The organism is Sulfitobacter sp. PS-8MA (assembly GCF_040933935.1).
In the GTDB taxonomy this organism is placed as follows: Bacteria; Pseudomonadota; Alphaproteobacteria; order Rhodobacterales; family Rhodobacteraceae; genus Sulfitobacter.
The window spans coordinates 113,445-169,393 of record NZ_JBFQYJ010000006.1 but is presented as its reverse complement, the minus strand read 5'-3'; the positions used below and the strand labels follow the sequence as shown (position 1 = coordinate 169,393).

Sequence of the window (55,949 nt, the reverse complement as noted above, 5' to 3'; positions counted from 1 at the left end):
TGCAAAGCGATGTGCCGCTCTGGCTCTGGGGTGCCGGGCATGTGGGCCGCGCCGTGGTGACCGCCTGCCCGCCGCGCGCCTTTGATATCACCTGGATCGACAGCGCGGCGGAGCGTTTCCCAGACCGGGTGCCGCCCCATGTCACCGTCACCCCAACTGCCGATATGCCGCGCCTTGCCGCCCATGCGCCGCGCGGCCCGCATCACCTGATCTTCACCTATTCCCATGACATCGACCTTGCCCTCTGTGCCGCCCTGCTGCAACGCGGCGCGGCCAGCATCGGTTTGATCGGGTCTGACACGAAAAAGGCCCGTTTTTCCCGGCGATTGGGCATGATGGGGCTGGACCCCTCGGGCATCATCTGCCCTATTGGCGAAAAATCGCTGGGCAAGCTTCCGGCGCAGATCGCCCATGGGACGTTGAAAGCCCTTATCGCCCGGACCCAGACAAAGGTTTCCGCATGACAGAACCCCTTCTCGACCTCTCCGGTGTGACCAAAGCCTACCCCGGCGTTGTCGCGAATGATAATGTCTCGCTGCTTATCGCGCCGGGCGAAGTCCATGCCCTGCTGGGCGAAAACGGGGCGGGTAAATCGACGCTGGTCAAGATGATCTACGGGTTGGTCAAACCCGACGCGGGTCAGATGCAGATGCATGGGCAAAGCTACGCCCCCACCGACCCCCATGCCGCGCGGCAGGCGGGCGTGGGCATGGTGTTTCAGCATTTCTCGCTTTTTGATGCGCTGAGCGTGGCGGAGAACATCGCGCTCGGCATGGAAAACCCGCCAAAGATGCGCGAGCTGAGCCAGCAGATCCGCGATGTGTCGGACACCTACGGGCTGCCGCTCTCGCCCGACCGCACGGTTGGCGACCTTTCGGCTGGGGAGCGCCAGCGGGTCGAGATCATCCGCTGCCTGCTGCAAGAGCCGAAGCTCTTGATCATGGATGAGCCGACTTCGGTCCTGACCCCGCAAGAGGTTGAAATCCTGTTCAAAACCCTGCGCAAGCTCAGCGCCGAGGGCACCGCGATCCTCTATATCTCCCACAAGCTCGAAGAGATCCGCAGCCTCTGCGACAGTGCGACGATTCTGCGCTTGGGCAAGGTCGTGGGCCATTGCACCCCGCGCGAAACCTCGGCCCGTGACATGGCCGAGATGATGGTGGGCTCGGCCCTCAAGACGCCAACGCGCGAGAGCAAGGAGCCGGGCAAGGTCATGCTGACACTCGACAAGCTCTCGGCCCGTTCCGACAGCGCCTTTGGCATGCCCCTGCGCGACATCTCGGTCGAGGTGCGCCGCGGCGAGGTGCTGGGCATCGGTGGTGTCGCGGGCAATGGGCAGGACGAACTCTTGAACGCGCTCTCGGGCGAAACGCTGGTCAGCCCTGGCATGCTCAGCTTTGACGGGCGCGACATTGGCCTGCTCGGCCCGACCGCCCGCCGCGCGCTCGGGGTGTTGACGGCCCCGGAAGAACGGCTGGGCCATGCCGCCGTGCCCGACATGTCGCTGACCGAAAACGCCATGCTGACCGGCGCTGCCCGCGAAGAGCTGGAGCGCGGCGGCATGCTCGACTGGGGCAAGGCGCGCAGCTTTGCGGAGAAGATCATCAAGACCTTCGACGTGCGCACCCCCGGCCCCGGCAATGCCGCCCGTTCGCTTTCGGGCGGGAACCTGCAGAAATTCGTCATCGGGCGCGAGGTGTTGCAACGGCCGGAACTGCTGGTGGTGAACCAGCCCACATGGGGCGTCGATGCCTCTGCCGCCGCCGCGATCCGGCAGGCGCTTCTGGACCTCGCTTCGGGCGGCACCGCCGTCATCGTCATCAGCCAGGACCTTGATGAGCTGATGGAGATTTCCGACAATTTCGCCGCGCTGAACGAAGGCCGCCTGTCGCCACCCCGCCCGGCCCAAGGCCTCACGGTCGAGGAGATCGGCCTGATGATGGGCGGCGCCCATGGCATGGAGGTGGCGGATGTTTGACGCGACCTTTGCAATTTTCACTCTGACCATTGGGGGTGATCTGTGATCCGCCTTGAAAAGCGCCCACAGCCCAGCCGGGCTCTCTCGCTGTCGACGCCGATCATGGCGGTCCTTGCGACATTCGTTTTTGGCGGGCTTCTTTTTGCCGTGCTGGGCAAAGACCCGGTGGAAGCGCTGCAAACGATCTTTTGGCAGCCGATCTTTGGCGAATACGCCTTTTACTACCGACCGCAACTGCTGATCAAAGGCGCGCCGCTGGTGTTGATCGCCATCGGTCTCAGCCTTGGGTTCAAGGCCGGCATCTGGAACATCGGGGCCGAAGGGCAATATATCATGGGCGCGATTTTCGGCGCGGCGGTGGGGCTGGCGTTCTACCCGGCGGAAGGCTGGTACATCTTCCCGCTGATGGTCGTGGCGGGCGCTCTGGGCGGCTGGGCATGGGCGATGATCCCGGCCTTGCTCAAGGTGCGTTTTGGCACCAATGAAATCCTCGTCTCCTTGATGCTGGTCTATGTGGCAGAGCAATTCTTGGCCTCTATGTCATTGGGGCTGCTCAAGAACCCCGAAGGCTTTGGCTTTCCCGGCTCGCGCAACCTGCAACAATACGCCCCCGCCCATAATGCCGAGCTGCTGGCCGGCTCGGGCATGCATTGGGGCGTGGTCGCGGCGCTGATCGCGGTGATCTTTGCCTATGTGCTGCTCGCCAAACACCGGCTCGGCTTTGCCATCCGCGTCACCGGCGAAGCGCCCCGCGCGGCACGGTTTTCCGGCGTGAACCCGGCGCGGCTGGTGCTCTTCTGCCTTGGCACATCGGGGCTGCTGGCCGGGCTTGCGGGGATGTTCGAGGTTTCCGGCCCCTCGGGCCAGATCACCATTGATTTCAACGTGGGCTATGGTTTCACCGCGATCATCGTGGCCTTTCTGGGCCGTTTGCACCCCATCGGCATCCTGCTCGCAGGCGGGCTGATGGCGCTCACCTATATCGGCGGTGACATTGCGCAGTCCAACCTCGGCCTGCCCGCCGCCGCGATCCAGGTGTTCCAAGGCATGCTCCTGTTCTTCCTGCTCGCCCTGGACGTTTTCACCCATTACCGGCTGCGCTTTGGCGCGGCGGAGGCTGCCTGATGGATCTTTCCGCAATCAACCCGCTTTTGTTCGTCGCAGGCTTTCTGGTCGCGGCCACGCCGCTGATCTTTGCCGCCATCGGCGAATTGGTGGCCGAAAAATCCGGCGTGCTGAACCTCGGCGTCGAGGGCATGATGATCACCGGTGCGATCTGCGGCTTTGCCACGGCGGTCGAAACCGGGTCGCCGCTTCTGGGCTTTGCCGCTGCCGCCTTGGGCGGGGCTGTGCTGAGCCTGCTCTTCGCTTTCCTCACCCAAGTCGCGCTGGCCAATCAAGTCGCCTCGGGCCTGTCGCTGACGCTCTTCGGCCTCGGTCTCTCGGCCTTGATCGGGCAAAGCTACGTCGGGATCAAACCGCCGCGGCTCGGTGACATCGACTTTGGCCCGCTGGCCGACATTCCTGTCATCGGTCCGATCCTCTTTACCCACGACATCATCCTGTATCTGGGCATCGCGCTGGTCGCCGGGGTCTGGGCGGTGCTGAAATTCACCCGCGCGGGGCTGATCCTGCGCGCGGTGGGCGAAAGCCATGACGCGGCCCATGCGCTCGGCTATAAGGTCAAGCGCATCCGCACCGCCGCCATCGTCTTTGGCGGCGCCTGCGCGGGGCTGGGCGGGGCCTACATCAGCCTCATCCGCGTGCCGCAATGGACCGAAGGCATGACCGCCGGGATCGGCTGGATCGCCCTCGCCCTCGTGGTCTTTGCCAGCTGGAAACCGTGGCGCGCATTGCTGGGGGCCTATCTTTTCGGCGGCATCACCCAGTTGCAGTTGAACTTGCAAGGCGCGGGCGTTGCCATTCCTGTGGAGTATCTGGCAATGTCGCCGTATATCATCACCATCATCGTTCTGGTGGTGCTCTCGGCTGACAAAAGCGCCGCGCCGGCGTCACTGGGCCGAACCTTCCACGCCTCGAACTAGGGGCATCACGTCACGCGGCCAAAACCGCATTCCAAGCCCCATGCAGGGGGCCAGCAACAGGGGAAACCACATGAAATTAACCACCCTCATGACCAGCGCCGCAATGGTGCTCGGCCTCGCGACCGCCGCGATGGCTCAGGATAAAACCAAGGTTGGCTTCGTCTTTGTCGGCCCCGTGGGCGACGGCGGCTGGACCTACGAGCACAACCAGGGCCGTCTGGCCGTGGAAGAAGAATTCGGTGACGAGGTCGAGACCGTCTTTGTGGAAAGCGTTGCCGAAGGCCCCGATTCCGAGCGTGTCATGACGCAGATGGCGCTGGATGGTGCTGACCTGATCTTCACCACCTCCTTTGGCTATATGGACCCGACGATCAACGTCGCCAAGAAATTCCCCAATGTGAAGTTCGAACATGCCACTGGCTACAAACGCGCCGACAATGTCTCGACCTATGGCGCACGTTTCTACGAAGGCCGCGCGGTGCAGGGCGTGATCGCGGGCCATATGACCGAGAGCAACATCGTGGGCTACATCGGCTCCTTCCCGATCCCCGAAGTGATCCGCGGCATCAACTCTGCCTATCTCCACGCGAAAGAAGTGAACCCCGACGTTCAGTTCAAAATCGTCTGGGCCTACACATGGTTTGACCCTGCGAAAGAGGCCGACGCCGCCAAGGTGCTGATCGAACAGGGCGCCGATGTGATCTTGCAGCACACCGATTCCACCGCCCCGCAGGCCGCGGCACAGGAAGCCGGCGATGTGATCACCTTTGGCCAAGCCTCCGACATGGCGCAATACGCCCCTAAGCCGCGCGTGTCCTCGATCATCGACAACTGGGCGCCCTATTACATCGACCGCGTCAAAGCGGTCATGGATGGCACATGGGAAAGCCAAGACACATGGGGCGGCATCGAATCCGGCATGGTGGGCATCGGTGAGATTACCGACGCGGTGCCTGCGGAGGTCAAAGAAGAGGCGCTGGCGCTGAAGGACAAGATGGCCAATGGCGAATACCACCCTTTCACCGGCCCGATCAAAAAGCAGGACGGCTCTGACTGGCTCGCCGAAGGCGAGACCGCCGATGACAAAGCCCTGCTTGAAATGAACTTCTATGTCGAAGGCATCGAAGGTTCGATCCCCGAATAAGCCGGATCGGCCACAGCTATGGAAAGGGCGCCGGGCAACGGGCGCCCTTTTTCGTTGCGGCGCCCCTACGTTGCGCTAGGCTCAACAGTCCACCCCCCGCGAAAGGCCCGCCGCATGATCACCGTTCACCACCTCAACCGCTCCCGCTCGCACCGTATCCTCTGGCTGCTGGAGGAGTTGGACCAGCCCTATGAGATCATCCGCTACCAGCGCGATGCCGAGACCAATCTCGCCCCGCCAGAGTTGAAGCTGGTGCATCCCTTGGGCAAATCCCCGATGATCGAAATTGACGGGCAGCTTGTGGTTGAAAGCGCGGCCATCGTCGATCTGCTTTGCAACCGTTTCGCGCCCGAGATGATCCCCGCCCCCGACACGCCCGCCTATCTGCGCCATATGGAGCTGATGCATTTCGCCGAAGGCTCCGCCATGACGCCGATTCTGCTCAATCTCTATGTCTCGCGGCTTGGCGATGCGGCGGCCCCGCTGCACCCGCGGATCACCTCGGAGCTGGACAATCACTACAGCTATATGAACAGCCTTCTGCGCCCCTCCGGCCATTTCGTGCAGGATACGCTTTCGGCCGCCGACATCATGCTCAGCTTCCCCGCCGAAATCGCCATGCGCCAAGGCCGCGCGACGGATTACCCGGCACTGAAGGGCTTCGTCGAGATGATCCAAAGCCGCCCGGCCTATCAACGCGCGCTTGAAAAAGGCGAACCGCAGGAGGGCTGACCCCCGGTGCAAGACCATTGCGCGCCCGCCGGGGTCATGCCACCAATCACATATGACAGAACCCCTCACCAGCCTCGACGGCACCCCCGCCAGCCGCCTCGCCTTTGGCACCATGCAATTCGGGGGCCGGGCCGACGCCGCTGCCTCCCGCGCCATGTTCGACGCCTGTATCGAGGCCGGAATCACCCATTTCGACACCGCGCATGTCTATACCGATGGCGCGTCAGAGACCCTGCTGGGCAGTTTTCTGGGGGACCGCCGCGAGAGCCTGATCGTGGCCACCAAAGCCGCCTATTCGGGCGGCGCGGGCCGGGCCAATATCCTCGCCTCCGCCGAAACCTCCCGCCAACGCATGCAGATCGACGCGCTTGATGTGCTCTACATCCACCGCTTCGACCCCGAGACACCGCTCAGCGAGAGCCTCAGCGCCTTGGCCGAGCTCAAGCAGCAGGGCCATATCCGCTACATTGGCCTGTCGAACTTCGCCGCCTGGCAGGTCGTCAAAGCCGCCCATGTGGCGGCGGGGTTCGGGTTGGAGATCGCGGTGATCCAGCCGATGTACAACCTCGTCAAACGTCAGGCCGAGGTTGAAATCCTGCCCATGGCCAAAGACCTCGGCATCCATGTCGCGCCCTATTCGCCACTGGGCGGGGGGTTGCTTACCGGCAAATACGCCCAAGGCGGCAGGGGCCGCCTGAGCGAGGTCGAAGATTACGCCAAACGTTATGGCAAGGAAGAGATGCATGGCAGCGCCGCAGGGCTCGCCGCCCTCGCCCGCGACCTCGACACCCATCCGGCCACCTTGGCCGTTGCATGGGCCGCGTCGCATCCGACGCGCCCGACACCGATCATCTCAGCCCGATCCGCCGAACAACTCGCCCCCTCGCTGGCCGCCTTGAACTACGTCATGTCCCCACAGACCTACGCCGCGATCACCGCGCTCTCGGCCAGCCCGCCCCCGGCGACCGATCGGCTGGAAGAGCAATCGTGAGCCCGCGCCTGCCGCCCAGTGCCAGCGTCGCCGAAACCGCCGGCGGCGACCGGCTCTTCGCCCCCGCCGCCGCGCGCAACCTCGCGCCGCTCTGCGATCTCCTGGCGGATCACGCCCCCCGCTCCGGGCGCGCCCTGGAAATCGCCAGCGGCACCGGCGAGCATGTCATAGGCTTTGCCAAACGCCTGCCCGGGCTCACATGGCAGCCCAGCGACATCGACACCGCCCGCCGCGCCAGCATCAACGCCTATGCCGCCGAAGCCGCCCTGCCCAACATCGCCCCCGCCCTACCGCTTGACGCAACCCAACCCGGCTGGGCTGCCGAACACGGCCCCTTCGATCTGATCATGCTGGCCAATCTGCTGCATCTGATCCCGACAGAGGCGGTGCGCTGCCTCACCATTGAGGCCGCCGCCGCCCTCGCCCCGGGCGGCAAGCTGATCCTCTACGGCCCCTTCAAACGCGAGGGCGAACTCACTTCCCCCGGCGACATCCGGTTCGACGCCGAGCTGCGCGCCGCCGATCCCTCGATCGGCTATAAGGACGATCTCGACATGGCCCGCTGGCTCAGCGATGCTGGCCTGAGCCCGATCGACCAGATCGACATGCCCGCCAATAACCTCGCCTTTATCGCAGGAAAGCCCAGCCCATGATCCTCCGCCGCGCCCTGATCCTGTCGCTTCTCGCCCTCGCCGCCTGCGGCACCCCAAGCGCGCCGCCCCCGGCGCCCCCCGGCGTGCTCTTCACCGCGCGTTTCAGCGACAGCGACCCGGTGGATTTTAGCGGCCGTGCCCCCCAGTCCTACCCGGTTCAGGGCATTGACGTGGCCCGCTTTCAAGACGACATCAACTGGAACACCGCCCGCCGCCACGGCGTCAACTTCGCCTTTATCAAAGCGACCGAAGGCGGGGATCTGAAAGACATCAATTTCGACACCCACTGGCGCGGCGCAGGTCAGGCTGCCGTGGCGCGCGGCGCTTACCACTTCTACTACTTCTGCACCTCCCCCGAAGATCAGGCCCGCTGGTTCATCCGCAACGTCCCGAAAACCCCCGGCATGCTGCCCCCGGTGCTGGACATGGAATGGAACCCTTTCTCGCCCACCTGCGCCCATATCCGCCCGCCGGGCGCCGAGGTGCGCGAGCAGATGCGCCGCTGGCTGGCCGTGGTCGAAGCGCATTACGGCCAGCGTCCGATCATCTACACGACGCCGAAATTCTACCGCGAGAACGACCTCGGACGCTTCCGCGGCTATGACTTCTGGCTGCGCTCCACCGCCAAAACCCCGGCCGAGGCCTACCCCGGCCAGCCCTGGCGCTTCTGGCAATATAGCGCCACCGGCATCGTGCCCGGCATCGGCGGCGACGTGGACATCAACGTCTTCTCCGGCAGCCGCACCGATTGGCAAAACTGGGTCGCCACCCGCGCCCTGCGCTAAACGCCAGCGGGGGGCACCCCCCCCAGCTTCATCCTTTTCCAAATACCGCTGCGCAGCAGCTTCCGCATACGCCACGCAAGCCTTCACCCCCGCGCGTAATGCCGCGCCACGACAAAGAGCCCGCCCACCAGCAACAGCGGCAGCAGAAAAATCCGAAACACATGCACGCCCAGCACCGCCAAAAGCGCGCCGATCAACTCATCCGCCCGGCTCCAAAGATTGCTGGCCAACTGGCGGTATTCAGTCAACCCCGGCTCTTCCTCGCCCAAAGCCTCGCTGCCGCCGACCCGGGCGGTGATCTCCTCGATCACCTCCATATTGCGCAGATAGACCCCTTCGGTGAGCCCCCCGGCCAGAGGGTCCGACACGACCAAGGCCAAAGGCAAGGCCAGCCCCAAAAACCCGCCATACCAGGCAAGCCGCCGGGGCAATCCGGCATGGCCCCGGCGGCTCAGCGCCCAGACCGCCAGCGCCACGGATAAAAGTCCCAGACCAATCGCACTCACCGGCCCCAAGGCCACCGCGATCACCCCGGTGGCCACCATCACGCCGAAAACCAGCCCCGCGATACGCTCCACCGTGTCGTCAATCGGCTCCAACACTTTTAGCGGCCGCGCCGAGCCGGAGGCGATGAAGGAGAGCCCCACCTCGATCTCCTGCGCGGTGGATAGAAAGGCGTTCAACGTGCGCAGCGTCACATAGGACGCCGCCGCCGTGGTCGCCACATCGGCCGCATAGCCCTGCGCCGCGCTGACAATAGGATTGTCGCGCAGCAGCGCCGCCGTCAGCGCCAAGACGCAAAAGAAAGCCAGCAGCGCCCGCCGGATCAACCGTCCGCCCGGATGCGCTGGTTCTTCGGATCATAAGGGCTGTCTTCGACCACCTCGGCCTCCCACAGTTGATCGAGCATCTTTACCTTCAGCCTCGTGCCTACCACCGCATCCTCGGGTTTGACATAGCCCATGCCGATGCTCTTGCCGAAAGCCACGGAATAGCCGCCCGAGGTCAGCCGCCCGGTGCGGGCCTCGCCATTATACAGCACCTCGCGTCCCCAGGGATCCGCATCCTCCGGCCCGTCGATCAGCACCGTCACACATTTCGCGCGCATGCCGTGATCGACCATCGCCTGCTTCCCGTGAAACTCCTTGTTCAGGTCCACAAAACGCGGCAGGTCCGCCTCCAAAGGCGTGGCGTCCCGCCCCAGCTCATGCCCAAAGGCGCGATAGCTCTTCTCCTGCCTAAGCCAGTTCTGCGCCCGCGCGCCGACCAGCTTCATCCCATGCGGCCGGCCTGCCTTCTCCAACTGGTCAAAGAGGTGGTTCTGCATCTCGATCGGGTGATGCAATTCCCAGCCGAGTTCCCCGGTATAGGCCACCCGGATCGCCCGCACCGGCACCATGCCCAACTCGATGTCGCGCATGGTCAGCCAGGGGAAGCGTTTGTTGCCAAGCACCGCCTCCGGCTCCGCATCCCGCACCAAGTCCCGCAGCACATCACGCGACTTCGGCCCGGCAATCGCAAAAACGCCCCATTGCGTAGTCACATCATGGCATTCGACATAGCCGACCTCGGGCATCTTGTTGGCAATCGCCTTGCGCAGATAATCGCTGTCATAGGCCGTCCACGCCCCCGCCGAGACCAGGTAATATTCGTCCTGCGCCAGACGCACGATGGTATATTCCGTCCGCGTCGTCCCCGCCCCGGTCAGCGCATAGGTCAGATTGATCCGCCCCACCGACGGCAGCTTATTGCAGGTAAACCAGTCAAGGAAATCCGTCGCCCCCGGCCCCCGCACCAGATGTTTGGTAAAGGCCGTGGCATCAATCAGGCCCACGCCCTCGCGGATCGCCCGCGCTTCCTCCACCGCATATTGCCACCAGTCCCCGCGCCGGAACGACCGGCTGTCAGCATCGCTGAACCCCTCGGGCGCGAAATAATTCGGCCGTTCCCAGCCATTCACCTGCCCGAACTGCGCCCCCCGCTCGGCTTGCCGATCATATGCCGGAGAGGTCCGCAACGGACGGCACGCTGGCCGCTCCTCATCCGGGTGGTGCAGGATATAGACGTGGTCGTAGGCTTCCTCATTCTTGCGCGCGGCATATTCCGTGGTCATCCAATCGCCGTAGCGTTTGGGGTCAAGGCTCGCCATGTCGATCTCGGCCTCGCCCTCAACCATCATCTGCGCCAGATAATACCCCGTGCCCCCCGCCGCGGTGATCCCGAAAGAGAACCCTTCCGCCAGCCACATATTCCGCAGCCCCGGCGCAGGGCCGACCAGCGGGTTGCCATCGGGCGTGTAGCAGATCGGCCCGTTGAAATCGTCCTTCAGCCCCGACTCCTCGCAGGACGGAATCCGGTGGATCATCGCGGCATATTGGTCCTCGATCCGCTCCAGATCGAGCTGGAACAGATCCGCCCGGAAGCTATCCGGCACCCCATATTCAAACCGCGCCGGCGCCCCCTTCTCATAGACCCCGAGAATCCAGCCGCCGCGCTCCTCACGCACATAGCTCTGCGCATCGGCATCGCGGATCACCGGGTGCTCACCGTTGCCCGCCGCCCGGTAGTCAACCAAGGCCGGATCGCGGTCCATGACGATGAACTGATGTTCCACGGGAATCGCCGGCATCTTGATCCCCAGCATCCGCGCCGTGCGCTGCGCATGGTTGCCGCTCGCGGTCACCACATGTTCGGCGGTGATGACGATCTGCTCTTCCGACGGCACAAGGTTGCCGCCCTTCTCGACCATCTTGGTGCAGGTCACTTCCCAATGCGTCCCGTTCCAGTGAAACCCATCCGCCTGCCACTTGCGCTCAACCGCCACGCCACGCTGCCGCGCCCCCTTGGCCATCGCCATCGTCACATCGGCGGGATTAATATAGCCATCGGTCTGGTGATAAAGCGCGCCTTTCAGATCCGACGTCTCAATCAGCGGCCATTTCGCCTTGATCTCATCGGGGCTGAGCCATTCATAGGGCACGCCGCAGGTCTCGGCGGTGGAGGCATAGAGCATATACTCATCCATCCGCGCATCCGTCTGCGCCATGCGCAGATTACCCACCACGGCAAAGCCTGCGTTGAGCCCGGTCTCCGCCTCCAGCGTCTTATAAAACTCAACCGAATACTGATGAATATGGGTGGTGGCATAAGACATGTTGAACAAAGGCAAAAGCCCCGCCGCATGCCAGGTGGAGCCGCTCGTCAACTCATCGCGCTCCAAGAGCATCACATCATCCCAACCGGCCTTGGCCAGATGATAGGCGATCGAGGTGCCCACCGCGCCGCCCCCGACAACCAATGCTTTGACTTGCGTTTTCATCTGCCAATTCCCCTACGCTAGGCCCATTCCCGTTGTACGCAGCAGCGCCATGCCGCGCAGGCAACAGCCGACCCAACAGGAGCAAAAACCGACCTTACCCGCTCAGCAAACCCACCAAAGCCGCATCGGCGCGCCTGCCCCCCCCTTCATCCTTTTCCAAATACCGTGCACAGCCTGGCCTGCCCCGCAACATCTGGGCAGGCCGCCCCCGCTCACCCCGGCAGAACCTTCCCCGGGTTCAGAATATTGTCCGGATCAAACGCGGCCTTCACCATCGCCATCACATCCACCGCGGCGCCCAATTCCTTGCGCAGATAGGGGCGCTTGCCCTGCCCGATGCCATGTTCCCCCGTACAGGTGCCCTCCATGGAGATCGCCAATTCCGCCAGCCAACTGACAAATGCCTCGCCCCGGGCCACCTCCTCCGGGTCGGTCATGTCGATCAGCAGCGAGGCGTGGAAATTCCCGTCCCCGGCATGGCCGACGATCGGCGCGACCAGTTGCAACTCCTCCGCCCGCGCCTGTGCGGCGACCACGGCATCGGCCAGTCGAGAGATCGGCACGCAAACATCTGTCGACACGGATTTGCACCCCGGACGCAGCGCCAGCACCGCCCAATAGCCATCATGCCGCGCTTGCCAAAGCTTGTTGCGCTCCTCTGGCGTGGTGGTCGCCGCATAGCCGTTGCCGCCATATTCTTCGGCCAGCATGCCAAAGGTCTCGGCCTGTTCGACCACCCCGGCTTCCGAACCGTGAAATTCGAGAAGCAGCAGCGGCGTCTCTGGCAGGGTCAGCTTGGAATAGGCGTTCACCGCCTTCACCACATCGGCATCCAGAAGCTCGATCCGCGCCACCGGCAGACCGTATTGGATCACTGCCATCACCGTCTCACTGGCCGCCTGCACCGTGGGGAAGGAGCAGCGCGCCGAAGAGATCGCCTCGGGGATGCCCTGCAAACGCAGGGTGATCTCGGTGATGATCCCCAGCGTGCCTTCCGAACCCACCATCAGCCGGGTCAGATCATAGCCCGCCGAGGATTTCCGGGCCCGCCCCCCGGTGCGGATCACCCGGCCATCGGCCAAGACCACCTCAAGGCTCAGCACATTGTCCTTCATCGTGCCATAGCGCACCGCATTGGTGCCACTGGCCCGCGTCGCCGCCATGCCGCCGAGCGAGGCATTGGCGCCGGGATCGATCGGGAAAAACAGCCCCTGATCGCGCAGATGCGTGTTCAGCGCCTCGCGCGTCACCCCCGGTTGCACGCGGCAATCAAGATCGCCGGCATTGACCGCGACGATCTGGTTCATCTCCATCATATCGATGCAGATGCCGCCTGCGGGGGCGTTCACATGGCCTTCAAGCGAGGTGCCGGTGCCAAAGGCGATCACGGGGGTCTTATGCGCGGCGCAGATGCGTACGGCGCGCGCCACATCCTCGGTCGAGGTGGCCATGACCACCCCGTCAGGCGCCTGCGTGTCGATCCATGTCGTCGTATGGCCATGCTGCTCGCGAATGGCCTGCCCGGTCAGCAGCCGCGGCCCAAAGGCCTCTGCCAACTCATCTAACGCCGCCGCGATACCCGTTTCATTCCGCGGCAGTTCTGCAATCTTCGTCACTTTCACTCTCCCAAGGCGATCCCTTCGCGGCGCGGGTCCGCCCCGCCGCGCAGCTGCTCGCCAATTTCAATCATATGCAGGCCAGAGGTCAGCGCCCGCACATTCGTTTCAAATCCCATCTCTTGCAGCGGCCCGGCCATCGGCTCAAGCGCGCTGCCTTCCTCCAGATCAAAGGTGCCAAAGCGGTTCACCGCATGGGGCGCGGCCACCGCCTGTTGCACGTCCATCCCCCAATCGAGATGGGCGATGATCGCCCCCGCCACATAGCCAATGATCCGGCTGCCCCCGGGGCTGCCCAGAGCCAAGACCGGCGCCCCCTCTTTCAGCACGATGGTCGGCGCCATGGAGGACCGCGGCCGTTTGCCCGGCTCCACCCGATTGGCCACCGGCACCCCCTCCACATGGCTGCGGAAAGAAAAATCGGTGAGCTCATTGTTAAGCAGGAACCCCGCCGCCATGACCCGGCTGCCAAAGCCGTTCTCGATCGTGGTCGTCATGCTCGCCACATTGCCCATCGCATCGACGATAGAGACATGCGAGGTCGAGGGCAGTTCAATCGCCTGATCATCGGCCCAGTTCAGCGCATGGTCAAAGGCCGGCCTGCCGGGGGTCACTTCGGGCAGCGCGTCATCGCCCTCAAGCAATGCGGCGCGGGTTTTCAGATAGGCCGGGTCCAGCAAGCCCGTCACCGGGACGGGGACGAAATCACTATCCGCCAGATACCGTCCGCGATCTGCAAAGGCGAGCCGCGAGGCATCCCCAATCAGCCGCAAGACCTCGGCATCCTGCGGCCCGGCTGACAGGTCGGCCTCCGCGAGCATCCCCAGTATCTGCCCTACCGCAACGGCGCCCGAAGACGGCGGCCCCATGCCGCAGACCTCATGCCCCCGGTAAGGCGCACAGACCGCCGCGCGTTCCTTGACCTGATAGATCGCCAGATCCATGTCCGACAGAACGCCCGGCTGATCGGCCCCCTGCACTGCCGCCACGATCTGCTTGCCAATCTCCCCGCCATAAAAGGCGTCCGGCCCCTCTTCGGCAAAGATGCGCAATGTCTCGGCATAGGCCGGGTTGCGCAGCACGGCCCCGGCTTCGATCGGCGCCCCGCCGGGCAGGAAATAGGCCGCCGTATCAGGGGCACGCCCCAGACGCGCGACATCCCCCGCCACCAGTTCCGCCAGACGCGGCGAAACGGTGAACCCGGCCTCGGCCAGTTCCGCCGCAGGGGTCAAGAGATCCCGCCAGTCCTGATTCCCCCAACGCGCATGCGCCTCGGCCATCAAAGCGGGCGTGCCCGGCGTGCCCACCGAAAGCCCCCCAACCACGGCATCAAAGAACTTGAGCGGCGCGCCCTCGGCATCCTGAAACAGGCGCGGCGTGGCCGCCAAGGGCGCGGTCTCGCGCCCGTCCAATGTGGTGACCTGCCCCGTCGCGGCGTCATACCAGACCAGAAAGGCGCCGCCGCCCAAGCCAGAGGATTGCGGCTCGACCAGCCCCAGCATCGCCTGAACCGCCACCAAAGCATCCGCCGCCGTGCCACCCCGCGCCAGCACGTCCGCCCCGGCCTGCACCGCATGGGGGTTGGCCGCCGCGACCATCCAGTTCTGCGCCTCGACAGGACGCCCGGCCGCCTTGGCCGCCAGCGCCGCCGCCACCTGGGGCGAGATCGCTTCAAAGCCCGCAGCACCCGCGCCCGCCGCTTCGGGGGCCACCGCATCCGCCGCCTGCTGCGCCGCAGCCGCCCCGGCCAGCAGCATTCCGCCCAGAGTTAAGATCACACGCATCGTCCCCACCCCTCTTTTTGGCCCTGAACACTTGGGAAGTTTGCGGGGCAACGCCCCTCATTCCCAAATAGAATACGCTGCGGCCCCGCCGCTCTGCCGGGCTGTCAAAGCGTTACAGCATTGACGGCACAACCTGATCCGGCGGACGGTGCCCATCGTCAAAGGTCTTGATGTTGATCAAGACCTTCTCGCCCATCTCGATCCGCCCTTCGAGCGTGGCCGAGCCCATATGCGGCAGCAGCACGACATTCTTCAACTCGCGCAGACGTGGATTGATCTCGCGCCCATGTTCGTACACATCGAGCCCCGCGCCCTTGATCTCCCCCGTCCGCAGCATCCGCGTCAGGGCGTTTTCGTCGATCACCTCCCCGCGCGAGGTGTTCACGATCACCGCGTCGGGCTTCATCAGCCCCAGGCGGCGCGCGTTCATCAGATGGAAGGTGCTGGGCGTATGGGGGCAGTTGATGCTGATCACATCCATCCGGCTCACCATCTGGTCAAGGCTCTCCCAATAGGTCGCCTCCAGGGCGCCCTCAATCTCTTCGCGCAGACGTTTGCGGTTGTGGTAATGCACCTGCATGCCAAAGGCCCGCGCACGGCGCGCCACGGCCTGACCGATCCGGCCCATGCCCAGAATGCCCAAACGCCGCCCGCCGACGCGCCCGCCAAGCAGCGCCGTTGGCGCCCAGCCGTCCCAATTGCCCGATTGCATCACCGCCATGCCCTCGGGCATGCGGCGGGTCACGGCAAGGATCAGCGCCATGGTCATATCGGCGGTATCATCGGTCAGCACCCCGGGGGTGTTCGACACCAGCACGCCGCGTTGCCGGGCGGTGGCCACGTCGATGTGATCGACCCCGGCGCCGTAATTCGCGATCAGCTTCAGCCGCTCCCCGGCCTGCGTGATCAGCGCGGCGTCGATGTCATCCGTAATCGTCGGCACCAGCACATCGGCCTGCCGCATCGCCACGCCCAATTCCTCTCGGGTCATCGGGCGGTCGTCTTCTCTCAGGGTCACGTCGAACAGTTCCGACAGGCGCGTTTCCACCGCCTCTGGCAACCGTCGCGTCACTACAACACTCAACCGCTTCTTTGACATGCCTGCTCTCCCGGTCTTGGCGTCGCCTCAATTCGGGGGCATGGTGTCCCATGCGGCGACGAGGCACAAGAACTCGCGTGGCAAAAAGAGCAAGGACCCCGCAGATTTGCACAGACCGACCACCGCAGTGACCCGACTTGCAGGCACCCCCATGAGAACCGTTTTCCTCCGCAGCGTCCTGATGCTGGCCCTGCTGCTTTTGGCCCCATCCGCGCCGCTCAGCGCTGGCGAAGAGCGCGGCCCCGTGACCAATCTGCCGCTGCCGCGTTTCGTGTCGATGAAAGCGTCAGAGGGGAATGTGCGCCGCGGCCCCTCTCTGTCGCACCGGATCGACTGGGTCTATAAACGCCGCGACCTGCCGCTGCGGATCACCGCCGAACACGGCCATTGGCGCCGGGTCGAAGACCGCGATGGCATGGGCGGCTGGGTGCATTATTCGCTGCTATCGGGGGTGCGCACCGTCTTGGTCGAACAGGACATGCTGCCGCTGCACAGTAAGCCCGACCCGAAAGCGCCTGTCGTGGCCCGGTTGGAACTCGGCGTGGTGGCCCGGCTTGGCGAATGCACGCTGGAATGGTGCGAGCTGCGCTCGGGCGGCTACACCGGCTGGGCGCCGAAAGTCCGGCTCTGGGGGGTGGAGGCCGAAGAGCTGCGCGACTAAGCCCCACGTTTACGCCCCCCGCGATTGCATGCCCCGCACGCTTGCGCCACTCTGCCCGCATAGCAGGAAGCCCGGGAGCCCAGACATGCACGCCATTACCTATGACAGCTTCGGTGCCGCCGCCGATGTGCTGCGCCTGACCGAGATGGAAACCCCATCACCGCAGCCCGGCGAAGTCTCCGTGACGCTGCGCTATTCAGGGGTGAACCCCTCGGATGTCAAAGCCCGCGCCGGCAGCCGCCCCGGCGTGACCAAGCCGCCCTTCCCCCGGATCATCCCGCATAGCGACGGCGCGGGCGAGATCACCGCCGTGGGCGCGGGCGTCGATCCGGGCCGGGTCGGCCAGCGGGTCTGGATCTGGAACGGCCAATGGCAACGCGCCTTTGGCACCGCCGCCACCCATATCACCCTGCCCGCCCATCAGGCGGTGCCGCTGCCCAAGGAGGTGTCCTTTGAAACCGGGGCGCAACTGGGCATTCCCGGCCTTACCGCCTGTCACGCGGTCTTTGGCGCCGGTGCGGTGGCGGGTGAGACGGTACTGGTGCAGGGCGGTGCCGGCACGGTGGGCTATCTGGCGGTGCAGCTGGCGAAATGGGGCGGCGCGCGGGTGATCGCAACCGCCCGCCCGCGTGACTTTGACCTGTTACATGCTGCGGGTGCCGATGCGGTGCTGGACTACGCCGCCCCCGATTTGGCGCGGCAGGTCCTGGATGCCAATGCGGGCAATCCGGTAGAGACCATCGTCGAGACGGAATTCGGCCTGAACATCGAGACCGATACCCAATGCATCGCCCCCAATGGCCGCATCGCCGCCTATGGGTCTGCGCGGGAGATGACCCCCAGCCTGCCGTTCTACCCGCTCTTGTTCAAAGCCGTCACGATCGACATCCTGCTGATCTATCTGCTGCCCCCCGCCCCGCGCGAACAGGCCATCACAAGGCTGCACCACGCGCTGGAGGACGGCGCGCTCGATTGCCCCATAGATCGCATCCTGCCGCTGGCCGAGGCCGCCGAAGCCCATGCGCGCGTCGAAGCCGGCCAGCGCAGCGGCGCGGTGCTGCTGGACTGTCAGGGCTGATCCGTCTTGCGGGGGTCCGCACCTTTGCGCCCCCGGCCAAACCGCGCAGGGCTTGGAAGGCCTAAGAAATCCCCCGCAATCGGCACGCAAAAAGCTGCCGAATTGCCCCGCCAAACCCGGCCCTGCTTTATCGCAGGCAAAGAATACTCTAAATTTTCAAAAAACGCTCTTGCACACCGCGCCAGAGAACTTTAGTTAGCGCCCTGTGTTGGGATGTAGCCAAGTGGTAAGGCAACTGTTTTTGGTACAGTGTACCGTAGGTTCGAATCCTACCATCCCAGCCAACACTCTCCTGCATTGCTGAACTAGGGCCTCACCGACGGTCAGGGCCCCGTCTGACAATGCCGTCGCGTCTTGCCGCCTTCCTCCAATTTTGGACGAGAGCGCAGGGCATCAAGAATCTTCGTCTAACACCCAATTGCATCACAAAGCCGCCACCACAGCGCGCGACGCTAAATCTGCTGCGCTTTCTGTAACCATGCCAATGTATCACCCGTGGCACCTTCAGGTTTATATTCCGCGCCCAGCGGCATCAGAAACCCAAGCTCTTTGACCACGCGAAAGACATGATCAAAGTTAATCTCGCCGTGATCCGGCGCGCCGCGGTCGGGGACGCTGGCGAATTGGATATGGCCGATCCGGTCTTGCAGCTGCGCCAGTTTGTGGGTGAGATCGCCCTCCATCAGCTGCACGTGATAGCAATCGAACATGAGCTTCAGGTTGGCGGCCCCCACCTCGGCCATGATCGCCGTGGCCTGCGCCGTGGTTTGCAGGAAATATCCGGGGGCGTCATAGCGGTTGAGCGGCTCGATCAGAATGGAAATGCCCGCGGGCGCCGCGCGATCACAGGCGTAGTCCAGATTTTCGACAAAGACCCTATGCGCCTTATCGCCCTGCGCAAACCCCGCCATGACATGGATGTTGTGCGCGCCGATCTCGGTGGCATAGGCCAGCGCCTGGTCAATCGCGGCGCGGGCTTCGGGGATACGCTCGGGCAGCGCAGAGAGGCCGTTGTCGCCTGCCGAGACATCGCCACGGGCGGTGTTGAGCCCCAGCATCGGCAGGTCGGTCTCGGCCAAGGCCGCTTTGACCTCTGCGCTATCGAAGTCATAGGGCCAGTGACATTCGACAGCGTCAAACCCGGCCGCTTTCGCGGCGCGAATGGCGTCGGGCAAGGTCAGCTCCGACCAGAGAAACCCCAGGTTTGCCGAAAATTGCATCAGTCGTCCCACTCAATATCGAAATGCGTCACAAGATCGCGCACCTGTGCGGCGTCCAACATACGCGCCGGGATGCCGTGCATCAGCATGGCAAGACGCGCCGTGTCTTCAAGCTCTTCGATGGCATTGCAGGCGGCCTCGACATCCTTGCCGGCGACCACCGGCCCGTGGTTGGCCAGCATCACCGCAGACCTCTTGCCCGCCAATCCCCGCACGGCTTCGCCCATGGCCGGGTCACCGGGCCGGAAGAACGGCAGCAGCTTGACGCGACCGAGCTTCATGATCGCATAGGGCGTCATGGGGGGCAGAAAGTTATCGGCATCGACATCGGGCATCATCGACCAGGCCACCGAATGGCAGGAATGCAGATGCACCACCGCCCCTGCCGTGCTGCGGGTGTCATAGAAGGCGCTGTGCAGGGGCATTTCCTTGGTCGGGGGGTCGCCGTCAATCAGCCTGCCGCTTGCATCGAAATGCGACAGCCGCGCCGGGTCCAGCCTGCCGAAACTGGTGCCGGTCGGGGATACCAAAAGCCCGCCGTCTTCGGTCCGGGCAGAGATGTTGCCGGTGCTGCCGCCGGTCAAACCCCGGTCAAACATGGATTTCGCCAGCAGGCATATCTGGTCGCGCAGGGCGGTGCTCATGGCGCGGTTCCGTCCAAGATGCGAGCGGCTTTCTCAAAGTAGTCGACGCTGCCAAAGTTGCCGGACTTCAACGCCAGCACCAGCCCCGCGCCCGCGCGGAGCGCTGGCACGCCGGGGTCGATCTCCGGTCCGATCTCAAGCTGGGTCAGGGACAGGCCCTCCACCACGGCGCCAGAGGTCTCGCCCCCGGCGGTCAGCAGTTTGCGGACCCCTTCTGCGGTGACAATCCGCGCGACTGCGGCAAAGAACTGTTCGAACTTTTCAGCACTTTCTGCGCGCCCGTATTTTTCTTGGGCTGCGGCCACTGCCTGCGGGTCGGCGGAACTGTAGATCAGCGGCAGCCCCTCGGCCTTCATGGCCCAGTCTGCGGCGGATTGGGCGGTGATCTCGCCGCCAAACAACATGTCGGCGCTCACCTCCATGGAGGGATGCGCGCCCTTGTGCTGCGCGATCTGGCCCCGGGTCGCGATGGAACAGGAGCCCGACAAGATAACGCATTTCCCCGCCTCACCGCGCCACGGCGTCCGGTCTTGCGGGGCGATGCCGAAATTGGCGGGCAGGCCAAGTGCGGCCCCGGAGCCGCCGGTGATGAGCTTCAGCCCTTTCGCCGCCCTGCCGATCTGCATCAGATCCGCGTCCTGCAGGGCATCGACGACGATCAGCCGCCTGCCCGCCTCGGCTTCGCTGTCTAGCTGCGCACGGATGGCCGTCGCACCTGTTAGCACCGTGGCCGCGTCCACATGCCCCACCGGCCCTTTAGACTGGGCGGCAAGCACCCGTCTGATGTCCGGGTCCGTCATCGGGGTCAGCGGGTGGTTCTGCATGCCGCTTTCGCTCAGCAGCACATCCTTTACGAAGAGATGGCCCTGATAGATCGACCGGCCCGTGCCCGGAAAAGCCGGGCATATGATCACGGCGCGGGCCTCCAGCGCGTCGGCCAAGGCTTCGGCCACCGGGCCGATATTGCCCTTGGCCGTGCTGTCGAAGGTCGAGCAATATTTGAAATAGATCTGCGCGCAGCCCTGCGCCAGCAACCATTCGAGCGCCTTGAGCGATTGCGCAACCGCCTCTGCGGCGGGGATGGAGCGGGTCTTGAGCGCCACCACAGCGGCCTGCACATCGGCCTCTGCGGGGTGATCCGGCACGCCACTATATTGCACCGTGCGCATGCCCGCCTTGGCCAGCGTATTTGCCAGATCGCTGGACCCGGTGAAGTCGTCTCCGATACAGCCCAGCAACATCAGCGATCTCCCGGCAGGGAAACACCGCCCGCGCGGGCGAAATATTTGGCAATGGCGGCGTCGTCCTCATCGCCCAGGCCCGCCTGCGAGGCCGCGCGGAACTGCGCCAGCGCGTTGGCGGACACCGGCAGAGGCAGGTCTGCGGATGCCGCGATCTCGGTCACGATGCCGAGGTCTTTGAGCCAGATGTCGACCTTGGAACGCGGGGTGTAATCGCCTGCTACCACATGGGGGGCGCGGTTTTCGAACATCCAAGAGGTCCCGGCGGAGACGGAGACAACATCGACCACCTGCTGAGGCGTCAGCCCTTGCGACGCGCCAAAGGCCAGCGCTTCGCCCATCGCCGCGATGTGGACCCCGGCGAGCAATTGGTTCACGGCTTTCATGGCCGAGCCCGGCCCGGCCTGATCGCCCAGACGGTGCACGGTTTCCGCCATCGCCTCCAGCACCGGGGCGGCCGCGTCAAAGGCAGCAGCCTTGCCCGCCGCCATGATCGACAGCTGCCCCGCGGCCGCCTTGACCGCGCCGCCCGAGATCGGGGCGTCGAGGTAGAGCAGATCCGCCTCTTCCGTCAGTGCCTCCATCTCTGCCGCGAAGGCCGGGGAAACGGTGGCGCAAGAAATGATCACCCCGCCGGGCCGAAGCCGCTGGGCGACAGCCTGTTCGCCAAAGAGCACCGCCCGCGTCTGATCGGCATTGAGCACCGCGCTGACCACCGCATCGGCCTTTTGCGACGCGTCACCAAAGGCCTTGCCGCCCTGCGCGACCAGCATCTCAACCCGCGCCTCTTCCGGATCAAAGCCGCGCACGCAATGGCCTGCTTTCACAAGGCTTACCGCCATGCCCAGCCCCATCGAGCCCAAGCCCACAAAATCAATCAACATCGGTTACTCTCCAAAGACCCATTCGACCGGCCAGAGCGTGATGGCAGGAACGTAGGTGATGACCATCAGCGCGGCAAAGACGGTCAGGACGAACCAGACCAGCTGCGGGATGATCTTTTCAACCCGCAGGTCGGCCACGGAACAGGCCGCGAAAAGGTTCACCCCCAAGGGCGGTGTGATCATCCCAAGCGCGAGGTTCACCACGATGATCAGGCCAAAGTGGACCGGATCGACACCATAGCTCATGGCGATGGGCGTCAGGATCGGGGCCAGGACAAGGATCGCCGCCGAGGTTTCGATAAACATGCCCACGATCAGCAGCAGGATGTTCACCGCCAGCAGAAAGGCGATGCGGCTTTCAAAGATATCCTTGAACCATGCCGCGATTTCATTGGGCAGGCCCGAGCGGGTGATCAGGAAAGAGAACAGCGCCGCCGCCGAAATGATGATCATGATCGCCGAAGTGGAAATGATCGTGCTTTTCAGAATGTCCGGCAGGGCGCTGACTTTCAATTCCTTATAAAGCAGCATCCCGACGATCAGCGCGGCGGCCACGGCTGCGGCACTTGCTTCGGTGGGGGTGAAAATGCCCGAGTAGATGCCGCCCAGAATAACCACAGGGACCAGCAGCGCCGGCAGTGCCGATTTGAGCGCCGCACCGGGGGCGGCGCGGTCCATCCCGTCATCCTTGCCGATGCCCCGCATCCGGCAGATCACCAGCACCAGCGCCATGAGCGAGCCCGCCACAACCACACCGGGGCCAAGCCCCGCCACGAAGAGCTTGCCAATCGACGTATCCGTCGAGACGCCATAGAGGATCAGCGGAATGGAGGGTGGGATCAGAACGCCCAGCTCAGCCGAGGATGCCTGAATGGAGGCGGCCAAGGGCTTGGGGTAGTTATGTTTGACCATGGCCGGGATCAGGATCGCACCAATCGCAAAAGTGGTGGCGACAGAGGAGCCGGAGACCGAGGCGAAGAGCATACAGGTCAGCACACAGGTACAGGCCAGCCCGCCTTGAATGCCGCCGACGAGCGATTTGGCGAGATCGACAAGCCGCTGGGAAATGCCGCCCGCCGACATCAGGTTCCCGGCCAGGATAAACAGCGGGATCGCCATCAGCGGGAAACTGTCGATCCCGGTGAACATGCGCTGCGCCACCAGCAGCAGCGGCAGACGGCCCTGCGCCTCGATGCCAATGACAGAGGCCAGCCCGATGGCCACGGCAATCGGCACGCCAAGGACGAACAGGATTGCCAGCGAAAAACCAAGTGCGCTGTTCATGCTGCGTCCTCCGCATTGCGTGCGATCAGCCAGTCACCCTGCACCGCGCGCACCATCGAGGCGGCCACAGCGATCAGGATAAAGCCCGAGCCGACGGGCAAGGCCGCATAGACCCAAGCGATCGAGATATCGAGGGCCGACAGGCTTTGCGGGATCACCCGCAACGTCATCAGATAGCCCTGCCACAGCAGGACCGAGAAAAAGATCAAAGAGCCGATATTGGCAAAGAGATAGACCGCAATGCCCAAGCGCGGCGGCAGGGCATTCTGGATCACATCGACCGAGATCATGGCCCCGTGCCGGAATGCAACGGCCACGCCCAGAAACACCGACCAGACCATCGCGGAACGGGTGATGACCTCGGACCAGGTGGAGGGCGCGCCAAAGGCAAAGCGCGTGACCACCTGATAGAGCGCGAGACTGGCGGCAATCACCAGAAAGGCGATGGACAGGCGTTGCGCTACGCCGGTGGTGAAGTCTTCGAGACGCAGGAAATAGCGCATGAAACGTCCTTATCGTGGTGGGAAAAGGCAGCAGCAGGCGCAGGAAGTCCCCGCGCCTGCTGCTTGGGCGATTACTCGACCGCCTGAATGCGCTCGACCAGCTCCGGGCCATATTGATCGGTGTAGATCGTGTAGGACGCCTGCGCCAGATCGGCGAAGGGGGCTTTGTCGACGTCGGTGATCACGTCCATGCCGTTCTCGATCAGCAGCGCCACGCCGGATTCCTCCAGACGGTTCACCTCTGCACGGGTCGCTGCGGCAGAGGCTTTGGCCGCTTCCATGAACCAGCCGCGCTCCTCATCCGTCAGACCGTCGAGCAGAATGGGCGAGCCCAGCACAACCGCGGGCGAATAGACGTGACCGGTCAGCGAGACATGGTCCTGCACCTCCCAGAACTTGGAGGCGGTGATCACGGTGACGGGGTTTTCCTGACCGTCGACAACGCCCTGCTGCAAGGCCGTGAAGAGCTCGGGGAATGCCATCGGCGTCGGCGCGGCCCCCATCAGCGAGAACGCCTCCATATGCACCTTGTTTTCCATCGTGCGCAGCTTCAGCCCATCCAAATCTTCCGGCGCGCGCACGGGGCGCTGCGAGTTGGTCACATGGCGGAACCCGTTCTCGGACCAAGCCAGCCCGACCAGCTGGTTCTCACCGATCTTCTCCAGCAGCTCCTGACCGATCTCACCATCCAGCACGTTGCGCGCATGGTCATAATCGCGGAACAGGAAGGGCAGATCGAGGGCATAGACCTCTGGCACGAAGTTGCCCAAGGGGCCGGTCGAGGTGATCACCACATCCATCGAGCCGATCTGCAGCCCTTCGATCATGTCACGCTCGCCGCCCAACTGGCCTGCGGGGGCCTGAGAACCGGTGAATTCACCGCCCGAAAGCTCGGTCAGCGTGTCAATGAACGCCTGCGCGCCGATGCCGTAATGCGACCCTTCGGACAGGGAATGGCCAACGACGATATTGCGCTCGGCATAGGCGGTGGTTGCGGCGAATGCGGCGAGCGTGCCCGCAAAGGCAAAAATTGTATGTTTCATGTAAGTTCCTCCCAAGGTGTTAAATCGTCCTGTCGTAGCCTGCGCGGCTGCGCAGGGGCGTGCCTGTTCAGGCACTTTTCTGAGCCTTCTGGCCCATTTCGTCCTCCAGATAGACCGCAATGATCTCTCCGAATGTTTGCTCGGCCCGAAAGCCCAGTGACAAGGCGCGTGCCGTTTCAAAATCGCGCGGCCAGCCTGCCACGATCGTCGCCACAGCCGGATCAGGCGCACGGCGGATCAGCGCCACGGCGCTGTCTCCCGCCACCGCACGCAACGCCTCGATCTGCTCGCCCACCGTGGCGCTGACGCCCGGCATGGTCATGCACCGTTGCGCGCCCATGGGGGCGGTGTCCAGCGTCGCCGCGTGCTCGATATAGCCAACAGCGGCGCGCGGGCTTGCAAACCAATGGCGCACGTCATCATCCACGGGCAGGATCGCCTCTTGGCCGTTCAGCGGTTCGCGCAGAATGCCAGAGAAAAAGCTTGAAGCGGCCTTGTTCGGCTTGCCGGGGCGGATGCAGATCGTGGGAAAGCGGATGCCCACACCGTCGAGCAGACCACGCCGGGAATAGTCGTTCAACAACAGCTCGCCCATCGCCTTTTGCGTGCCATAGCTGGTCAGCGGCGTCAGGTGATAGTCATCGGGGATTCTGTCCGGAAACGGTGCGCCGAACACGGCCAACGAAGAGGCAAAGATCACGCGGGGGCAATAGCCATCGACATTTGCAATCGCCTCCAGCAGCGCGCGGGTGCCGTCCAGATTGACGCGGTAGCCCTTTTCCATATCCGCCTCGGCCTCGCCCGAAACGATGGCGGCCAGATGCACGATCACCTCGGGGCGCTCCGCGATCACCTGCGATGCGACCTCGGGGGCAGAAAGATCGGCTGCAAAGGCATCCTGCGCGCCGGCGAACGCTGCGTGTTTTTCGGGCGCGATCACATCCACCAATGTCAGGGCATCGACCGCCTGCCCGCCGATCTGGCCTGTGGCGGCGATACGTTCCGCCAGTTTGCGGCCAATCATGCCCGCGGCGCCAAGGATGGCAACTCTCATATATTCGCCTCTTTCGTGGGGTTTGCCAGCAGCTCACAGGTGCTGTCGTAAATACGGCGCTCATGCACGCCCATGGCCGCGGCCAATGCCTTTGCATCCCGCGCCATAAGCGCAGCGAGGATCAGCCGGTGGTCTGCAATGCTCTGCGCGATGGCGCCCGGTTTGCCGATCGCGCGGCGCCGGTCGTCCAACTGGTAGGAATAAAGCGTCGTCGCAAGATCGGACAGAAGCGCATTGCCGCAAGACTGGTAGATCGCGATGTGAAACGCCCGGTCCGCGATCAGAAAGTTCACCGGATCATCGGTGGCCTTCTCTTGCATCTTTATCAAATCAGAAAGCGCATCCAGTGCTTTTGCATCGATGCGGGCGGCGGCAAGCTCTGACAGTCGGGCTTCGACCATAAGCCGCCCTTCATGCACGTCCTTCAGCGAATAATCCGTCACCCGCCCGTTCGACAGGGCCGACATGCCCAGCTCACCGACATCGCCAGAGACGACCTTGGTGCGCGCGCCCTGCACGATCGAGACGATCCCCTTGGTCGACAGGATCAGCAAAGCGCCCCGCACCGTCTCGCGGCTGACGCCCATTGTCGCCGCCAGATCACGTTCGCTTGGCAGCACATCACCGACGCTCAGAACGCCCGTGGCGATCAAGGTCGCGATGCGTTCGGCCACCTCGTCTTTCACAGAGCGATGCGCCACCTTGTCCAAGGAGGTACTGTGCATGTCTAGTATGGTCGTCTCGCCCATGCACCCCCCTCCCCGGAATACAGCCTCCCCGCCGGAGGCAACTACGCCGCCGAACTGGTACGTTGACCAGACCAGCATACCAGTTCGCTGTCAATTACAAATTTGCGAGGCAACGGCGCGGGGTGTTCGAGATGCCGACGACATAGCGTCGCAGCGCGTCGGCATCCGCTGGTCAAAGCCAAAAGGGCGGGCTAACAGAAGCCATGCTCACTGCGGCGCGCCTTCCTCTCTGCCGGGTCATGCTGACCTTCCTGCTGGCGCTTGCGCTGGCCAGCATCCCCTTTGCGCATCGAAGCCAAGCGGCCCCGCTGCAAGACCCGAGTTTCGTGGCCTTTGTGCAAGCTGGCGGCGACCTCAGCGATCTTTGCTCTGGATCCCCGCAGGACCACCGGCCCGGCACATCGGGTTGTGAGGCCTGCCGGCTCGTCAACGCGGTGATCCTGCCGGCGCCGGTAGAGATGCTGATCGCCCCGCGCCGCAGCGCCGAGACCAAGCGCCCCCGCCCCTATGCCCCGCACCATTCAGGCCCCCCGGCAGCCGCGCCCCCGCCCGCCAGAGGGCCGCCGCAGCTTTGATTGATCTCTGACCCTAAAAATCAATCAAACGACGGAAAACTGACATGAAAACCCTCTACACCGCGGCTCTGGTCGCCTGCTTTGCCCTGCCCGCTACCGCCCATGACTATACGCTGGGTGGCCTCACCGTGACCCACCCTATGGCCTTTGAAACGCCCAAGTCAGCGCAGGTCGGCGGCGGCTATCTGAGCATCACCAACAGCGCCGACACCGCAGACCGATTGCTGAGCATCAGCGCGGATGGTTTCGACGACGTATCCCTGCACGAAAGCACCACCGACGACATGGGCGTGGCCCGTATGCAGCCAGTTGAAGGGATCGACCTGCCCGCCGGCGAAACCGTGGTGCTGGAGCCGGGTGGGCTGCATGTGATGTTCATGGGGCTGGGCGGCGATCCTTTTGAGATCGGCGAGAAAATCCCCGCGACCTTGACCTTTGAAAAGGCGGGCTCGCTGGACGTCACCTTCAACGTGGAAAGCCGCCGCGCCGCGCATCAGGGCGAGATGGATCATTCCGCCCATGGTATGCAACATTAAGCCACCGCTTGCGAGCACACCGGCGCTCCCCTGCGCCGGTGTTACGGGATTACGGGTGCTGCGCTGTCAGACCCGCCAGTTCAACACGCGCCGCTCGACAGCCGCCACCCCCGCCGACACGGCCACGCCGAGCAGCGACAGAATGACAACCCCTGCAAACAACCGCTCCAGATCGTAAAGGCTTCCGGCCTGCAGAATATAGGCTCCGATGCCATATTCCGCGCCCAGCATCTCCGCCGCGACCAGCAGGATGATCGCGATCGTCAGCGAAATCCGCAGGCCAGAGAGTATCCCCGGCATCGCCCCCGGCACAACGATCTTGGAGACGATGGACCACCAGCCAAGACCGAAACTCTGCCCCATGCGGATCAGCACCCGGTCCACATTGTCGACCGCCGCATAGGTGGCGACCACGGTGGGCGTGAAAGTGCCAAAGGCGATGAGTGCGTATTTGCTGGCCTCATCAATCCCGAACCAAATAACAAAGAGCGGCAAAAGCGCGATCTTCGGGATCGGGAAAATCGCGGCGACCAAAGGCACCAGCCCCGCGCGCACCAGCGAAAACAACCCGATCAAGACCCCGATGCCAACGCCCAGCGAGGCGCCGATCAAGGCGCCAATCGCCAGACGCGTCACCGAAGGCACGAGATGTTTGAACAGCATCCCCGATTGGTAAAGCTCTTGAAAGGTCAGCAGCACATCACTGGGCCGCGGCAGGGTCAGGGGCGAGATGAAGCCGCTGCGCGTGCCCCATTCGGCCAGCAGGATCAGCACCACAAAAACCGCAAGCCCGACCCCGCGGCGGTGACCGGGCTGGAACCCGCCGCCGCGAAAGGTGACCTCGCGCGCTGTGCTTTCGGTAAGGTCAGCCATCGATCAACTCCGCATCCGCTGCCGCGGCTTCATCCCGCATCAGGCTCCAAAGATGTTGCTGCTGGGCTTCGAGCACCGGGTCGCCGTGGCGCCGCTCGGCCAAGGGCATGTCCAGTTCCACCACCTCGCGCAGTTCCCCCGGTCGGCGCGAAAGCACCACGATCTTATGCCCCAGCCGCACCGCCTCGGCGAGGTTGTGGGTCACATAGACCGCCGTGAAGGGCTGCCGCGTCCAGAGCGCCACAAGGTCGTCCATCAACAACTCGCGGGTCTGGCTGTCGAGCGCGCTCAGCGGCTCGTCCATCAGCATCACCGCCGGATTCACCGCCAGTGCCCGGGCAATCGCCACCCGCTGTTTCATCCCGCCCGACAGCTGCTTGGGCAGCGCATCGGCGAAATCGGTCAGTTTGGTGCGCGCCAACACATCGGCGATGATCGCGTCGCGCTGCGCCTTGCCCAGCCCGTGGTCTTCCAGCACCAATGCCACATTGCCGCGCACCGTGCGCCAGGGCAGCAGGGCGAAATCCTGAAAGATATAGGTCAGCGGGTTCAGACAGTCCTCAGGCGCGTCGCCCAGTTGCAGCACCCGGCCCGCGCTTGGCCGCTCCAACCCGCCCAACATCCGCAGCAGGGTCGATTTTCCACAGCCCGAAGGGCCGACAATGCAGACGATCTGGCCCGAGGGAATGTCGAGCGTGATGTCCCGCAGGACTTGCGTTTCGCCGTAATAATGGCTGACGGAGGAGAGCTTGAGATCCATGGCGGTCTTTTCCGGCAAAAGCCGGTCAGGTGCAATGGACAACCGGATAGATTGTGCGCGGGCTAGCCGCGTTCCTCCTCCTCCGGACTGCCGAGCCCTTCCACCGCGATCCCGGCGGTAAACCCATGGATCAGGGCAGAGACGAGGATGGCAAAGCCCACGATGGCCCAGATCTTCTCCTCATTCCAGAATTCCATCTTGGCGGCGGCATAGGCGAGATAATAGATCGATCCGATGCCCCGAATACCGTAAAGCGCCACCACCCAACGGTCGCGCGCGCTGAGCGGGGTGCGGCTCAGGGACAGCCAGCCGCCAAGCGGACGCACGACGAAGAGCAAGGCCACAACGATGGCCGCCCCTGACCATGTCAGCGCGCCGAGCAGCATCGGCAACACCGCCCCGAGGGCGACCAGCAGCAAGGCGGTCAGCGCATGTTCCACGGCGCAGGCAAAGTCATGCAGGCGGCGGTGGAATGCATGGTCGCCCTCCACCCGGCGGATCACCAGCCCGGCCACGGCCACGGCGATGAAACCATATCCTTCGACCAGCTCCGTGGTGCCATAGCAGAGCAGCACCCCGGCGAGGGCGACAACCCCCGAAGAGGTTTCGGCCAAGGCCGCGTTGCGCGGGACGGTGAAGAGAACTTGCCCCAAGGCCCAGCCCCCGGCGGCCCCCATCAGCGTGCCGACCCCGATCCGCCAGAACACGTCTCGGGCCAGCCATTCGACGCCCCAAGCCCCCGGCGCCAACCCTTCGGCAGCGACCAGCAACCCGAGGTAAACAAAGGGAAAGGCCAGGCCATCGTTCAACGCCGCCTCGGTCGTCAGGGCAAAGCGCACCGGATGCTCTCCGCCTTCCTGCGGCGGGCCGACCTGCACATCGCCGGCCAAGACCGGATCGGTCGGGGCCATGACCGCGCCCAGAAGGATCGCGCCGCCGATGGTCATCCCGGCCAAACCATAGCCCAAGACCGCGACCGCCAGAATGGTGATCGGCATGGTTAGCCCCAAGAGCCGGATCGTCGGCCCCCAGCGGCCAAGGCTCGACAGGCTGTCGATCCGCAATCCGGTGGCGAAGAGGGAGATGATAACGCAAAGTTCGGCCACGACTTCCCAGATATGCGGATGGGTTCGCGGGTCGGGGACCTGCGGCATGCCGGGCAAAAAGGCGAAGACGGCCATGCCAAAGAGGATCAACAGGCCGGAGGCGGCAGGTTCGCGGCGGCTGACGAAACGCGGCAGCCAATTGGCAAGGATCACACTTGCCCCAACTGCGCCAAGCGCGATATGGTAGCTGTCGAGCCCAAAAAAGGCGCCATCGTTCATAAAGGGTGTCCAGTCATGGATGCGGCGCCCGGGCCAATTTATCGGTCAGTGACAGGACAACGCCGCTCAGCCCCTTTGGGTTGCCATAAATCGCCAGTACCGCCTTCCAGAACATCCCCTGCCCGCCATCCGCGCAGCAAAAAGGCGCACCGCTTTCGCGATGCGCCTTCGTTTGGGTTGCAGGCCGCCTAGCTGCCCATGGTCTCGACATAGGAGGTATCGACCAGCGTCTCCAGGGTGATGTCACTGTCGACCAACCCTTCGGACTGGAACCACTCCAACTGATCGCGCACCGAGGCCACATTCAGCTTGGCCGCTTCGTTCAGCCGCATGGTGCCATTGATGATCGAAGGCGCCGCTTTCTCGCGCGGGCGGTCGGTATAGACATGTTTGTGGATCAGATCGACCATCTCATTCACACCCTCTTCGCCGCCGTCCTTGGCGATCATCGCGGCGTTGTAATCGGCCACACCTTTGGAATAGCCGGCGAGGAAGTTCTCGGTCATCTCACGCTCGCCTTCGGCATTGCTGGCCGAGGTGCAGATCGTGGTGACCTGATAATCCGGCAGATAGGTCGCCACGTCGCCGATGATATGCACGGCACCCGATCCGGCCAGCGGCTTGGCGATATGCGGCACGATGGACCACGCGTCGATCTGCCCCGACTTCAGCGCCCCGATCACCGCGCCCACCTTTTGCAGCGGCTTGAACTTGAGCGAGATACCCTCCGCCTCGGCCATTTTGGAGCCCATGTAGTGAAAGGACGACCCCGCCTGGGTCATGCCATAGCTTTTGCCATCCAGCATGCCCGGCTCGGTAATGCCCGCCTGATAGGCCGCGTCGGAGACCAGGAACTTCTGCCCGTCGATGCCCTGCTCTTCCTGCAGACCGCCGCCGATGACCTTGACCGCGCCCTTTTGCGCCAATGACACCAACCCGCCCGAGATCGCGGCCACGGCGTAATCCACATCGCCGCTGGCAATCGCCACCGCCATGGGCTGCGCGGCCTCGAAAAACCGCAGTTCCACGTCCAGCCCGGCCTCTTTGAAATAATCTCGCTCGAAAGCGACAAAGCTGCCCGCGTGGCTGGTGAAGCGCAGCGCGCCCACGGTGATCTTGCGGTTCTGCGCCAGCGCCGGGGCGGCAAGGCCCACAGCCGTTGCGGCCCCCATGGTGGCAATGGCCTGACGGCGGGTAAACAGGGTCATAGTCTCACTCCTCATTTTTGCGCAGCATGGTCGGGCGCAGCCCGCAAAGTCAAGCGAGAGCACCGGCAATAGGCGCAAGCCGCACTGGCGTTTCGCGGCGTGGCGTGGCATCGATTTGCCATGAAGCTCTTTTCATCGAAAACCCGCCCCCTGCACCTTGGCCCCTTCCCGCTGGAACGGCTGCGCCGGATGCCGGCACCCCACGACAGGCTCCCGGATACCCCCATGCCGGAACCGCGTTTCGAGCGACCCGAGACGCCGCAGAGCCTCTGCAACGCGATGGCCCCCTTTCAGGCGATGATGGACGTGCTGCGCGACGGGCCGGTCAACAGCGCGGGCGCGGTGATCCCCGAGAGCCCGGTGGAGCGGGCCAACCACCTCAAATCCTTCGGCTATTACAATGACGCCTCGATGATGGGCATCTGCCCCCTGCCGCCAGAGCTGTTGCTGCCCAGCCCGCGCCGCAGCGCCGGCACCGCGCAACTCGCGGAGAGCCTGCGCAGTCGCCAGACCAAGACGCTGGCCGCCGGGGTCGATGTCATCATGGCCAATCTGCGCGATACGGTGGACGCACCGGAGACCTCGATCGACAGCCACAGCCATGCGCTGGTGATCCTCACCGCCTACCCCCGTGACCCGCGCGACGGCGAGCCGGGCAGCGATTGGATCATGGACGCCCAAGCCGAACGCGCCTGCCTGCGCGGGACCGAGAACGCCACCGTGCTTGCCGAATACATCCGTCAGTTGGGTTTTGCGGCCAAGGTGCATTCGGCCACCACCTCTGACGTAAACCTCGGCCAATTGGCCGTGGCCGCAGGGCTGGCGGTGCTGGAAGACGGCACCCTGCAAGCGCCATGGATCGGTGCGCGTTTCGGCTTGGCCGTGGTGACGACCGACATGGCCCTCGCCCCCGACATGCCGCTTCGTCCCCTGGCCGAACAGCCGTGGTCGGTGCTGAAAGGCCCGCATTGGCAACTTGGCACGCACGGCGGGGTCAGCGCGCGGGATGCCGACCCTTACGCCCGGCGCGACTATGCCATGGGGCCGCATCCTTTCGAGACGTTGAAACGGGTCGAGGAGCCCACCACCTATATCGACGCCGCCAATGTGCCGCGCGTGCCAAAACGCGGCGATCTTTTCGCACGCGGGCAGTTCGGCGACATGGGGCCAAAGGTCCAAAACGCCATGAAGGGCGGGCATCATGTGGTGAAATCCGCCCCCTCCGCCGCGCAGCGCCGCCTGCTGGGCGCGCTGATCCTGCTGCAGGACGGGCCGGTGAACGAGGCCGCGCCCGAGGCCGAGGACGCCGCGCGCAATGCCGCGAACCTCAAGGCGGCGAGCTACTTCCTCGGCGCCGATGCCGCCGGCCTCTCGGCCTGCCCGGACTGGACATGGTACAGTCACGACGCCACCGGCACCCCGATCACACCGCCGCACGCAGAAGCGCTGAGCCTGATCATCGACCAAGGCTTTGACACGATGGAGGGGTCTTCGGGCGATGATTGGATCGCCGTCTCGCAATCCATGCGCGCCTACCTGCGCTTCTCGATGCTGGGCGGCGTGCTGGCGCAGCATCTGCGCAACCTCGGGCATTCGGCCAAAGCGCATACGGTGATGGACGGCGACGTGCTGCAACCGCCGCTTCTGTTGTTGGCGGGCTTGGGGGAGGTCAGCCGCATCGGTGAGGTGATCCTGAACCCCTTCCTCGGCCCGCGTCTAAAATCCGGGGTAGTCACCACCACCCTGCCCGTCGCCCACGACAAACCCATCGACTTCGGCCTGCAGAAGTTCTGCGAAGCCTGCAACAAATGCGCCCGCGAATGCCCTTCGGGGGCGATCACCGCCGGGCCGAAGAAGATGTTCAACGGCTATGAAATCTGGAAATCCGACAGCCAGAAATGCGCCACCTACCGGATCACCAACCAAGGCGGCGCGATGTGCGGGCGCTGCATGAAGACCTGCCCGTGGAACCTCGAAGGGCTCTTCGCCGAGGCCCCCTTCCGCTGGGCCGCCTCCAACATCCCCGCCGCGGCGCCGCTGCTGGCCAAGCTCGACGACAAGGTCGGCAAGGGCCGTCTGAACCCGGTAAAGAAATGGTGGTGGGACATCGAGCGCAAACCCTCGGGCCAGTTCGACACCCCCGCCCAGCCGGTCAACGCGCGCGACCTGCAGCCCGATCTCGACCTCAAATTCGAAGACCAGACCCTCGCCGTCTACCCCGCCCCGCTGGCCCCGCACCCCTGGCCCTATCCCGACCCGATGAACCGCGAGGCCGGGATCGCCGCCCATGCCGCGCTGCTGAGCGCCGATGAACACCGCCGCAAAACGGCGGCGGGCGAGACCGATCACCTGCATCTCTATGAAGTCGGCAGCGACACGCCGGTGCTCGACCTGCGGATTACGGAAGTCACCCGCCTGAATGCCACCACCAGCCTTTACGACATCGCGCACCCCGAAGGCCACGATCTGCCCGCATGGACCGCGGGCGCGCATCTCGACCTTGTGGTGGCTCCCGAATTCCTACGTCCCTATTCGCTGCTGGGCGACCCCGAGGACCGCAAACGCTACCGCATCGCGGTGCTGCGCGAGGACGAGGGGCGCGGCGGCTCGGCGCTGCTGCACCGGGTTTTCACCAAAGGGCGGCGGATCTTCGTCGGCAAGCCGGTGAACCATTTTGAACTTGTCGAGGATGCGCCGCACAGCCTGCTCATGGGCGGCGGTATCGGCATCACGCCGATGATCGCCTTTGCCCATCGGCTGCATGGGCTCGGGCGGCCTTTCGACCTGCATTATTCCGCCTCCACCCGCGACGCCGCGGCCTTTGCCGATGAACTGGCGCGGGCCCCATGGGCCGAGCACGTGCATCTGCATATCTCATCTGAGGACACCCGGGCCGACCTGCCCAGCATCATGGACCGCACCGCGCCCGGCACCCATGTCTATACCTGCGGGGCGGATGCCTATATGCAATCCGTCATGGCCGCCGCCGAGGCCGCCGGCATCCCCGAGGACGCGCGGCATCTGGAATATTTCTCGACCCCCGAGGTGCCGGACTACGTCAACCACCCTTTCACGCTGAAACTCACCTCGGGCCGCGAAATCGAGGTGAGCGCCGAGGAAACCGCCGCCGAGGCGCTGATCGCGGCGGGCGTTCCGGTGGATCTGAAATGCAGCGACGGCATCTGTGGCGTCTGCAAATGCGGGCTGCGCGGCGGCGAGGTCGAACACCGCGACTTCGTCCTCTCCGCCAAGCAACGCGACAGCGCGATCATCCTTTGCCAGTCCCGCGCCGCGCGTCCCGGCGGCGTGCTGGAGATCGACCTATAGCCCTTTCGCAGAAGGCGCGCAGCCGTTATGAGGGGCCAACCTCTGCAACAAAGGGCTGCCCCCATGACATTCGACCGTTCGATCAAGATCGCCCCCTCCATCCTCGCCGCCGATTTCGCCAATTTCGGCGCCGAATGCGAAGCCATCGAGGCGCAGGGCGCAGATTGGGTGCATGTGGATGTGATGGACGGGCATTTCGTGCCCAACATCACCTTCGGCCCCGCCATGTGCGCGGCGATCCGACCCCATATCAAGGGCGTGATGGATGTGCATCTGATGATCTCCCCGGTCGATCCCTATATCGAGGCTTTCGCCAAGGCGGGCGCCGATGTGATCACCGCCCATGTCGAGGCGGGGCCGCATATCCACCGCACCCTGCAAGCGATCCGCGGCGCGGGGGTGAAAGCCGGCGTGGCGCTGAACCCCGGCACGCCGGCGAGCGCCGTGGCCGATATTCTCGACATGACCGACCTCATTTGCGTGATGACCGTGAACCCCGGTTTCGGCGGACAGAAGTTCATCGACATGACCGCGAAGATCCGCGCCCTGCGCGAGATGATCGGCGACCGGCCCGTGCATATCGAGATCGACGGTGGCGTTGATCCCAAGACCGCACCGCTGGTGGCCGAGGCCGGAGCCGATGTGCTGGTGGCCGGCTCTGCGGCCTTCAAGGGCGGGTCGGTCAGCAACCCCGCGCCCTACGGTGAGAACATCCGCGCGATCCGCGCCGCCGCCGAAGGCACCTACGTCTGATAGGGTTCCGGGGCGCGCGGGCGCCCCGAACCGTCACGCCAATTGGTCGGCAAAGGCCGTCAGCAGACGGTGTTTCAGGATCTTGCCCGTGGGCGCTGCGGGCAGATCCGTGGCCACGATGATCTGCGACGGGCGCTTGTAGCCGGTGAGCCGCTCCTTGACGAACCCGCGCAACTCCTCGGCCGTCACATCATCACCGGGGGCGACCTGCACAAAGGCCAGCACCTCTTCGTCGCCGCCTTTCACCCGTCCGATCACAGCCGATTGCACCACGCGGGGGTGATCGTTCAGCGCTGCCTCGACCTCGGGCGGATAGACGTTGAAACCGCCGTGGATGATCAACTCTTTCGAGCGCCCGAGGATATGCAGCCGCCCGTCGTCATCGAGCGTGCCCAGATCGCCGGTGTGCAGCCAGCCCTCGGCGTCGATGGCTTTGTCGGTCTCGCTGGGGTTGCGGTAATAGCCCTTCATCACATGCGGGCCACGCACCAGCACCTCGCCCTCGCCCGCGCCATTGCCGCCGGGGGCTTGGTCGTCGATCTTGCATTCGGTGCCCGGCGTGACAGGTCCAACGGACGTATCGGGCGAGCCGATCGAGTTGCTCGTGGCCGAGGCGCCGGAGGTCGTCTCTGTCATGCCGAAACCGTTCTGCAGCGGCAGTTCATAGAAGGCTTCGGCCTTGCGTTTCCACGCAGGATCAAGCGGCGCGCCGCCTGATGAGACATAGCGCAGACAGGGGCTTTCCAGCTTCGGCATGCCGCGTTCGCGGGAATATTGCATGACCAGCGCATGCATCTGCGGCACGGCGGGCAGGATCGTCACATTGTCATGGGTCGCGGCATGTAGTTTCGCCGCCGAGAACCGCGCCTCTTGCCGCACCTGTGCCCCGGCGCTGGCCGAGGCCAAGAGCACCGAGACAAGGCCAAAGACATGGGTCATCGGCAAGACGCCATAGACCACATCGCCGGCCTTCATCTGCCGCAGTTCCGCCGAGGCGCGCGCGCCGAAGCGCAGGTTTTCATGGGTCAGCATGACGCCCTTGGGATCGCCCGTGGTGCCGGTGGTATAGAGCAGCACCGCCACGTCGTGCAGATCGGCATCCGGGCTGCTCGGCAGCGGGGTGGCAAGATCCAGGCGGCCAAAGGCGCCGGAGATTTCACGCGCGTTCAGCCGCGCGGCATGGGCCGCGGCTTCGGGCGAGACATCACAGGTCAGCAGCACCGCGGCGGGGGTGGCATGCGCAGTGATGCGGGTGACTTCGGCCTCGGTCTGACGGGCGTTGACGGGGATCGCCACGGCGTCCAGCGCCCAACAGGCATAGAGCGCGGCCACCGCTGCGGCGCAGTTCTCGACCATCAAGAGCACCCGGTCGCCCGCCTGCACCCCCGCCGCCTCCAACTCTGCCGCGAGCGCGGTGCGGGCGCGGTCCAGATCGGCGTAGCTCCAGGCGGCACCGATGGCGTCACTCAGCGCCAGGGCTTCCGGGCGGGTCGCCAATTGCTCAGCTAGAAAATCCTGTACCCTGGCATTCATGGGTGTCTCCTCCTGCCTAAAAGCGCCGCCTCTCCCCGGGCGGCGCGGCCCGATCTAGAACCGGGGCTTGCGTTTTTCCAAGAAGGCCGCGATCCCTTCGGCGGCCTCATCCCCGCCCGCGGCGCGGGCCATCGCGTTGCGCTCGGCATCAAGCTGGGTGGCCTCATCGCTCTCATAGGCCTGCGCCACCAAGTGCCGGATCACCCCCTGCGCAGCGCGCGGGCCCTGGGCCAGCGTGTCGGCCAGCATCAGCGCCTCGTCCAAGGCTTTGCCATTGGGGCAGATCCGGTTGACGGCCCCCAGTTCGGCAAAGCGCATTGCCATTACCGGGCGGCCCAAGAGGCACATTTCCATCGCGAGCGCTCGCGGCAGCAATCGGGCCAGCGAAGCGGTAAGCCCCGCGTCCGGCACCAGCCCGGCTTTCACATATGCGGCGGTGAACTGCGCCTCTTCGGAGACCACGATCATGTCACAGGCCAGCGCCAAGGACAGCCCCGCCCCGGCGGCACCGCCTTCGACGGCGGCGATCACCGGCACCGGGCAGCGGCGGATCGACCGCACCAGATCATGTAGCGCATCGACCCGCTCGCGGCGTTCGGCTTCGGTCAGCTTGCGGCGTTCGATCAGCACGTTGAGGTCACCCCCGGCGCAGAAGAACTGCCCCTCTGAGGTGAGGATAACGGCGCGAATGCGCGGCTCTTCGGCGCGGGTCATGGCCTCTGCGATGGCCTCATAAAGTTCCGGCGTCAGCGCGCCGCGCTTCTGGCGGTTGCCGTTCCAGACGATCAGCCGGTCGCCGCGGTCTTCGATCCTTGCGCTCATATCTTCGCCCTCTTGAATACGCCCGTGGCCCGCGACAGCAGCTTGCCCGTGGCGTCCTGCAATTGTGCCTCGGCATAGAGGATCTTGTACCCCCCGCCGGTGACCCGCCCCGTGGCCACCACGCTGCCTTCGCGCACCGCGTTGATGTAATCGGTGGTCAGCGACAGCGTCAGCATCGGCACGAAAGCCCCGCTCATCGCGCAGTGCCGCGCGCAGGCGAAACCGGCGGCGACGTCGAGCAGCATCGTATGTAGCCCGCCGTGGAGCACGCCCGAGACATTGAGATGCTGCGGCCCGAGGTCGAGGGTGACCCGGGTGCTGCCGTCGGGGTTGGACAGATCGGGCCGGAACCCGATCAGCTTTTCGACCCCGCTGCTAGGCGCATCATGCGGCGGATAGTGCAATGAACCGCTCCAGATGATGGTCGATGTCGCCAAAGCGGTGGTCCGCCATGGTGATGCGTTTGGCGATATGGGCCAGCTCGTACTCCTGCGTCATGGCAATGCCGCCATGCATCTGGATCGTGTCCTCGGCCACCAGACGGCCCACCCGGCCCATCAGGTTTTTGGCCGCCGAGACGTGACGCTCACGGCTCGCGCAGTCGTCCTCCAGATGGCCCGCCGCGTTGATAACGGCAGAGCGCGCCTGTTCGAGGTCGATGAGCAGGTCCGCCATCCGGTGCGCCAGCGCTTGGAAGCTGCCGATCGGGCGACCGAACTGCTTGCGGGTGCCGAGGTATTCGCGGGTCAACTCGCAAGCGGTCTCCATCGCGCCCAGCGTCTCGGCGCAGAGCGCGGCGGTGGCCATGGCGGTGCGGGTCTCGATGGCCTCGAAAGCCTTGCCCGCTTCGCCCAGACGGGCGCTTTCCGGTAGGGTCACATCGTCCAGCGTCACCTCGGCGGCGCGGCCACCGGCCAACAACGCATAACCGGTCACGGCCAGCCCCTTGGTGTCGGCGGGCACGAGGAAGAGCGAGATACCGTCGCGGTCCCCCGCCTCCCCGCTATCGCGGGCGGAGACGACGAGCATGTCTGCGGCCTCGGCATTCGCCACCACGGCTTTGCGGCCATTCAGCACGATCTGGTCGCCGTTTTGCGTGGCAGAGGTGGTGACCCGCTCAAGGTCATAGCGGCTGCCCGGCTCGCCATGGGCGAAGGCCAGTTGCAGCGCGCCGCCGATCAGTTGCTCGACATGCTCCTGCTGCGCCTCGGCCCCGAGGTCGGCAATCAGCCCCCCGGCCAGCACGGCGCTGTCCAGAAGCGGCTCGACCACACCGGCACGGCCCAACTCCTCGAAGACGACCGCAAGATCGAACCCCGCGCCGCCGAAACCGCCCTGCTCTTCGGTGAAGAGCGCGCCGATCACGCCCAGTTCGGCCAGACCTTCCCAGATATCACTCGAATAGCCGGTCTCGCTTTCTAGGATGCGGTTGCGGGTCTCGGTATCGTATTTGTCACGCAGGAAGCGCCGCAGGCTGTCCTGCAGCATCTGGCGTTCTTCGGTCAGGTCGAAATTCATTTGCCACCTCCCAGCATGGTCTTGGCGATGATCTGGCGCTGGATCTCGTTGGAGCCGCCGAAGATCGACAGTTTGCGGTTGTTGAAATACTGCGCGGCCACGGGGCCGGCCTCATGCGGATCGGGCAGCGCGTCGTTGCTGCCGGCGACCGCTTCCGAGGCGAAGGGCATCGCGTAGACCCCGGCGGCACGGCGCGCGAGGTCATTGATCTCTTGCCGGATGATCGTGCCTTTGACCTTGAGCATCGAGCTTTCCACCCCCGGCGCCTGACCAGCGGCGGCTTTCGAGATGATCCGCAGGTTGGTCGTCGCCATCGCCATCAAGTCGATCTCAGCCTGTGCCACGCGGGCGGCGAAATGCGGGTTCTCGATCAGCGGGCGGCCCCCGGCCATCTCGGAGCGGGCGATGCGTTTGACGGCCTGAAGACCGGCTTGGGAGAAGCCCACGCCCGCGATGTTGGTGCGCTCATGGGTCAGCAGGTATTTGGCGTAGGTCCAGCCCTTGTTCTCTTCGCCGACAAGGTTCTCGACAGGCACCTTGACGTTATCGAAGAAGACTTCGTTCACCTCGGCGCCGCCATCCAGCAGGATGATCGGGCGTACGGTGATGCCGGGGGTTTCCATGTCGATGAGCAGGAAGGAGATGCCCTCTTGCTGCTTCACGTCCTTGTTCGTCCGCACGAGGCAGAAGATCATGTTGGCGTGCTGGCCCAGCGTCGTCCATGTCTTCTGGCCGTTGACGATATAGTGGTCGCCCTCCTTCACCGCGGTGGTTTTCAGCGAGGCGAGGTCGGACCCGGCGCCGGGCTCGGAATAGCCCTGACACCACCAGTCTTCGCCCGAGAGGATGCGCGGCAGCCAGTAATCCTGCTGCTCTTGCGAGCCGAATTTTTGCAGCACCGGGGCCAGCATCGACAGGCCAAAGGGCACGATGCGCGGCGCGTGGTGTGCGGCGGCCTCCTCCTCGAAGATATGCCGCTGCACGGCGTTCCACGCGGCACCGCCGAACTCTTTCGGCCAGTTGGTCGCGAGCCAGCCCTGTTCGTTCAGGATCGCGTGCCAGCGCTCGTGGTCGTCCTTGGTCAACTCCTGCCCACGGCGCACCTTTTCGGAGAGTTCCTTGGGCAGTTTCTCAGCGAGGAATTGGCGCACCTCCTCGCGGAAGGCGCGCTCTTCGTCTGTATAGCTCAGGTCCATCATGGCCCCCTTTAGTAGATTTCGAAGAGGCCAGCCGCCCCCATGCCGCCGCCGATGCACATGGTCACGACGCCCAGTTTCGCGCCGCGGCGGTGGCCTTCGCGCAGGATATGGCCGGTCATCCGCGCGCCGGTCATGCCGAAGGGATGGCCGATGGCGATGGAGCCGCCGTTCACGTTGCATTTGTCGGGGTCGATGCCCAGACGGTCGCGGCAGTAGAGCGCTTGGCTGGCGAAGGCTTCGTTCAGCTCCCACAGGTCGATGTCATCAACCGTCAGCCCATGGCGTTCCAAAAGGCGCGGCACGGCGAAGACCGGGCCGATGCCCATCTCGTCGGGCTCGCAGCCCGCCACGGCAAAGCCGCGGAACGCGCCCATGGCCTCTAGCCCCTGTTGCTCGGCTTCCTTGCTGTCCATCAGCACGAGGGCCGCGGCACCGTCGGAAAGCTGGCTGGCGTTGCCCGCGGTGATGAAGGCGCCCTCGCCGCGCACGGGGGTCAGGCCCGCAAGCCCTTCCATCGTGGTGCCGGGGCGGTTGCATTCGTCGCGGTCCACGGTGACCTCGCGGGTGGAGACCTCCTTGGTTTCCTTGTCCTGCACGCCCATGGTGGTCTGCATCGGCACGATCTCATCGTCGAAGAGACCGGCCTCCTGCGCCTTGGCAATGAGCTGCTGGCTGCGCAGACCGTAGGCGTCCTGATCCTCGCGGCTGATGTTATAGCGTTTGGCCACGATGTCGGCGGTGTCGATCATCGCCATATAGACTTCGGGCTTGTGCTCTTCCAACCACGGCTCCTTGACCGATTTCACATGCGGCTGGATGAGCGAGATGCTCTCCACCCCGCCCGCGACCATCGGGCCTGCGCCCTCCATGCAGATCGCATTGGCGGCCATGGCGACGGTTTGCAGACCGGAGGAGCAGAAGCGGTTCACGGTGACGCCCGAGGCGGTGACCGGCAGGCCCGCGCGCAGGGCGATCTGGCGCGCGATGTTGGAGCCGGTGGCCCCCTCGGGGTAGCCGCAGCCGATCATCACGTCTTCGATGGCCGACGGATCGACGCCCGAGCGTTTCACGGCTTCGGCGACGACATGGCCGCCCATGGTGGCACCGTGGGTCATGTTGAATGACCCGCGGAAGGATTTGGCCAGCCCGGTGCGGACGGCGGAGACAATTACGGCCTGTTTCATTTGGCAGCTTCCTTGTTCAGATCATCAAAGTTGCGGTTGGTTTTGACCAGTTCGGCCAGCAGAGGCGCGGGTTTCCAGAACCACGGGTCTTGCTCGGCGAAACCTTCGATTGCGGCCAGCACATTGGGCAGACCCTGAATGTCGGCCCATTTCATCGGGCCACCCCAGTAGCGCGGGAAGCCGTAGCCGAAGAGCAGGGTCATATCGATGTCGAGCGGGCGTTTGGCGATGCCCTCCTCCAGCACCTTGGCGGCCTCGTTGACCATGGCGCACATGTAGCGGCGCACGATTTCGGCGTCGGTGAAGTCGCGCGGGGTGATGCCGCGTTCTTTCTGCTCTTCCTCAATCAGGCGGGCGATTTCGGGGTTCGGCGTGCCGCCGCGTTTGCCCTTTTCGTAGATGTAGTAGCCCTGGCCTGTCTTCTGGCCAAAGTGGCCCTGTTCACACAGGCGGTCGATATAGGTCGGCACCCGCTCCTCGGGGTGGCGCGTGGCCGCCTTGCGCTTGCGCGTGGCCCAGCCGATGTCGAGCCCGGCGAGGTCGGCCACGGCGAAGGGGCCCATAGCAAAGCCGAACTTCTCAAGCGCTGCGTCGATCTTGTAGGGGCTGGCCCCGTCGAGGACCATGTGGTCCGCCGCGGTGCGGTAGGTGGCGAGGATGCGGTTGCCGATGAAGCCGTCGCAGACGCCGGCGCGGACCGAGACCTTGCCGAGCGCCTTGCCGAGCGCGAAGCCGGTGGCGACCACGTCTTTCGCGGTCTTGTCGGCCACCACGACCTCAAGCAGTTTCATCACATGGGCGGGGGAGAAGAAGTGCAGCCCGATCACGTCCTCGGGGCGTTTGGTGCTGGCGGCGATCTCGTTCACGTCCAGATAGGAGGTGTTGGAGGCCAGCACGCAGCCCGGCTTGCAGACCGCGTCGAGCTTGCCGAAGACCTGCTTTTTGACGTCCATGTCCTCGAAGACCGCCTCGACCACCAGATCGACATCCTTGAGGCTGTCGTATTCGGTGGAGACGGTGAGCGCCTCGCCGGTCAGCTGGTCGAACTTCGCCTGATCGATCTTACCGCGTTTCAGCGCGCCTTGGAGGTTGCCGGAGATACGCTCATGCGCGGCCTTGGCAGCTTCCTCCTTCATCTCAATCAACACGACCGAGAAGCCCGACAAAAGGGCTGCCGTGGCGATGCCCGCGCCCATGGTGCCGCCGCCGATCACGCCGATGGCTTTCAATTCGCGCGACTCGACGCCCTTGAGTTCCGGCAGGTTGCTGACCGCGCGTTCCGAGAAGAAGGCGTGGATCATGCCCTGCCGCTGGTCGGTGTTCATCAGTTCCGAGAAGATGCGGCGCTCGGCCTTCATGCCTTCCTCGAAAGGTTTCTCGACGCCCGCTTGCACGGCACGCACGGCCTCGGCGGGAGATATCTGGCCGCGGCCTTTCTTCAGCGTCGCCTCATAGGCGGCGTCCCAGTCGATGGGTGCGGGCGCGGGCATTTCGCAGATCGGGCGGCGTTCGGCGCCGCTGTCGATGAGTTCACGGACGTAGGCGAGGCCCACCTCCTGCGGATCGCCCTCTTCCACACGGTCGACAATGCCCATCTCCAGCGCCTGCGGTGCCTTGATGTGGCGACCCGTGGTGATCGCGTCGAGCGCAGGCTCCACGCCGATCAGACGCGGCAGACGTTGCGTGCCACCAGCGCCGGGAATGAGGCCGAGGTGAACCTCGGGCAGGCCCACCCGGGCCGAGGGCTGGGCGATGCGGTAATGCGCCGAAAGCGCGACTTCGAGCCCGCCACCAAGGCTCACCCCATGCATGGAGGCCACGACCAAGAGCGGCGAGGCCTCGATGCGGTTGCAAAGGTCGGGCAGGAAGGGCTCCATCGGGGGCTTGCCGAACTCGGTGATGTCGGCGCCCGCGATAAAGGCCCGGCCCGCGCCCACGATCATCACCGCGCGCACGCCGTCTTCGGCCTCGGCGCGGTCCATGCCATCCGCGAGACCTTGCCGCACGGCCTGGCTCAGCGCGTTGACGGGCGGGTTTTCGATGCGCAGCACGACGATGTCGTCATGGCGGGAATAGGCAATCTTGTCGGTCATATCTAAAACTCCTTGATCTATCCGCGCCGGGTCAGGGCCGGTGCCCGTCCGGTGCGTTGTTCGATGCCGCTGACCACGTCACGCAGCGCTGGCCCCACTTGTGACAGAATGCGGCTGTCGGGCAAGTCCGCGGGCAACGCGCCGCAGCTAAAGGACACCGGCTCGCCGAATTCCCCCGCGTAATAGGGCACGCTGACCGCGTTCACATTGCGGGCATAGCGGGTGTCTGGCGGGGCAAGCACGAAACCCTGGGCGAGCAATTGCTCATAGCCCTCACGGCGGAAATCGCGCAGCCGGTCATTGGGTGACAGCGCTTCGAAACGGTCTTCGTCGAGGCTGGCCAGCGTGGCCATGCCCGAGGACGAACCATAGACCGGAATGCGGTGCCCCGGCTCCAGCCAGATGGTCGAGGCGGTGCGCGGCCGCCAGGTGCGCACCAGCATCATCCGGTCGCCATCACGCACGGCGATCAGCGCCAGCGTGCGGGTTTCATCCGCCAATTGCTGCATCGCCTCCGAGGCCATATCGACGAAACTGACCGCAACGGAGGCCACCGAGCCGAGCGCAATCGCCGCAGGGCCGAGCCGGAACTTGTCGTTGCGCCCGCCATGCGCCAGATAGCCCAGCTCGCAGAGCGTATAGGTCAACCGCGACACGGTGGGTTTCGGCAGCCCCGTCCGCTCGGCGATCTGGGCATGCGAGAGCCCGCTGTCACTGGCGCGAAAGGCGCGTAGAATGCCCAGGCCCCGCGCCAACGTATTGGCGAATTTGCGGTCCGTCATGGTGTCACTGCGGTCCGTCATCGCGCGGCCATCGGGATCAGGAGTGAGATCATCGGGAAGGACATGATCAGGATCAGCACGATCACATCGACGCTGAGAAAGCGGGTGATGCCGGCGAAGATCTTATCAATCGGCGCCTCGCGCCCCACCACATTGGCGATGACAAAGACATTGAGGCCCACGGGCGGGGTGATCAGGCCGATCTCCAACAGTTTGATGACAACAACGCCGAACCAGATCAGGTTGAGGTCATAGCTCTCCACCAGCGGGATCATCAGCGGCAGGGTCAGCACCATGATGCCGATGGGATCGAGGAACATCCCCAAAAGCAGATAGATCAACGCGATGCAGAGCATCAGCACCAGAAGCGACATCTGCGCATCGGAGACAAAGCCCACGATGGTCCCCGCCACGCCGGTCAGCGCCACGAAGGCCACGAAGATCTTGGCCGAGGCGGCGATGAGGAAGATCGCGGAGGTCTGCACGCAGGTCTCCTTGACCGCTGCCCAGAGGCCGGCCCAATTGAGCTTGCCCTGCACGAAACCGATCAGCGTCGCCGAGACGACACAGACGGCCGCGGCTTCGGTCGCGGTGAAGATGCCGCCGTAGATGCCGCCGATGATCAGCACGAAAAGCAGGATCGCGGGCCAGCTTTCCAGCGCCGCGCGCCAGCGCTCACCGGCGCTGTAGCGCTGCGCTGTCGACGGGGCGATGGCCGGATCGCGCCAGACCCAGACGGCGATCACGAGCACGAAGCCCAGAAGCGTCAGCAGCCCCGGCAGAACGCCCGCAAGGAACAGAGAGGAGATCGAGGTCTCGGTGAAAATCCCGTAGATGATGAAGAGCACCGACGGCGGGATCAGCGAGCCCAAAGTGCCGCCCGCCGCGACGCTGGCGGTGGCCAGACGCGGGTCATAGCCCATGCGGAGCATCTCGGGCGTGCAGATTTTCCCCATGGTCGAGGCGCAGGCGATGGACGAGCCGGTGATCGCGGAAAACCCGCCGCAGCCCATGACGGAGGCCATCGCCACACCGCCCGGCAGACGGGTCAGCCAGACCTTGGCGGCATGGTAAATCTTGGTCGTGATATCCGCGCGATAGGCGATGTGGCCAAGCGCCACGAAAAGCGGGATCATCGACAGATCATAGGAGTGAATGAGGTCGAAGGAGTTCGAAAACACCATCGAAGTTGTCGCCCGGATCGCACGTTCGGGCATGAAGGTGCCGGTGCGAAAGGCGAAGATAAAGAAGGTGGCAACAGTCGCCACAGCGGCCAGCGTAAAGGCGATTGGCACGCGCAGGGCCAGCAGGATCAGAACCGCGGCAAAGGCGATCATTCCGATGGTCGAAGCATCCATTAAAGCAGGTCCTTTTCAACCATCAGATCCGCAGCATGCTGCTGCTCATCCGACACCACACCGCCCGCAAGGATGGTCCGGCTGTCGCGCCATGTCAGTTCGGCCAGCCGCAGGAAGGTGGCGATCATGCCAATGAGAAACAGCAACCGCCCCGGCCATTTCGGCAGGTTCAGGTCGCCATAAAAAAAGCTGCCCTTTTCAACGACAGCGAGGAACTCCCGCCCGCCGGAATAGATCAGCGGCGCCAGCGCCAGCATGCCGATGACAGAGCCCGCCACGATCAGCACCGAGCGCGCACGGTCGGGAAAACGGTCGGTCACGAAGGCCACCGAGACATGCGCGCGCGCGGCGGTGGCGGCGGCGAGGGGCAGCAGGATGGCGGCGACCATGAGCTCACGCACCATGGTCACCGAATCCGGCACCTGACTGGCAAAGAGCGCGCGGGCGATCACATTGGAGGTGATCAACACCCCCAAGGCAATCACCGCCAAAGCGCCCAGACCCAACAGGATTTTCTCCAGATTTACCAACATAGCTGCCCCTCCCCCCGTGTCAGCGATCAGTTGCTTTCGGCTTCCCAAGGGTAGCCGTTGGCGTCACGCTCTTCGGTGTATTTGGCGATCAGGCCCTTGTACTCTTCCAGCAGCTCTCCACCCGGCAGACCCGCGGCGCTTGCGGTCTGAACCCATTCGTCGAGGAACTTCTCACCGGCTTTCACCAGCTGCGCGCGGTCCTCTTCGGGCAGGGTGATGACTTCAACGCCCTGCTCTTTCATCGAAGCGATCGCCTGCTCATTGGCGGTGGTGATCATCCGGCCAAACTCATCGGCCATGTCGGCGCCCACCTCGGCCAGCGTTTCCTGCTGCTCTTCGGTCAGGCTGTCGTGCATGTCCTTGTTCATGAAGATGCCCAAGCCGCCGACCTGACCCCAATCGAGGATCGTGTAGCTGTCCATCACCTCGGCCTGTTTCAGCGCGGCCACGGCATAGCTGTAGCCCTGCGAGCAATCGATCAGACCGGTGTCGAGCCCTTGGTAGGCGTCGTAGATCGACATATTGACCATATTCGCGCCCTGCTCGCCAAAGACCTTGCCGTAGGCGCCCACGCCGCGGACCTTCTTGCCCGCGATGTCCTCCACGGATTCGATCGCGCCGTCCTTGCAGCCGATGTTGACCTGGCTTGTGGTCCAGGTGCCGATATAGACGAGGTTCTTCTCGGCGAGGTCTTCCTGAATGGCCTTGCTGCTGCGCATCAGCTCATCGGTGGCGCGCATGCCGACCCAGGCGTCGGGGTTGTTCACCGGCAGGTCCGCGATGCCGTAGCCGGCCATTTCCTGCGGGTAATAGACCGCGATCACCGAGCCTGTGTCTGCCACGCCGTCGGCGATGGATTGCACGGCGGCATTGGCTTTGAACAGCGCCCCGCCCCATTGAATGTCGAATCGAATGTCGCCGTCCGAGCGTTCGGCCACCTGATCGGCAAACCACTGCAACGCATCGGCGCGCGCGCCGCGGTTGGGGCCGGCCTCACCGTGGATCAACACGGTTTCGGCGCTCAGCGCACCGCCGGCCAGCGCCACGGCAGCTGCGCAGCCAAGGGTTTTGAAAGTTGTCATGTAAGCTCCTCCCAGAGACTTGTTTCACAGTGCGAACTGTTGTTTCGCATTTGTCGCAAGGCACGCTAGTCTGGGCTTCTTCACCATTCAAGAAAAACTTCCCCTATGTTGCGCCAGATGGGGACAAGCCCTTGGTATCCCCGGATGAAATCTCATCTTCCCTCGAATGGATCGCGCTTGCGCCTGCCCCGCCATCTTGCCAAGCTGACCCTATGACAGATGACAGCAGCCCCTGTTTTGCCCATCTGCTGGCGGCCGGCCAGCCCGTCGATCCGGAGACCCACCGAGATGTGGCGCGCTTTCGCAAGGCAGAACGGGCCCGGCTCATGGCGGCACGGCGGGCGCTACCGGCGGATCAGCTGAGAAAGCAGTCAAACATAGTTGCCGAGGCGCTTGAGACGTTGATCCCCTCGCGCGGCGGCCAAACCCTCGCTCTGTATTGGCCGATCCGAGGCGAATTGGACCTGCGCCCTTGGATGACAGCGGCGCATGAACAGGGCGCGCAGATCGCCCTCCCCGTGGTGGTCAAGAAAGACGCCCCGGTCGCCTTTCACCGCTGGGAGCCCGGCTGCGCGATGACGCGGGGGGTCTGGAACATCCCGGTGCCGCAGAGTGCAGAGCCCCTGACGCCCGATGTTGTCATCGCGCCCCTGCTGGGCATCGACGCGGCGGGCTACCGTTTGGGCAATGGCGGCGGCTACTATGACCGCACGCTGGCCGCCCTGCCCCGATTGCCCCAAGTGATCGGCGTCGGACATGATTTCTGCCGCATGGACACGATCTTCCCCATGCCCTGGGACGTGCCCATGCAGCAGTCGATCTTGGGGGACGGCAGCCTGATGGACCACGGCGCATAGGCCGCTTCGATAGGCTTATTCGTCGTACCAGCCACCCATTTTGACCTCGACATCGGTGCCGACCCGTTTGGCGAACTCCTCAGGATCTTGTGTGCCACCGTCTTTGCCGCGGTAGTGGTAGGGGTAGACATAGGTCGGCTTGAATTCAGCCACGGCGGAGGCGGCGGCGTTGGAATCCATGGTGAAGGGCAGATTCATGCAGACAAAGGCCAGGGAAATGTCGGTCAACTCGCGCATTTCGGGGGTGTCTTCGGTGTCGCCCGAGATATAGACGCGGAAGCCGTCAAAGCCGAGGATATAGCCATTGTCGCGGCCTTCGGGGTGGAATTTCTTGCGGTCTTCCGTGGTGTTATAGGCCGGGATCGCGTTGATTGGCAGGCCGTTGAACTCCGTATCTTCGCCATTTGCAAGCTGGCTGGCTTTGGACTTGAGACCGTCGGGCAGCATGTCGAAAACGGCGGGGTTGGTGATGATTTGCGTGTCATCGCCGGCCAGCGCTTCGAGCGTTTCGGCGTTGTAGTGGTCGCCGTGTTCATGGGTGATGAGGATCAGATCGGGTTTGGGGAAATCGCCATATTGCGCGGCGTCTCCGACCGGGTCGACATAGATCACGCCCGCCGGGGTTTCCATCAAAAACGAAGCATGTTCAATGGGATGCACGGTCAGCGGGCCGGCATCTGTCTCGAATCTATCGCCCCCATGGGCGGCGGCGCGGGCGGTGAAGGGCAGCAGGGTGACGGCCCCTGCGGCGGCACTGGCGACGAGGAAATGGCGGCGGGAATGTGTCATCTCGAACTCCTGTGTTGATGCGCAGGAGGTAGCGGGGCCGCTTCAGGTTTCAACGCGCGCCCCGCCTGCGGGCGCTCTTATGCCGGACGCAGGCCGAGAATCTCACGGGCCTGCTGCGGGCTGGCGACCGGTCTTTCGTATTTATTACAAAGACTTGCGGCACGCTCAATCAGCGCGGCATTGGAGGGCGCGAGGGTGTCGCGGTCCAGCCGCACGTTGTCTTCCAGCCCGGCGCGGGTGTGGCCCCCGGCGGCGATGGCCCATTCGTTGAGGACGATCTGATTTGGCCCGATCCCGGCGGCGCACCACTGGGCGTCGGGGGCGAGGCGGTTGAGGGTTTTGATATAGAAATCAAAGGTTTCGCGGTCCACGGGCATGGCATTTTTCACGCCCATGACGAATTGCACGTAAAGCTGGCCGGGGATGCGGCCGTCGCGGTTCATCTCGGCGGCTTTGTGGATGTGCGAGAGGTCGAAGGCTTCGATTTCTGGTTTGATTTCAAAGGCTTTCATCTCACTCGCCAGCCAGTCGACCAGTTCGGGCGGGTTTTCATAGACCCGCGTGGGGAAGTTGTTGGAGCCGACCGAGAGCGACGCCATATCGGGGCGCAGAGACAGCATGCCGCCGCGTTCCTTGCCTGCGCCGGAGCGGCCGCCGGTGGAAAATTGTATAATCATATCAGGGCAATGCGCCTTGACCCCCTCCATCAGCCGGGCGAATTTCTCGGGGTCGGAGGATGGGCTCTCGTCTTCGTTGCGGACATGGGCGTGGCAGATGCTGGCGCCTGCTTCATAGGCTTCATGGGTGGATTCGACCTGTTCGGAGATCGAGATCGGCACCGCGGGATTGGCCGATTTCGTGGGGACAGAGCCGGTGATGGCGACGCAGAGGATGCAGGGGGTGGTCATGGCCGATCTTCCTGTGGTGTCAAAGGCTTGGCGCGCTAAGTGCAAGTGGTGCGTGAGGATTTGTTACTCAGAGGTTAATGTCACATATTGTGCACCGGCTGTACACTGGGCGTGCATATGCGCGTCGCGGGATTTGCCTCAGCGTTTTTTCACAAATTCGGTCAGGATCACGATGCGCTGGCCCGCGACCCGGCCTTCGATCTGGGCGGGGTTGTCGGCGACCAGCGAGATGCGCTGCACGGCGGTGCCGCGTTTGGCGGTGAAGCCCGCGCCTTTGACGGGGAGATCCTTGATCAGCACCACGGTATCGCCCGAGGCGAGCGGCACGCCGTTGCCGTCGCGGTGGGCGGAGGGCCGGGGGGTGTTCTCGGCCCAGGCTCTGGTTTCGTCGTCGAGGTAGAGCTGCTCGGCAAGGTCGCGGGCCCAGGGCTCGGGGATTTTGGCGAGGGTGCGGGCGGCCAGGACCCGAATGGCGGGGTCTTCGGACCACATGGTCGAGGCCAAGGCGCGGAAGTGGGCCGGGTCTGGCGTGTCGCTGGCGGTCTGCGCGGCGCAGGGGGCGCAGATTTCGGCAGTGGCGTCAGCGGGGCCGCCGGGGACCGGGGTTTGGGTGAGCGGGGCGTTGGCTGTGGCGCAGAGGGGGCATGTCATGGGGGTGGTTTAGGGCGGTGCAATGGGATTGAACAGTCCGGGGGCTGTTTAAAGTGCCGAACGCGCAAGTCGTGGGAATTGGGCTGAGGGATACATCGGGTGTGGTTGATTGGGACCGCCGCGCCCGAACCGCGGGGCGGGGAAAAGCGAAGCGCCCGCCCCGTGGGGGCGGTTCGGGCGCTGCCAAACCCCGAGGGGGTTTTGGCTTCAGAACCTAACTCCAGCCGATAAACCCAACAAATACTGACGCTACTACACTTACAATAAATCCATAAAAAATGGTATTTGTAAGGAGTCTGCGTTTAGAGGTGTGTTTCTCCCTTTTGGTCTCGTATCGTTCCATAGCTCTTTTGTCCCCTGCATTTAGGAGCAAGTGACGCGAGCGGAGACCGGAGACCTGCGTTAATGCTCGAAACAGAAGGGAAAACCCTGTATAAAATAAGGCCCACAAGCAAATAAAAATTAATATGTTGGCTGGAACAGACTCACTATTATTACCTAAAAAACCTGTCAGCATAGAATTGGAACCGAACAAGGCGATAGCAGGCAAAAGAATACTGACCACTCTAATTAATGTCTTGTTGACTGGAAAAGACTCAAAAAAGCTGTCTTGGAGCAATTCCCTGATAAATTTCGGTCTCTTCTTTGGCCGCTGAGCTTCAGGGAGCCCTTGAAACCACCCCTCCACTACGTCTAGGAGCCCCTTCGCTACCAGATAATTAGTGTATCGAACCGTAGCATGTAGATTATAGTATTCGCTAGGGTAACGCATGTCTGCATTTAAATCCCAATCAAGCTCATCATCGTCATCTGCATCGTCGGCAATATACCCATATGGCATTGTTGCTTTGAGTTCGACCTCCATATTGACTTTATCCAATACTTTCTGATCGGGCAGCTTTAGAACGGCTGAAAACGAAACTACCACTGTGCTAGTAGGGTCAGTTATTCCCGGATAGCTTTTTAGGAAGCTTTCTAAAGATTTAAATGAGTGCCTCTTACTGCCCTTCATCTTATCCCGCGCATTCACTATACACGTGACCTTAGCCGCCTGCGAAAGTGGGCCATAAGTACTTATCCACTGAGAAAGAAGATCTATCAGTTGCTCAATATCTTCGGCGCAACAGATAGAAGGAAAGTGAATTCTTGTTTTATAACTCTCTTCTACACCAATAAGAGAGTTATGAAGCGCTTGTAAAATAGGCTGTGCAATTGCAGGAAGCTTTGCTTCGTGTTCTCCCGCCCGCAAAACTATCTCAGTGTTAAGATCATCGTTTGCCATAATTTCCTCCAAAATTTATAGTAAAATATTTAACCAATACCAAGCACGGACCAGAACGAATAGACCTATGTTAAAAGCGTATGCGACATATGTTTACTAGGAGCTGACCTAATTTCAGCGCCCCAAACACAACCGAGCGGGAACGCGCATTGCTTCGCAATACGCTGCCTCCCGCACACCCTAAAAATAGCCAGCTTTTAGCTGTCCATTTTTAGAGCGGAAATAAACGCCTCCTGCGGGATATCCACCTTCCCGAACTGGCGCATCTTCTTCTTACCGGCCTTCTGCTTCTCGAGCAGCTTCTTCTTCCGCGTCGCATCCCCACCGTAGCACTTAGCCGTTACGTCCTTGCGCATCGCCGAGAGCGTCTCGCGCGCAATGACCTTGCCGCCGATGGCCGCTTGGATCGGGATTTTGAACATGTGGCGCGGGATCAGGTCTTTGAGCTTTTCGACCATCGCACGACCACGCATTTCGGCGCGGTCTCGGTGGACCATGGTGGAGAGCGCGTCGACCGGCTCGTCATTGACCAGGATCGACATTTTCACCAGCGCATCGGTGCGGTAGCCGATCATCTGGTAGTCAAAGCTGGCGTAGCCCTTGGTGACCGATTTCAACCGGTCGTAGAAGTCAAAGACCACTTCGTTCAGCGGCAGATCGTAAACCACCATCGCGCGGGAGCCGGCGTAGGTGAGGTTTTCCTGAATGCCGCGGCGGTCCTGGCAGAGCTTCAGCACATCGCCAAGGTAGTCGTCGGGCACGAGGATCGTCGCCTTGATGCGCGGCTCTTCGATGTGGTCGACATGGGTGAGGTCGGGCATGTCGGCGGGGTTGTGCAGCTGCTCGACGGTGCCGTCTTTCATATGGATGTCGTAGATGACGCTCGGCGCGGTGGTGATGAGGTCGATGTCATATTCGCGCTCGATCCGGTCGCGGATGACTTCGAGGTGCAGCAGGCCCAGAAAGCCGCAGCGGAAGCCGAAGCCGAGGGCGGCGGAGGTTTCCATCTCATAGGAGAAGCTGGCGTCGTTGAGGGCGAGTTTCTCGATCGAATCGCGCAGGTCTTCGAACTCGGCGGCGTCGACCGGGAAGAGGCCGCAGAAGACCACGGGTTGCGAGGGTTTGAAGCCCGGCAGCGCCTCTTCGGTGCCTTTTTTCTCATGGGTGATCGTGTCGCCCACGCGGGTGTCGCGGACCTGTTTGATCGAGGCGGTGAGAAAGCCCAGTTCGCCGGGGCCGAGCACGTCGATCTCGGTCATCGCGGGGCGGAAGACGCCGATGCGGTCGACATGGTGGACGGAGCCGTTTTGCATCATGCGGACGCGGTCGCCCTTGCGCAGTTGTCCGTCCATGATGCGGACAAGGACGATGACGCCGAGGTAGCTGTCGTACCAGGAATCCACCAGCATGGCTTTCAGCGGCGCGTCGAGCGTGCCTTTGGGGGCGGGCAGACGGGTGACGATGGCCTCAAGCGTTTCCTTGATGCCGATGCCGGTCTTGGCGGAGACCTGGATCGCGTCGGAGGCGTCGATGCCGATGACATCCTCGATCTGCTCGGCCACGCGGTCGCAATCGGCGGCGGGCAGGTCGATCTTGTTGAGCACCGGCACGATTTCGTGATCCGCGTCGATGGCGTGGTAGACATTGGCGAGGGTCTGGGCCTCGACCCCTTGGGTGCTGTCGACGACCAGCAGCGAGCCTTCGACCGCGCGCATGGAGCGGGAGACCTCATAGGCGAAATCGACGTGGCCGGGGGTGTCGATCAGGTTCAGGATGTAATCCTGCCCATCGTCGGCGGTGTAGTTGATCCGGACGGTCTGGGCCTTGATCGTGATGCCCCGCTCGCGCTCGATATCCATGTTATCGAGCATCTGTTCCTTCATGTCCCGGTCGGCCACCGTTTTGGTGGATTGGATCAGCCGGTCGGCGAGCGTGGATTTCCCGTGGTCGATATGCGCGACGATGGAGAAATTGCGGATGTTTTCAAGCGGTGTCATGCAAGGGGATATGGCGCAGTGCTGCGCCTGCGTCAATTGGTCATGAACGTCCCAGGCGCCCTGTCCGGCCCGCCCGGCGCTTTATCGCAACGTCCGGGGCGCGCGCGGTCAATGGAGAATTGCGTGAAGCCCGCTTTTGCGGCATAGTGAAACACAGAGCAGACCGGGCCGAGAAGGGGCAAACCCCAGGGTCCAGAACAATAGGGCAAATCAATGCGGACAGTTGTGAGTTTGATGGCGCTCGTCGTCTTGGCGGGCTGTGGCGGGTCACGTTATTCGAGCGAGGCGGCGGTGGGGCGCTTTGCGCCGGCGCCGGTGCTTTTTGCCACCGGACCGATCCAGAAAGCCTGTTTGGCCGATGGGCGGCGCGGGGCGAGCCAGGCGCGCTGTGGCTGCGTGCAGGCGGTGGCGGATCAGTCCTTGTCCTGGTCCGAGCAGCGCACCGGGGTCAAAATCTTTCGCGACCCGCATCGGTTGCAGGAAATGCGCCAGTCGGACAATGCGGGCGACAATGCTTTTTGGAGCACGTGGAAGGCCTTTGGCCAAAGTGCTGCGGCGGCCTGTTCGCGGACTTGAGCGGGCTTAGCTCTCTTCCAGCGGCGGGCCGAAACGGTCAATCAGCCGTCCGACGATCTGATCGCGGGCGGCGCGGAACTGGGTGAGCTTGGCCTCGCGGCTTTCGCCCAGACCGGTGGGGTCGAGGATCGGCCAATATTCCACGTCGAGATGGTAAAACCGCGTCAGTTCCAGCGCCCGGCGCTGGCTGGCCGGGCTGAGCGCGATGACCAGATCGAATGAGCCAAGGTCGTCGCCCCATTCCTCCATCTCGTCAAAGCTGCGGCTGCGGTGGCGGTCAAGCTCGACGTCAAGCTCGCTGCAGACGGCGATGGAAAAGCCGTCGATCTCCATGTCATTTTTCACGCCGACGGATTGGACATAGGTGCCGGTGCCGTAGAACTTTTTCATCAACCCCTCGGCCATGGGCGAGCGCACGGCGTTGTGGTCACAGCAAAACAGCACGGATTGGGGCAGCGTGTGCGTCATTCAGCCGCCGAAATGCAGGACGCAGATCAGGGTGAAAAGCCGCCGGGCGGTGTCACTATCGATCTCGGCCTTGCCGGCAAGCCGCTCTTGCAGCACGCGGGAGCCTTCGTTGTGGATGCCGCGCCGGGCCATGTCGATGGTCTCGATCTGGCTGGGGGGGAGCTTCTTGACCGCTTCGAAATAGCTTTCGCAGATCTGGAAATAGTCCTTTACCACCTGCCGGAAGGGACCGAGGGAGAGGTGAAACTCTGCGGCCTTTTCAGCGGCTTCGGTCTGCACGTCAAAGACCAGCCGCTTGTCGCGGATCGACAGCGACAGATGGTAGGGGCCTTCGGGGGCCGGGCCTTTGTCACGCGCGGGGATGACAAAGCTGTTCTCCTCCAGCAGGTCGAACATGGCCACCTTGCGCTCCTGATCGATCTCGGGCGTGGGGGGCGGCATGTTCGCGTCATC

53 protein-coding genes and 1 tRNA gene (2 of these 54 cut by a window edge) are annotated in these 55,949 nt (G+C 63.8%); 18 read left to right on the top strand and 36 right to left on the bottom strand.

Going from position 1 to position 55,949, the window contains the following annotated elements; all coding sequences use genetic code 11:
* The 9 genes from xdhC to AB4M76_RS04700 all read left to right on the top strand — a co-directional run.
* A protein-coding gene (gene xdhC, locus AB4M76_RS04740) for a xanthine dehydrogenase accessory protein XdhC (RefSeq protein WP_368440659.1) crosses the window boundary here: on the top strand, positions 1–464 show its 3' portion. The gene continues 292 nt to the left of window position 1, outside the view; only the last 464 of its 756 coding nucleotides appear in the window; its start codon lies beyond the left edge, outside the window; the stop codon is at positions 462–464.
* Positions 461–1,978, top strand: coding sequence for an ABC transporter ATP-binding protein (locus AB4M76_RS04735; RefSeq protein ID WP_368440658.1), 1,518 nt, complete (start codon positions 461–463; stop codon positions 1,976–1,978). The genes xdhC and AB4M76_RS04735 overlap by 4 nt, the downstream gene beginning before the upstream one ends.
* Positions 1,979–2,020: 42 nt before the next feature.
* Positions 2,021–3,103 (top strand): ABC transporter permease, encoded by a 1,083-nt coding sequence (locus tag AB4M76_RS04730; RefSeq protein WP_368440657.1) that lies wholly within the window; start codon positions 2,021–2,023, stop codon positions 3,101–3,103.
* Positions 3,103–4,023 carry an ABC transporter permease gene (locus AB4M76_RS04725; RefSeq protein ID WP_368440656.1) on the top strand — a complete coding sequence of 307 codons (921 nt, stop codon included), beginning with the start codon at positions 3,103–3,105 and terminating at the stop codon, positions 4,021–4,023. The genes AB4M76_RS04730 and AB4M76_RS04725 overlap by 1 nt, the downstream gene beginning before the upstream one ends.
* Before the next feature lie 70 nt (positions 4,024–4,093).
* Positions 4,094–5,167 carry a BMP family ABC transporter substrate-binding protein gene (locus AB4M76_RS04720; protein ID WP_368440655.1) on the top strand — a complete coding sequence of 358 codons (1,074 nt, stop codon included), beginning with the start codon at positions 4,094–4,096 and terminating at the stop codon, positions 5,165–5,167.
* 114 nt (positions 5,168–5,281) lie between these two features.
* The gene (locus AB4M76_RS04715; RefSeq protein WP_368440654.1) at positions 5,282–5,899 is read left to right on the top strand and encodes a glutathione S-transferase family protein; all 618 of its coding nucleotides are present in this window, start codon (positions 5,282–5,284) and stop codon (positions 5,897–5,899) included.
* A 52-nt stretch (positions 5,900–5,951) separates the two neighbouring features.
* The gene (locus tag AB4M76_RS04710) at positions 5,952–6,890 is read left to right on the top strand and encodes an aldo/keto reductase (protein WP_368440653.1); all 939 of its coding nucleotides are present in this window, start codon (positions 5,952–5,954) and stop codon (positions 6,888–6,890) included.
* Entirely contained in the window at positions 6,887–7,543 is a 657-nt protein-coding gene (locus tag AB4M76_RS04705; RefSeq protein ID WP_368440652.1) for a DUF938 domain-containing protein, read from the top strand. Before AB4M76_RS04710 ends, AB4M76_RS04705 begins: the two co-directional genes overlap by 4 nt.
* Positions 7,540–8,328 (top strand): GH25 family lysozyme, encoded by a 789-nt coding sequence (locus tag AB4M76_RS04700; protein WP_368440651.1) that lies wholly within the window; start codon positions 7,540–7,542, stop codon positions 8,326–8,328. The genes AB4M76_RS04705 and AB4M76_RS04700 overlap by 4 nt, the downstream gene beginning before the upstream one ends.
* A gap of 83 nt (positions 8,329–8,411) precedes the next feature.
* Here the strand turns inward: AB4M76_RS04700 and AB4M76_RS04695 are convergent, their stop codons facing one another.
* The 5 genes from AB4M76_RS04695 to AB4M76_RS04675 all read right to left on the bottom strand — a co-directional run bounded on the left by AB4M76_RS04695 (position 8,412) and on the right by AB4M76_RS04675 (position 16,146).
* Positions 8,412–9,158 carry a hypothetical protein gene (locus AB4M76_RS04695; RefSeq protein ID WP_368440650.1) on the bottom strand — a complete coding sequence of 249 codons (747 nt, stop codon included), beginning with the start codon at positions 9,156–9,158 and terminating at the stop codon, positions 8,412–8,414.
* Positions 9,155–11,647 (bottom strand): FAD-dependent oxidoreductase, encoded by a 2,493-nt coding sequence (locus AB4M76_RS04690; RefSeq protein ID WP_368440649.1) that lies wholly within the window; start codon positions 11,645–11,647, stop codon positions 9,155–9,157. Before AB4M76_RS04690 ends, AB4M76_RS04695 begins: the two co-directional genes overlap by 4 nt.
* Positions 11,648–11,859: 212 nt before the next feature.
* Positions 11,860–13,263 (bottom strand): FAD-binding oxidoreductase, encoded by a 1,404-nt coding sequence (locus AB4M76_RS04685; RefSeq protein WP_368440648.1) that lies wholly within the window; start codon positions 13,261–13,263, stop codon positions 11,860–11,862.
* A 2-nt stretch (positions 13,264–13,265) separates the two neighbouring features.
* A complete protein-coding gene (ggt, locus tag AB4M76_RS04680; RefSeq protein WP_368440647.1) occupies positions 13,266–15,047 on the bottom strand; it encodes a gamma-glutamyltransferase in 1,782 nt (593 codons plus the stop codon).
* Between the two features lie 112 nt (positions 15,048–15,159).
* Positions 15,160–16,146 carry a 2-hydroxyacid dehydrogenase gene (locus AB4M76_RS04675; protein WP_368440646.1) on the bottom strand — a complete coding sequence of 329 codons (987 nt, stop codon included), beginning with the start codon at positions 16,144–16,146 and terminating at the stop codon, positions 15,160–15,162.
* Positions 16,147–16,297: 151 nt separating this feature from the next.
* Here AB4M76_RS04675 and AB4M76_RS04670 point away from each other — a divergent pair, with 151 nt between their 5' ends.
* The 3 genes from AB4M76_RS04670 to AB4M76_RS04660 all read left to right on the top strand — a co-directional run bounded on the left by AB4M76_RS04670 (position 16,298) and on the right by AB4M76_RS04660 (position 18,169).
* The gene (locus AB4M76_RS04670; RefSeq protein ID WP_368440645.1) at positions 16,298–16,807 is read left to right on the top strand and encodes an SH3 domain-containing protein; all 510 of its coding nucleotides are present in this window, start codon (positions 16,298–16,300) and stop codon (positions 16,805–16,807) included.
* Positions 16,808–16,892: 85 nt separating this feature from the next.
* The gene (locus AB4M76_RS04665) at positions 16,893–17,885 is read left to right on the top strand and encodes an NADPH:quinone reductase (protein WP_368440644.1); all 993 of its coding nucleotides are present in this window, start codon (positions 16,893–16,895) and stop codon (positions 17,883–17,885) included.
* 209 nt (positions 17,886–18,094) lie between these two features.
* Positions 18,095–18,169: transfer RNA gene (locus tag AB4M76_RS04660), tRNA-Gln, on the top strand.
* Positions 18,170–18,337: 168 nt separating this feature from the next.
* On the opposite strand, the gene AB4M76_RS04655 is transcribed toward AB4M76_RS04660, so the two are convergent.
* From AB4M76_RS04655 to AB4M76_RS04615, 9 genes are all read right to left on the bottom strand, one after another.
* Positions 18,338–19,105, bottom strand: a complete 768-nt coding sequence (locus AB4M76_RS04655) for a hydroxypyruvate isomerase family protein (protein WP_368440643.1) — start codon at positions 19,103–19,105, stop codon at positions 18,338–18,340.
* Positions 19,105–19,749 carry an aldolase gene (locus tag AB4M76_RS04650; protein WP_368440642.1) on the bottom strand — a complete coding sequence of 215 codons (645 nt, stop codon included), beginning with the start codon at positions 19,747–19,749 and terminating at the stop codon, positions 19,105–19,107. Before AB4M76_RS04650 ends, AB4M76_RS04655 begins: the two co-directional genes overlap by 1 nt.
* Complete coding sequence (gene otnK / locus AB4M76_RS04645) at positions 19,746–20,990, bottom strand: 3-oxo-tetronate kinase (RefSeq protein WP_368440641.1); 1,245 nt, start codon at positions 20,988–20,990, stop codon at positions 19,746–19,748. The genes AB4M76_RS04650 and otnK overlap by 4 nt, the downstream gene beginning before the upstream one ends.
* Complete coding sequence (gene ltnD / locus AB4M76_RS04640) at positions 20,990–21,874, bottom strand: L-threonate dehydrogenase (RefSeq protein WP_368440640.1); 885 nt, start codon at positions 21,872–21,874, stop codon at positions 20,990–20,992. Before ltnD ends, otnK begins: the two co-directional genes overlap by 1 nt.
* Positions 21,875–21,877: 3 nt before the next feature.
* Entirely contained in the window at positions 21,878–23,158 is a 1,281-nt protein-coding gene (locus AB4M76_RS04635; RefSeq protein WP_368440639.1) for a TRAP transporter large permease, read from the bottom strand.
* Positions 23,155–23,661 carry a TRAP transporter small permease gene (locus AB4M76_RS04630; RefSeq protein WP_368440638.1) on the bottom strand — a complete coding sequence of 169 codons (507 nt, stop codon included), beginning with the start codon at positions 23,659–23,661 and terminating at the stop codon, positions 23,155–23,157. The genes AB4M76_RS04635 and AB4M76_RS04630 overlap by 4 nt, the downstream gene beginning before the upstream one ends.
* Positions 23,662–23,732: 71 nt before the next feature.
* Positions 23,733–24,704: a TRAP transporter substrate-binding protein gene (locus tag AB4M76_RS04625; protein WP_368440637.1), complete on the bottom strand. Its 972-nt coding sequence runs from the start codon at positions 24,702–24,704 to the stop codon at positions 23,733–23,735.
* A gap of 67 nt (positions 24,705–24,771) precedes the next feature.
* Positions 24,772–25,758, bottom strand: a complete 987-nt coding sequence (gene denD / locus AB4M76_RS04620; RefSeq protein ID WP_368440636.1) for a D-erythronate dehydrogenase — start codon at positions 25,756–25,758, stop codon at positions 24,772–24,774.
* Positions 25,755–26,507, bottom strand: coding sequence for a FadR/GntR family transcriptional regulator (locus AB4M76_RS04615; RefSeq protein WP_368440635.1), 753 nt, complete (start codon positions 26,505–26,507; stop codon positions 25,755–25,757). The genes denD and AB4M76_RS04615 overlap by 4 nt, the downstream gene beginning before the upstream one ends.
* A gap of 203 nt (positions 26,508–26,710) precedes the next feature.
* Between AB4M76_RS04615 and AB4M76_RS04610 the strand changes: the two genes are divergently transcribed.
* Positions 26,711–27,082: a hypothetical protein gene (locus AB4M76_RS04610; protein WP_368440634.1), complete on the top strand. Its 372-nt coding sequence runs from the start codon at positions 26,711–26,713 to the stop codon at positions 27,080–27,082.
* Positions 27,083–27,126: 44 nt separating this feature from the next.
* Entirely contained in the window at positions 27,127–27,618 is a 492-nt protein-coding gene (locus AB4M76_RS04605; protein ID WP_368440633.1) for a copper chaperone PCu(A)C, read from the top strand.
* Positions 27,619–27,684: 66 nt separating this feature from the next.
* Here the strand turns inward: AB4M76_RS04605 and AB4M76_RS04600 are convergent, their stop codons facing one another.
* The 4 genes from AB4M76_RS04600 to AB4M76_RS04585 form a co-directional block, all read right to left on the bottom strand.
* On the bottom strand, positions 27,685–28,491 hold the full coding sequence (locus AB4M76_RS04600; RefSeq protein ID WP_368440632.1) for an ABC transporter permease: 807 nt from the start codon (positions 28,489–28,491) through the stop codon (positions 27,685–27,687).
* A complete protein-coding gene (locus AB4M76_RS04595) occupies positions 28,484–29,251 on the bottom strand; it encodes an ABC transporter ATP-binding protein (protein WP_368440631.1) in 768 nt (255 codons plus the stop codon). Before AB4M76_RS04595 ends, AB4M76_RS04600 begins: the two co-directional genes overlap by 8 nt.
* 62 nt (positions 29,252–29,313) lie before the next feature.
* Positions 29,314–30,576: a cation:proton antiporter gene (locus tag AB4M76_RS04590; RefSeq protein ID WP_368440630.1), complete on the bottom strand. Its 1,263-nt coding sequence runs from the start codon at positions 30,574–30,576 to the stop codon at positions 29,314–29,316.
* Between the two features lie 188 nt (positions 30,577–30,764).
* Complete coding sequence (locus AB4M76_RS04585) at positions 30,765–31,784, bottom strand: ABC transporter substrate-binding protein (protein ID WP_368440629.1); 1,020 nt, start codon at positions 31,782–31,784, stop codon at positions 30,765–30,767.
* Between the two features lie 120 nt (positions 31,785–31,904).
* Between AB4M76_RS04585 and AB4M76_RS04580 the strand changes: the two genes are divergently transcribed.
* Positions 31,905–35,111, top strand: a complete 3,207-nt coding sequence (locus tag AB4M76_RS04580) for a 4Fe-4S double cluster binding domain-containing protein (protein ID WP_368440628.1) — start codon at positions 31,905–31,907, stop codon at positions 35,109–35,111.
* Between the two features lie 63 nt (positions 35,112–35,174).
* Positions 35,175–35,864, top strand: coding sequence for a ribulose-phosphate 3-epimerase (gene rpe, locus AB4M76_RS04575; RefSeq protein WP_368440627.1), 690 nt, complete (start codon positions 35,175–35,177; stop codon positions 35,862–35,864).
* A 33-nt stretch (positions 35,865–35,897) separates the two neighbouring features.
* On the opposite strand, the gene AB4M76_RS04570 is transcribed toward rpe, so the two are convergent.
* From AB4M76_RS04570 to AB4M76_RS04520, 11 genes are read right to left on the bottom strand one after another with little or no spacing between them, the layout of a single operon-like run.
* On the bottom strand, positions 35,898–37,397 hold the full coding sequence (locus AB4M76_RS04570; RefSeq protein ID WP_368440626.1) for a class I adenylate-forming enzyme family protein: 1,500 nt from the start codon (positions 37,395–37,397) through the stop codon (positions 35,898–35,900).
* Positions 37,398–37,451: 54 nt separating this feature from the next.
* Entirely contained in the window at positions 37,452–38,219 is a 768-nt protein-coding gene (locus AB4M76_RS04565; protein WP_368440625.1) for an oxepin-CoA hydrolase, alternative type, read from the bottom strand.
* On the bottom strand, positions 38,216–38,623 hold the full coding sequence (locus tag AB4M76_RS04560; RefSeq protein WP_368440624.1) for a PaaI family thioesterase: 408 nt from the start codon (positions 38,621–38,623) through the stop codon (positions 38,216–38,218). Before AB4M76_RS04560 ends, AB4M76_RS04565 begins: the two co-directional genes overlap by 4 nt.
* A complete protein-coding gene (locus tag AB4M76_RS04555; RefSeq protein WP_368440623.1) occupies positions 38,604–39,737 on the bottom strand; it encodes an acyl-CoA dehydrogenase family protein in 1,134 nt (377 codons plus the stop codon). The genes AB4M76_RS04560 and AB4M76_RS04555 overlap by 20 nt, the downstream gene beginning before the upstream one ends.
* The gene (locus AB4M76_RS04550; RefSeq protein ID WP_368440622.1) at positions 39,734–40,933 is read right to left on the bottom strand and encodes an acyl-CoA dehydrogenase family protein; all 1,200 of its coding nucleotides are present in this window, start codon (positions 40,931–40,933) and stop codon (positions 39,734–39,736) included. Before AB4M76_RS04550 ends, AB4M76_RS04555 begins: the two co-directional genes overlap by 4 nt.
* 11 nt (positions 40,934–40,944) lie before the next feature.
* Positions 40,945–42,120, bottom strand: a complete 1,176-nt coding sequence (locus AB4M76_RS04545; RefSeq protein ID WP_368440621.1) for an acetyl-CoA C-acyltransferase — start codon at positions 42,118–42,120, stop codon at positions 40,945–40,947.
* Positions 42,117–44,213, bottom strand: a complete 2,097-nt coding sequence (locus AB4M76_RS04540) for a 3-hydroxyacyl-CoA dehydrogenase NAD-binding domain-containing protein (RefSeq protein ID WP_368440620.1) — start codon at positions 44,211–44,213, stop codon at positions 42,117–42,119. Before AB4M76_RS04540 ends, AB4M76_RS04545 begins: the two co-directional genes overlap by 4 nt.
* Before the next feature lie 17 nt (positions 44,214–44,230).
* Positions 44,231–45,016: an IclR family transcriptional regulator gene (locus tag AB4M76_RS04535; protein WP_368440619.1), complete on the bottom strand. Its 786-nt coding sequence runs from the start codon at positions 45,014–45,016 to the stop codon at positions 44,231–44,233.
* Positions 45,013–46,353, bottom strand: a complete 1,341-nt coding sequence (locus AB4M76_RS04530) for a TRAP transporter large permease (RefSeq protein ID WP_368440618.1) — start codon at positions 46,351–46,353, stop codon at positions 45,013–45,015. The genes AB4M76_RS04535 and AB4M76_RS04530 overlap by 4 nt, the downstream gene beginning before the upstream one ends.
* Positions 46,353–46,886 (bottom strand): TRAP transporter small permease, encoded by a 534-nt coding sequence (locus tag AB4M76_RS04525; protein WP_368440617.1) that lies wholly within the window; start codon positions 46,884–46,886, stop codon positions 46,353–46,355. The genes AB4M76_RS04530 and AB4M76_RS04525 overlap by 1 nt, the downstream gene beginning before the upstream one ends.
* 26 nt (positions 46,887–46,912) lie before the next feature.
* On the bottom strand, positions 46,913–47,968 hold the full coding sequence (locus tag AB4M76_RS04520; RefSeq protein WP_368440616.1) for a C4-dicarboxylate TRAP transporter substrate-binding protein: 1,056 nt from the start codon (positions 47,966–47,968) through the stop codon (positions 46,913–46,915).
* Between the two features lie 212 nt (positions 47,969–48,180).
* Here AB4M76_RS04520 and AB4M76_RS04515 point away from each other — a divergent pair, with 212 nt between their 5' ends.
* The gene (locus AB4M76_RS04515) at positions 48,181–48,825 is read left to right on the top strand and encodes a 5-formyltetrahydrofolate cyclo-ligase (RefSeq protein WP_368440615.1); all 645 of its coding nucleotides are present in this window, start codon (positions 48,181–48,183) and stop codon (positions 48,823–48,825) included.
* Between the two features lie 15 nt (positions 48,826–48,840).
* Here AB4M76_RS04515 and AB4M76_RS04510 read toward each other — a convergent pair whose 3' ends face one another.
* The 5 genes from AB4M76_RS04510 to lepA all read right to left on the bottom strand — a co-directional run bounded on the left by AB4M76_RS04510 (position 48,841) and on the right by lepA (position 54,452).
* On the bottom strand, positions 48,841–49,614 hold the full coding sequence (locus tag AB4M76_RS04510) for an MBL fold metallo-hydrolase (RefSeq protein ID WP_368440614.1): 774 nt from the start codon (positions 49,612–49,614) through the stop codon (positions 48,841–48,843).
* A 77-nt stretch (positions 49,615–49,691) separates the two neighbouring features.
* Positions 49,692–50,522, bottom strand: coding sequence for a 3-keto-5-aminohexanoate cleavage protein (locus AB4M76_RS04505; RefSeq protein ID WP_368440613.1), 831 nt, complete (start codon positions 50,520–50,522; stop codon positions 49,692–49,694).
* 138 nt (positions 50,523–50,660) lie between these two features.
* Entirely contained in the window at positions 50,661–51,173 is a 513-nt protein-coding gene (locus tag AB4M76_RS04500) for a PhnA domain-containing protein (protein ID WP_368440612.1), read from the bottom strand.
* A gap of 214 nt (positions 51,174–51,387) precedes the next feature.
* Positions 51,388–52,455, bottom strand: coding sequence for a hypothetical protein (locus AB4M76_RS04495; RefSeq protein WP_368440611.1), 1,068 nt, complete (start codon positions 52,453–52,455; stop codon positions 51,388–51,390).
* Positions 52,456–52,652: 197 nt separating this feature from the next.
* Positions 52,653–54,452, bottom strand: a complete 1,800-nt coding sequence (gene lepA / locus AB4M76_RS04490) for a translation elongation factor 4 (protein ID WP_368440610.1) — start codon at positions 54,450–54,452, stop codon at positions 52,653–52,655.
* A 234-nt stretch (positions 54,453–54,686) separates the two neighbouring features.
* Here lepA and AB4M76_RS04485 point away from each other — a divergent pair, with 234 nt between their 5' ends.
* Positions 54,687–55,028: a hypothetical protein gene (locus AB4M76_RS04485; protein ID WP_368442381.1), complete on the top strand. Its 342-nt coding sequence runs from the start codon at positions 54,687–54,689 to the stop codon at positions 55,026–55,028.
* A 6-nt stretch (positions 55,029–55,034) separates the two neighbouring features.
* Here AB4M76_RS04485 and AB4M76_RS04480 read toward each other — a convergent pair whose 3' ends face one another.
* Together AB4M76_RS04480 and AB4M76_RS04475 are read right to left on the bottom strand one after the other, a co-directional pair.
* Positions 55,035–55,496, bottom strand: a complete 462-nt coding sequence (locus AB4M76_RS04480; RefSeq protein WP_368440609.1) for a low molecular weight phosphatase family protein — start codon at positions 55,494–55,496, stop codon at positions 55,035–55,037.
* Positions 55,497–55,949, bottom strand: partial view of a UPF0262 family protein gene (locus AB4M76_RS04475; protein ID WP_368442380.1) — the 3' portion only. It continues 51 nt past the right edge of the window; only the last 453 of its 504 coding nucleotides appear in the window; its start codon lies beyond the right edge, outside the window — the gene reads right to left on this strand; it ends in the stop codon at positions 55,497–55,499.

What these genes read in the sequence shown, in the direction of transcription:
- AB4M76_RS04510 (WP_368440614.1), bottom strand. Translation starts at nt 49,614, where the DNA reads ATGACACATTCCCGCCGCCATTTCCTCGTCGCCAGTGCCGCCGCAGGG.
- AB4M76_RS04515 (WP_368440615.1), top strand. Translation starts at nt 48,181, where the DNA reads ATGACAGATGACAGCAGCCCCTGTTTTGCCCATCTGCTGGCGGCCGGC.
- AB4M76_RS04550 (WP_368440622.1), bottom strand. Translation starts at nt 40,933, where the DNA reads ATGGACCTGAGCTATACAGACGAAGAGCGCGCCTTCCGCGAGGAGGTG.
- AB4M76_RS04610 (WP_368440634.1), top strand. Translation starts at nt 26,711, where the DNA reads ATGCTCACTGCGGCGCGCCTTCCTCTCTGCCGGGTCATGCTGACCTTC.
- AB4M76_RS04480 (WP_368440609.1), bottom strand. Translation starts at nt 55,496, where the DNA reads ATGACGCACACGCTGCCCCAATCCGTGCTGTTTTGCTGTGACCACAAC.
- AB4M76_RS04595 (WP_368440631.1), bottom strand. Translation starts at nt 29,251, where the DNA reads ATGGATCTCAAGCTCTCCTCCGTCAGCCATTATTACGGCGAAACGCAA.
- lepA (WP_368440610.1), bottom strand. Translation starts at nt 54,452, where the DNA reads ATGACACCGCTTGAAAACATCCGCAATTTCTCCATCGTCGCGCATATC.
- AB4M76_RS04675 (WP_368440646.1), bottom strand. Translation starts at nt 16,146, where the DNA reads ATGTCAAAGAAGCGGTTGAGTGTTGTAGTGACGCGACGGTTGCCAGAG.
- AB4M76_RS04500 (WP_368440612.1), bottom strand. Translation starts at nt 51,173, where the DNA reads ATGACATGCCCCCTCTGCGCCACAGCCAACGCCCCGCTCACCCAAACC.
- AB4M76_RS04565 (WP_368440625.1), bottom strand. Translation starts at nt 38,219, where the DNA reads ATGAGCGCAAGGATCGAAGACCGCGGCGACCGGCTGATCGTCTGGAAC.
- ltnD (WP_368440640.1), bottom strand. Translation starts at nt 21,874, where the DNA reads ATGTTGATTGATTTTGTGGGCTTGGGCTCGATGGGGCTGGGCATGGCG.
- rpe (WP_368440627.1), top strand. Translation starts at nt 35,175, where the DNA reads ATGACATTCGACCGTTCGATCAAGATCGCCCCCTCCATCCTCGCCGCC.
- AB4M76_RS04525 (WP_368440617.1), bottom strand. Translation starts at nt 46,886, where the DNA reads ATGTTGGTAAATCTGGAGAAAATCCTGTTGGGTCTGGGCGCTTTGGCG.
- AB4M76_RS04635 (WP_368440639.1), bottom strand. Translation starts at nt 23,158, where the DNA reads ATGAACAGCGCACTTGGTTTTTCGCTGGCAATCCTGTTCGTCCTTGGC.
- AB4M76_RS04715 (WP_368440654.1), top strand. Translation starts at nt 5,282, where the DNA reads ATGATCACCGTTCACCACCTCAACCGCTCCCGCTCGCACCGTATCCTC.
- AB4M76_RS04690 (WP_368440649.1), bottom strand. Translation starts at nt 11,647, where the DNA reads ATGAAAACGCAAGTCAAAGCATTGGTTGTCGGGGGCGGCGCGGTGGGC.
- AB4M76_RS04545 (WP_368440621.1), bottom strand. Translation starts at nt 42,120, where the DNA reads ATGAAACAGGCCGTAATTGTCTCCGCCGTCCGCACCGGGCTGGCCAAA.
- AB4M76_RS04710 (WP_368440653.1), top strand. Translation starts at nt 5,952, where the DNA reads ATGACAGAACCCCTCACCAGCCTCGACGGCACCCCCGCCAGCCGCCTC.
- ggt (WP_368440647.1), bottom strand. Translation starts at nt 15,047, where the DNA reads ATGCGTGTGATCTTAACTCTGGGCGGAATGCTGCTGGCCGGGGCGGCT.
- AB4M76_RS04600 (WP_368440632.1), bottom strand. Translation starts at nt 28,491, where the DNA reads ATGGCTGACCTTACCGAAAGCACAGCGCGCGAGGTCACCTTTCGCGGC.
- AB4M76_RS04580 (WP_368440628.1), top strand. Translation starts at nt 31,905, where the DNA reads ATGAAGCTCTTTTCATCGAAAACCCGCCCCCTGCACCTTGGCCCCTTC.
- AB4M76_RS04585 (WP_368440629.1), bottom strand. Translation starts at nt 31,784, where the DNA reads ATGACCCTGTTTACCCGCCGTCAGGCCATTGCCACCATGGGGGCCGCA.
- AB4M76_RS04725 (WP_368440656.1), top strand. Translation starts at nt 3,103, where the DNA reads ATGGATCTTTCCGCAATCAACCCGCTTTTGTTCGTCGCAGGCTTTCTG.
- AB4M76_RS04720 (WP_368440655.1), top strand. Translation starts at nt 4,094, where the DNA reads ATGAAATTAACCACCCTCATGACCAGCGCCGCAATGGTGCTCGGCCTC.
- AB4M76_RS04655 (WP_368440643.1), bottom strand. Translation starts at nt 19,105, where the DNA reads ATGCAATTTTCGGCAAACCTGGGGTTTCTCTGGTCGGAGCTGACCTTG.
- AB4M76_RS04625 (WP_368440637.1), bottom strand. Translation starts at nt 24,704, where the DNA reads ATGAAACATACAATTTTTGCCTTTGCGGGCACGCTCGCCGCATTCGCC.
- AB4M76_RS04570 (WP_368440626.1), bottom strand. Translation starts at nt 37,397, where the DNA reads ATGAATGCCAGGGTACAGGATTTTCTAGCTGAGCAATTGGCGACCCGC.
- denD (WP_368440636.1), bottom strand. Translation starts at nt 25,758, where the DNA reads ATGAGAGTTGCCATCCTTGGCGCCGCGGGCATGATTGGCCGCAAACTG.
- AB4M76_RS04495 (WP_368440611.1), bottom strand. Translation starts at nt 52,455, where the DNA reads ATGGCAAACGATGATCTTAACACTGAGATAGTTTTGCGGGCGGGAGAA.
- AB4M76_RS04520 (WP_368440616.1), bottom strand. Translation starts at nt 47,968, where the DNA reads ATGACAACTTTCAAAACCCTTGGCTGCGCAGCTGCCGTGGCGCTGGCC.
- AB4M76_RS04615 (WP_368440635.1), bottom strand. Translation starts at nt 26,507, where the DNA reads ATGGGCGAGACGACCATACTAGACATGCACAGTACCTCCTTGGACAAG.
- AB4M76_RS04665 (WP_368440644.1), top strand. Translation starts at nt 16,893, where the DNA reads ATGCACGCCATTACCTATGACAGCTTCGGTGCCGCCGCCGATGTGCTG.
- AB4M76_RS04485 (WP_368442381.1), top strand. Translation starts at nt 54,687, where the DNA reads ATGGCGCTCGTCGTCTTGGCGGGCTGTGGCGGGTCACGTTATTCGAGC.
- otnK (WP_368440641.1), bottom strand. Translation starts at nt 20,990, where the DNA reads ATGTTGCTGGGCTGTATCGGAGACGACTTCACCGGGTCCAGCGATCTG.
- AB4M76_RS04555 (WP_368440623.1), bottom strand. Translation starts at nt 39,737, where the DNA reads ATGAATTTCGACCTGACCGAAGAACGCCAGATGCTGCAGGACAGCCTG.
- AB4M76_RS04605 (WP_368440633.1), top strand. Translation starts at nt 27,127, where the DNA reads ATGAAAACCCTCTACACCGCGGCTCTGGTCGCCTGCTTTGCCCTGCCC.
- AB4M76_RS04650 (WP_368440642.1), bottom strand. Translation starts at nt 19,749, where the DNA reads ATGAGCACCGCCCTGCGCGACCAGATATGCCTGCTGGCGAAATCCATG.
- AB4M76_RS04535 (WP_368440619.1), bottom strand. Translation starts at nt 45,016, where the DNA reads ATGACGGACCGCAGTGACACCATGACGGACCGCAAATTCGCCAATACG.
- AB4M76_RS04735 (WP_368440658.1), top strand. Translation starts at nt 461, where the DNA reads ATGACAGAACCCCTTCTCGACCTCTCCGGTGTGACCAAAGCCTACCCC.
- AB4M76_RS04630 (WP_368440638.1), bottom strand. Translation starts at nt 23,661, where the DNA reads ATGCGCTATTTCCTGCGTCTCGAAGACTTCACCACCGGCGTAGCGCAA.
- AB4M76_RS04530 (WP_368440618.1), bottom strand. Translation starts at nt 46,353, where the DNA reads ATGGATGCTTCGACCATCGGAATGATCGCCTTTGCCGCGGTTCTGATC.
- AB4M76_RS04700 (WP_368440651.1), top strand. Translation starts at nt 7,540, where the DNA reads ATGATCCTCCGCCGCGCCCTGATCCTGTCGCTTCTCGCCCTCGCCGCC.
- AB4M76_RS04590 (WP_368440630.1), bottom strand. Translation starts at nt 30,576, where the DNA reads ATGAACGATGGCGCCTTTTTTGGGCTCGACAGCTACCATATCGCGCTT.
- AB4M76_RS04540 (WP_368440620.1), bottom strand. Translation starts at nt 44,213, where the DNA reads ATGACCGACAAGATTGCCTATTCCCGCCATGACGACATCGTCGTGCTG.
- AB4M76_RS04505 (WP_368440613.1), bottom strand. Translation starts at nt 50,522, where the DNA reads ATGACCACCCCCTGCATCCTCTGCGTCGCCATCACCGGCTCTGTCCCC.
- AB4M76_RS04670 (WP_368440645.1), top strand. Translation starts at nt 16,298, where the DNA reads ATGAGAACCGTTTTCCTCCGCAGCGTCCTGATGCTGGCCCTGCTGCTT.